We start from the raw sequence: 45,220 nt of genomic DNA, 5'->3' as shown, positions 1-45,220 counted from the left end.
GAACGCCACATACACCCATCCTGACCATGTCGACACATAGGTAAAGTCTGCTACCCACAACATATTTGGTGCATGTGGACAGAAGTGGCGGCCGACCAGATCGTCGGCCCGATCGGCTTGCGGATCGGCCACCGTGGTGCGCTTGACTTTCCCACGGCGCGCCCCGCACAGTCCGAGTTCACCCATCAACCGTTCCACCGTGCAGCGGGCTACTTCGATGCCCTCGCGGCGGCATTGCAGCCACACCTTGCGTGCACCGTAGGCCGAGTAGTTCTGCCGGTGCACACGGGTGATCTCGGCTTTGAGTTCCTCATCGCGCACCTGACGCTTGGATGGATTCTGGCGCCGAACGCAGGCGTCGTAGTAGGTGGACGGCGCGATCTTGCAACCATGTGCCGAGAGCACACGGCAGATCGGCTCGACGCCGTACTCCTGTTTGTGGGTGTCGATGTAGTCGAGGATCACCGATTGCGGCGGTCGAGCTCCGCCGCGAAGAAAGTCGATGCAGATTTCAAAATATCGTTGGCCCGCTTGAGTTCTCGGTTCTCAGCCCGCAGCTTGCGAAGCTCCTCGGCCATATCACTGCTCACCCCGGGGCGGGCACCGGAGTCGATTTGATGCCGGCGCACCCAGCTCAACAGTGTCTGCGGAGTGCCGATACCCAGCTTGGCCGCCACCGACTCGATCGCCGCCCACTCTGACCCATACTGATCGCGAACCTCAGCGACCATCCGCACCGCACGCTCACGCAGCTCAGCTGGATACTTCTTCGAACCTGCCATGACTCCATCCTTCACAAGAGATGAAGTCTCCGGACTCACCGGGGCGATTCAACCCGCCTGTTCCATCACCCTTAAGCACCACTCTAACGCCGCTTCCCGCTTCGGCTTCAGTAGTCCCACGACGCAGCACCTCCCCACCGCCGAAGGGTGCGTCGAGTTCGATTTTCCCGACAGCTCCATTCGATATCCACTCGTCAACCACCTGATGATTGTGTTGGAGCGCGGTACTGACGGCTGACGCCGCTTCGTCGGCGGTGCCGAAGGACGAGACCACTGGCAGCCGCGTTCCCTCCAGACGTGCGGAGAGGTCGTCGAAGGTTTGGCCGACGTGGCGTTCTATGAGATGGCCGCCGGTGGCTTCGCTCGCTGCCAGGAGCGCGCTGGTGTCCTCGACCCCGTACGGTGCGACATGCCCGGGGTCCACGGTAGGAGCGTCTGCATCGTGGTGCGGCGGGTCGACTGTGTCTGTGTGAACGGGTCCGTCACCGTGCCCGGTGCTCGGTACGTCATCGACGGGGCTGTGAGGGGTGGGGTGGGGGTCGATGACCTCGTTCGGAATGCCCGGGGCGTCGTCGAAATGACGAGCAGCGCCGCCGAGGGCGTCGAGTCCGTGTTCGATCCCTTCGGCGAGAGGTTTGGCGCCGGGTAGGGGGAGCATTCCTGCGGCGTCGAGGGAGGCTTGGAGTCGGTCAGCGCCCGAAGCCTGGTCCCAGTTGTTGAACGTGTCGATGTCCTTGGCGACATCGGGTATCAGGCCGAGGCTGCCCTCGCTGAGTGCGCGGCTGCCTTCGGCGAACGCCGAGGGTTCCGGTGGATACGCCTGCACGTCGGCGTTCTCCGGAAGCGGCGCAACCGGAGCAGTCGGGCTACCGGCAGCGGCCGCGGCGTAGTTGAGCTCGTTGAGGATCCTCCGCTGCTCGGTCAGTTCGGCGCGGGCGTCGAACACCGCTTGCGCCAACGGGCCGCTGGTGTCTCGACCGGGACCGGCCCCAGCACCTTGCGTGTAGTCCTGTCCGGCGGCGTCGTCCAGCTTGGCCTGCGCGGCGTCCAGGTTCTGCCGGGCTGTCTCCACCTTCGCGGCTTGCCGGTCGATCGTCGCCTTATCAGGGGGCTGACGTACCTGGCTGAGCACTGGCGGCAGGCCGGCGGGCTTATCATCCGCGCCGGGTTTGGCCGGCTGGCCGTCCTCCGGTTTGCCGTCCGGAGTGTCGTCGGCGCCTAAGAGGTCTCCGAGGTCGCCTCCGACGTCGCTGGTGACGGAGGAGGGCTTGTCGTCGGGCTTCTTCGCTACGTCCTCGACCGACTTGGGGACTGCGAACGGCCCGATCTGCCCAGCCGCCTGCTCGGCGGGTTTGTCGCCCCGCTCGTCCTTGCGTTCCTCGTCCGGCTTGACATGCGTCTCGTGGTCGACGAGCCGCACTGTGCCCTCGCCGTCACTTCCCTCGTCCTCGCCGTCGAACCGGATCCCCTGCAGTTCTGCGGCTTTCTCCTGCAGCCGCTGGCCGGTGAAGGTGTCGGTCTGGACGAGTCGTTCGGCAAACCAACGGATGTCCTCGGCGTGCTCGGCGGCCGCCTTGTTCCGCTCGGCGATTGTCGAGATGTCGTACTTGCGGGTGTCGGTGACCGTCAAGTCTTCGCCGACGCTGAATCCGTCGTTCTCGGCCGCGGTGATCGCCTCGAGAACTTCACGTTTGGCGGCCTGGACGTCCCGGCCACCGTTCTCGGCGATGTCAGCGGCCTCGTCTTGGACTGCGGTCTGCCGGTGCACCACTGCGGTGTCGGCGATCACCCGATTGAGTGCGGCGTCCTTGGCGTCGCCCTCCCAGGTGGTTCCGCCGGGAGCGGCGATGCTCTGGCGGTGCTCGTCGAACAGTGTCACGGATTGGGCGCCCATCCTCCGCAGCTGAGTGGCGGCGTCGTCGAGGTGCTGGGTCGGCCATTCCTCGATCTCCGACCGACTGGGCGGCCCGCCAGCGGCAGGGCTCACACGCTCACCGTGGTGATGGCGTCGCGGCCGTTGTCGTCGGTGGTGTCGTAGCGGGCGCTGCTCACCGTGAGGACGTCGGCCTGGCCGCTGATCCGGCCGGACTGGCGGGTGCGGACGGACTGGGCGGCGGCCAGGATCGCGGCCACGCCGGCTTGACTCGGGGTTGTACCCCGTCCACCGTCTACCGTCCCAGTGCCCAGCTCCGCAGCCGCGGCCTCGCTGCTGGCGGCCGCGATGCGTAGCCCGCTCGCGTCGACTTCCAACCCGTTAGCCATGCCAATCCCCAAACCGGCGAACACCTGGTCGTGAGGTTACCTGAGGATTTGCTCCCCAGCCGACGGGAATTCCGGGAGGAAGGTTCGGCAGTCAATCTGTGCCAATTCCGACTAACGGCGTCGGCACACGCTCCGTGATCTCGGTGTGGATGCTCCGCTGACATACCGCGTGACCATGCCGCCGGAATTCTGCGATGCCTATCGTCCTCACAATCCGACGGATGAAGTTGTGGTTCTCCGTGGGGATTCGCACGTCGGTCAACGCTTTGAGGAGCGAATCGGGAGATTGGTCTGCTCTGTTCATCGTCACTCCAAGTTGCACAAGGTGAACGTGGTCACCGACCTACGTGTCAACGGCGGTCGGCGCGGTCGGACAAGGGATACATCAGGGCCATCCGACTCGACGGCCTTCGCCGGACAGAAACTCCATGTAGTGATCCATGGACGCTTGGCAGGCGCCACGGCGCCGAGCCGATTCATGGCCGCGACCGCGGTTGCCCATATCCCACACGGCGAGCATGCGAATATGGGCGTGCCCTTCGAGGTGCACTGGCATCACCCATTCGTAGCCGGGGTGATAACTGTCGTCGATCCGAGCGGTCCAGCCCTCGAATGTGACGACCAGCAGTCCCTTGTGCCGATTGGAGCCGATCCATTGCATCGAGGTAGCGCTTATAGCGCGTAGGGCGGGACCCGTTCTGTCGGGATGCGCCGACTCGGGGAGAACCGCGATGGTGGGGTTGAGGCCTGCCAGCATGTGGGCCTTGGTGTGCATGGCCATCGCGACGTTCCACTTGACGAGTCGAATGTCGAGGGCGCCGGTCATATGGAGGATGATGACATACATAGCCGACAGGTCGGTCTTGCTCGGTGTGCCGGCAGGTTACGCTTTGCCGCGCCGCTGTCGTATGAACGTATGACATTGTGGGGCAGCTTGATCAACGTAAAGTGTTGCTCTGTCGCGAGGGGAGTGCAACACGGCTCTGATCGGCGATCTCGTGCCGGTCGCGCTGGGAGTTGCGTTTGTGTCCCTGTGGCGAGTGTGCAGCCTCTTGCGGCAAAATTTCGAAATTGCCGTCAAAACCTACACGTTCGTCACAGCGTTTCTCACAACACCATTGTGAGGCTCTGCATTCGCGCACCGCCCGCGCGCGGATGTTGCCGGCGAACTCCTCGGCTTTCGCCTGGCTGGCTTCCCGTCCGCGCATCAGCGGTGCTCAGGATCCGTCGGTGACCGAAAGGTCTTCGCCGACATCATGGTGGGCATCTTTACGGACGGTCGCATAGATCGCCGACCGGGTCCGGCGATTGCGTTGGCAGGCGGAGGATCACTCTGCCTGTCGCCAGCGCAGTACATCCAGCGCCGCGGCTACCGCCACCACATTCTCCGCAAGAGGTCGCGGAAGTAGCTCATCTGCTTGCCCGAGTCGCCGGACCACGGTGTTGCGATGCGTGTACATGCGTTCAGCAGTCCGGGTGACACTGCATCGTTCGTGCACATAGGTGGCGACGGTGCGCTGGACTTCGGGGTCGGCATGCTGGAGGTCGCCGAGAGTGTCCCGGAGGAACTCTTCGACCTGAGTGGGGTCGTTGGACAGCATGGCAACCAGCTGAACGTCCTCGTATCGGGCCACTTGCTCGGGGGAGTCCAGCCGGGCGAGCATCCGCTGCGTGGCCACCGCATCGAAATGGCTGCGGCGGAAGCCGTCGACACCGGTGGCGGGGCGTCCGAAGGCGACACAGACACCCGGGCTGCGGCGCAGTGCATCCGACAGTTGCGCCAACGGGGGCACGCCGGTGACCGGTAGCCAAATCCACAACGCGGAGGCGCCGGCCGCAATCGTCAGGCGGCGAGTAACACCGGAGATACGCATGATCGCCTCGGTGACCGCCTCCAGTTCGTCCGGCGGACTGGACATATCACTCCACACGATGGCCGCGGTATTCCAGTGCCGCAATGGGTATCCCAGTTCAGCCTCGGCGCGGGCGGCGGTCACAGGTGCGCCTTCAAGTAGGAGGGTGACGATCGCTCGGCGCTCGGCCTGCGCGTCACGCATGAGCTCAGCGCGTTCGATGTCCATCTGGACCGACACCGCGGCCACGGTGTCATCGATGAATGTCGCGATCGACAGCCAGGACACTTCCAGCAGTTCCTGAAGCTCAATTGGGTTGCGGGTCAACTCGAAACAGATCGGCATCCACAGGTTCCAGGCCGCATTCTGGCCAACCCGGTACGCTTCCAATCCGCGCTCATCCATTCCACTGCGCACCAGATTGCGGGCGATCTCGGTCGCTTCGGTGGCAGCGATCGGCGGGACGGGGTCGCCGGGGTGATGCACGTTGGCCAGCGCCCAGCGCAGCACGTCGGCGAGATTGGACCGCCGCGTCGCCGCGAACAAGGCGGGATCCTCGGTCACCGCCCGCATGCGCTCGCGTCTCAGTGACGCTGTGTGCAGCGCCTCCACCCACTCATCGCGGCGGTCGAGTACCCGTTCAGATGCTTGCTGCATGAGTGCCTGCACGCTCGGTGACACGTCAGGCCAGGCCGGCGATGTAGCGTTATGCACCATACGAGGATTATTGCGGTGCATTTTGCGCTTGCACAAGACCTCTGGGGTCGGTGAAGCTTGAAGGCGTCAGATCGCCCCAGCGTCACCAAAACCCTTGAGGACACCGCTCTCATGACCGACTCGCCACCTTCCACCGAACACCTGGATGTACTGATCATCGGGGCGGGCCTATCGGGTATCGGCGTCGGCTGCTACATCAGCAGCCAATTTCCCGCGAAGCGATTGGCAATCGTGGAATCCCGCGGGGCATCGGGCGGTACCTGGGACCTGTTCCGCTATCCGGGCATCCGCTCGGATTCGGACCTGCACACTTTCGGCTACGAGTTCAAACCGTGGCGACGAGAGGAAGCGATCGCCGACGCCGCGCAGATCCTTGCTTACCTACGCGAGACAGCATCCGAGTACGGAATCGAAGAGCGTATCCGCTACCACCACAGGGTGATACGCGCATCGTGGTCCTCGGAAACCGCCCGCTGGCTGGTCGATATCGAGCGTACCGACACCGGCGAGCAGCTCCAGCTGTCCGCGTCGTGGATCTTCTCCGCGGCCGGCTACTACCGGTACGACCAAGGGTTCACTCCGGAATTCGCCGACAGCGAGCGCTTCCTCGGCACGATCGTGCACCCGCAGCATTGGCCGGAGCAGCTCGACTACGCAGGTAAGCGTGTTGTGGTGATCGGAAGCGGCGCCACGGCGGTCACCCTCGTGCCGGCGATGGCTCGAAGCGCCGAACACGTCACGATGCTGCAGCGCACGCCCTCCTATGTCCTGCCTATCCCGCGGCAGGACCGCATCGCCAACGTGCTGCAGCGCCGGCTCGGCCCCGAGCGCGGCTATGCCCTCACCCGGCGGAAGAACATCGGCCGGCTGCGATCCATCTACCGCCTGTTTCGGCGATTCCCGAACGCGGCCCGGTGGTATATCAAGCGGGCCGTTCGCAATCGGTTACCCGCGGGCTATCCGGTCGATGACCACTTCACCCCGCCCTATGAGCCGTTCGACCAACGGCTGTGTATGGTTCCCGACGGTGACCTGTTCCGCGACGTCGCCGAGGGCCGCGCCTCGATCGTCACCGATCGGATCGCCGCGTTCACTCCATCCGGTATTCGTCTGGAATCCGGACGGGAACTCGACGCTGACATCGTCGTCACCGCCACCGGCCTCAACCTGCAAGCATTCGGCGGTATCGAGGTGGCCGTCGATGGTCAACCGGTGCAGTTGTCCGACACGGTCACCTTCAAGGGCCTAATGCTTTCCGGCATACCGAACTTCGCTTACGCACTCGGGTATGCTCACTCCTCCTGGACCCTCAAGATCGGGCCGCTCAGCCAGCATCTCTGCCGGCTGCTGGACCACATGGACTCCCACGGGTACGACATCTGTCGGCCGGCGCTTGCCGATCCTGCGATGCCGCGCCGCCGCTTGATGGATCTGGCATCGGGCTACGTCCAACGCGGTGCGAATCAGCTCCCTTCCCAAGGTGACCGGTTGCCATGGATGAGTTCCGCCGACCACCGCGGCGACGTGGCGCTGCTCCGCGACGGCAGCGTCGTTGATCCCGAACTCCAGATGTCCGTGGCGTCCCGGCCGCTGGTGCGGGAACAAGCAAGCATGACGGCCCCTTTCTGACATCGATCGATACCGCTGCGGCATTGATCGGAGGTGGGTGGTGTTGGCTGTTATCCGCGAACGAATTACGACGTTTTGAGCCGCCGACGGCGCTGCGGTACGAGTTGGTGTCGGGGGGTACCGATTCGGGATTACACGGGCCACATCACCGTCGAACCCACGGATACCGGCTGCGTGATGTCGCCGGCAATCAGCTTCCGCACGATCATCCCGGGCGCTGCCAGGATGGCTCGCCGACGCCCCGCTGAGGTGTGAAGGGTGCCCGGCCACAAGCTCACAGTGCAGCGGCGAGCGAGGCGTCGAGCAACTCTCGTGCGTGACCGTCGATGGCGGGACTGCTGCGGCGTCAGTGCCGTCAAAAAAGAAGAGTAGATGATGACAAAAACAGCGAGTCTGGAGTGTCAAAAGCAACAACTAATGTTCGTCGAGAACGCAGAATGACACCGTGCTCGACTATCGTGCCCGTGTCGCTGACGCCGAGTTATCAGATCGGCTGACCGCGATCGGCGCCGTGCTGATCGACGGGCCGAAGGGCTGCGGGAAGACCGAAACCGCACTTCAGGAGGCAAAGAGTTCGGTTCGTTTCGACACCGATGCCAATGCTCGGGCGTTGCTGGGCCTCAACCCCGCGGAGTTGTTCGATCAGGAGACCCCGATCCTCTTCGATGAGTGGCAGCGCGCACCCGAGGTGTGGGACCAGGTGCGACGGCGCGTCGATGACCTGCGTGCTCGTGGCCTGTACATCCTCACCGGTTCGGCGACTCCGAAGTACGAGCGTGAGTTGCATTCCGGCGCGGGGCGCATCGGCACGCTGCGAATGCGACCGATGAGCTTGTTTGAGTCTGGCCACTCTACCGGTGAAGTGTCGTTGGCGGCCCTGCTGCGTGGCGAGGACCAGCTGTCGAAACGTACCGCAATGACTGTCCCCGGCCTCGCGGGGCGGATCGTCATCGGCGGTTGGCCGGCATTGCTCGACGAGCCGGAACGGACGGCCCGAAGGTGGCTCGCGGACTATCTCACGCAGATCGTCGATGTCGACATTCCGGACCTTGGCACCGGTAGGCGGACTCCGGTTCGACTGCGTCGCGCACTCGCCTCGCTCGGGCGATCCGTCGGGACGCCGATCAAACTAACGGCACTCGTAGCGGATATCGCAGGTAACGATCAACGGGCTCCGGCGAAGGAGACGGTGAACTCCTATCTCGATGCGCTCGACCGGCTCAAGCTGACGGAGAATTCACCGGCCTGGAAACCGCACATGCGTTCGCGTGTTGCATTACGTGAGGCGCCGGTCCGCTACTTTGTCGATCCCTCGCTGGGCACTGCTGCGCTGGCTGTCGGGGCGAAGGACCTACTCGCCGACCTGGCCGCTGCTGGACTTCATTTTGAAGCGCTGGCAATCCGTGACCTTCGCATCTACGCCCAACCGCTCGGCGGTGCGGTGCACTCTTGGCGGGAGTCGCACGGTCGCAAGGAGATTGACGCGATCGTCGACACACCCGAGGGCTGGGCCGCGTTCGAAGTCAAGTTGACCGGCGACCAAGACGTCATTGACAGAGCGGCTCAGGGCCTCGTCAACTTCCCGGCCGAGGTGGACACCTCCAAGCACGGCGACCCGTCGGCTCTTGTTGTCGTGACGGCGACGGGCGGCGGTGGGAAGCGAGCCGACGGGGTCCATGTGGTGCCGATTTCGGCGCTCGGGCCGTAGATCGACAGTCGCACAAGACTGCGTCGGCCTGAGATGTTGAGCAGGCGCTCGGGATGTCGTACGTATCGGTCATGATGGCGACGTGCCGCTCTCCGAATCGACATTGCTCATCATGGCCGGTGAGCTGGTCTACGCCCGTGGCGAAGACATCGTCCCCGATGTCCAGGAACTGCGCATCACCGAGGCGAGCGCGTCCGCGTCAATCCAGGGCGCCAGCCTCTACACCGTGGAACTTGACTGGTCGGGCCGGCTACATGCGGGGTCGTGTACGTGCCCGCACTATGCCGACGGCAACTTCTGCAAGCATCTGGTCGCCACCGGACTCGCGGTGATCGACAGCGGACAGGCCGCCGGCGCGACGGCAACGGCAGAACCTGCACTCGAAGCGGCGGTGCAGGCAATGGACGTCGACGAGCTTCGAGAACTGGTCTTGACGCTGGCCCAACGCTATGGCGGGGTCCGTCGCCTGCTGGAGATCCGTGCGACGGCAGCGTCGGGTGACGACGCGCGGGCGAAGGGCGAGCTGGAAGCATTTGTGCGAAACCGGCTGGGGTCCAGCGGGTTTGTCTACTACGAAGAATCCTACGGGGTTGCGGAGTCGGCCGGTGAAGCACTCGACGAGCTCGAGGACCACTTGAACAGCGGGGCCGCCGAGATCGTCCGGCCGGCATTGCTGGGCGCGGTCACCCGCTTGCGCAAGATCGTCGAGGAGGCTGACGACTCGTCGGGTGTGATCGGCGACCAATGCCAGCGGGCCGCTGCTCTCTACGCCCAGGCGTGCCGGCAGGGCCGGCCCGATTCGGTCGAGCTCGCCAAATGGCTGGTGGAATTTCGCGCTGACTCACCGGGCTGGCCGAATCTGACGTTGGCCGACTTCGTGGACGCGTTCGACAAAAAGGCGCTCAAGGTCTACCGCCGGGGGGTGGCAGATCTGGAGCGCACCCTCGACGATCATGACAAGTGGGACCGGTACGAGGTCGAAGCCATGCTGCTGGAACTCGCCGATCACGATGGGGACGTTGACCGAGCGGTCCACCTGCTCAGCCAGGGGCAACATCCGCGGTACGGGGCGATCGTCGCCCGGTTGCGCGACGCCGAACGCCCCGAGGATGCGGTGACCTGGATTGATCGCGCCGTTGTCGAGGGGCGAGTCTCCGGTCGGGGTGGGGGCAACGAGTATTGGTTGAGCCCGTCCGACGTCGCCGAGACCTATCAGGGGCTGGGCCGGACCGAGGACGCGATGGATGTCTTTCGGGCGGACTTCATCGGGCGGCCGTCGGTGTCCGGCTACCAGGACCTGCTTGGATTCGCGGCGCGCATCGACCGTGCCGATGCCGAACGCACCTGGGCCTTGAACCACGCGCGAGAATTGGCGTCGGATCCTCGCAGCGGCGGCGCGGTCCTGATCGAGCTTCTGCTCAGCGAGGGCGACGCCGACGCGGCGTGGCAGGCTGCCGATCGCTACGGACCCGGCCGGGCGTGGCAGGAGTTGGCCGCGCGAGGTTCGGCGGCGCGACCTGTCGAGGCGGCCGACCTGTATCGGCCGCAGCTCGACGCGGCCTTGCAGCGTCCCAACACCAGGCTCTATCCCGGCATTGCCGCGACCCTGGCGACGATGGCCAGGCTGTACGAACAGGGCCGCCGTAGCGATGATTTCGCCGCCTACATCGCGCAGATCCGCCGGGACTACGGCAGGCGACCGGCCCTGATGAAAGCGCTGGACGCGCAGCGGCTCTGAGTCAAGCGGCATGAGCCGGCGGAATGGGATTTCGCTGGTAGCCTAATCCCATGAAGGCTGTCATCGATTCCGGTGGTCGGGTCGTCCTGCCCAAGCAACTGCGCGACGCGCTGGGGCTCACCCCTGGTGCGGAGGTTGACATCTCCGCCTACGGCGGTGGGATACAGATCATCCCGGGAGGGCGAACCGCGCGACTCCAGCGGAATGAAGATGGACGCCTGGTCGCGAAGGCGGACACGATCGTCACTGACGAAATGGTGTTTGCTCTCATTGATTCGGGACGGCGCTGAGGTCGGTGCCCTTCACAGCGGTCGACACCAGCGTCGCGGTGGCATTGCTGGTCACTTCTCATCCGCACCACGACATGGTGATGAACTGGGCAAAAGGCCGGACTCTCGGGCTCAGTGGGCACGCGCTGGCCGAAACCTATTCGGTGCTGACGCGACTTCCCGGCGATGCTCGCGTCGACCCTGCCGACGCGGTGACGCTGATCGACGAGAACTTCCCCGACTCGATTCAGCTCGGCGCACGTGCCGCGCGGGCTGCCCACCGCGAGTTGGCCCGACGGGGCATCGCCGGTGGTGCGACGTACGACGGACTCGTAGCTCTGGCGGCTCGTGAGCACCGCGCCGTCCTGGTCACCCGGGATGCACGGGCACGGTCGACGTACGAAGCACTCGGGGTGCGCGCAGAAGTATTGGCCGATGCCTGAGCGTCGCGTCGGTGGGCATTCTGTCGGTCCGGTTGCCTACCCTTTGGGGCGTGGACTACGACGCGATCAGCACGCTGCGGGAGCGGCATCAGGGCCGAGAGCCTATCTTTGGCCTCGCCGAGCGGCACTGTCGTCATACCGCTAGGTCACGCTAGGTCGCGCCGAACGCCTCGAGGTACAGCGCATAGATCGAGTGCGAGGCCGCCATGTACAGCCGGTTGTTTTCCGGCCCACCGAAGGTGAGGTTGGGGCACCGTTCGGGCAGCCGGATGAAGCCGATCGGCTTACCCTGCGGATTGAACACCATGACGCCGTCGAGATCCTCGGGCTTGCCGCGTAATTGGAATACCTTGCGGCCGTCGACGTCGGTCGGCGTGTCCTGGAGTAGGCCGTTGCTGCCCCACCCGCACCACAGATTGCCGTCGCGGTCCACGGTGAAACCGTCCAACGCGCCCTGGTCGGCCGCGTCGATCAGCTTGGTCTTGTTGGAGACGGTGCCGTCGTCGGCGACGTCGTAGCTCCAGATGCTGCGGTTCGGGGTGGGTTTCCACTCAACCACGTAGAGCTTCTTCTCGTCGGGGGAGAAGGCCAGGCCGTTCGGGTTGACCAGATCGGTGATGACCGACGTCATCTGCCCGTCGGGGGTGAGCCGATAGACGTTGGTGGTGGCCTGCTCGGGATCGGCGGGGCTGCCCTCCCACTCGCCGTTGATACCGAACAGCGGATCGGTGAACCAGATGGTGTCGTCGGACTTCACAACGATGTCGTTGGGTGCGTTGAGCGGTTTGCCTTCGAAACTGTCGACCAGCACCGTGATGTCGCCGTTCTCCTCGGTGCGGGTGATGCGGCGGGTCACCGAATGCTCACAGGTGACGAGCCGGCCCTGGCCGTCGCGGGTGTTGCCGTTGGAATAGTTGGCGGGCCTGCGGAACTCGGTGAAACTGTTGTCCTTCTCGTCGAACTTCATGATCCGGTTGTTCGGAATGTCGCTGCACAGAAGGTAACCGCCGTCGGGGAAGTAGACCGGGCCCTCGGCCCAGCGCATGCCGGTGGCGACCTGTTCGAGGGTGCTCGAGAAGATCCGATACTTGGCGAAGCTCGGGTCGAGGATCTCGACCGCCGGGTCGGGATAGCGCAGGTTCGGCCGGAACGACGGCGGCTGGGGCGGCGACCCGGGCAGGGGCGGGGATGCTTGGGGCGGAGACGATTCCGAGCATGCGCTGGTGACGGCGGCGGCGACGGTGGCCGCCGTTCCCAGGAGCATGTTGCGCCGTGTGGTGTGCATCGACCTCTTTCCGATAGCGCCGGCTTGCGGCCTGATCGTTGAGCGTGAACCTACGCAGGATTTGAAGGGCGGTCTAATCCCTTTCTGACATCGATCGATGCCGCTCCGGCATTGATCCGTGAGCGAAACGGCCGACATGTCACCGCCCCTGAGTAGCCTCCGCGTATGAGAGACAAACGAGGGGTCGTGGACGGCATGATCGGTGAGCCGAATCGGGAGACCACGGCGTTGCTGGCCGTGTTGGCCGAACTTCTGGTCGACGATGCAGAGGTCCGGCAGCGATGCCGAGACGCGGTGGCTGAGCGCAACGACCCTCTACCGCAATGGATCACCGGTCTTTCGCAGGTCGAGGTATACCGCACGGTGCGCATAGCTGATGTGCTCGGCGACGCCGACGAACTCGTGATCGGCGCGCGACTCAACGGCAGACACGAGCTGACTGCGGCCGTTCTGATCGACCACAACGCACTGTCCGGTGTCGTTGACGCCGCCGTTGTGTTCTACTCGATCGACGAGGGTCTCGCGCACGCGGCGGAATCCAGGAATGACACTTGCGTCGTTGAGATGGCGCCCGCGGATGCCCGGACATGGATCGAGGATGCGCTCGCCCAGCCAACATTCAGCCGTGCGACCGACACTTGGCCGCAGTCCCTGGCCCTGATTGGGTGGTTGGTACGGCAGCTGCCCGAAGGGGGTGCACATCGGCCACCCACTGACTGGCCGGCCGCCGAAGAGCTGTGCGACAACTTCTTCGCCACCGATTCCGCGGCACCGTTCACCGACCCCGGCCATCGGGAGGTGCTGTTGGAACTCATCGAGTCCGGTCCGGGTGATCCGCTGCGATGGAGCGCGGCGCGCATCGAGCACGTGATCGGCGGCTCGCCCTATTACGACGACCACATTGCGCTGGAGATCGCGCTCGACGCGCCCGACCTGCTGCGTGCGTTCATCCCATTCGCTCACGCGCAGAGCGGTATTCGAGACGAAATGACGGCGCGAACGGTCGCGGCGATCGACAAGTTGAGGTCGCGTTACAAGCGACAGGTCCTGAAACAGGCCGCGCAGTACTGGGATCTCGACGATGCGGTATAGCGACGAAGGGGGCGCTAGCAATCTGCTAGCAGATGGCAAGCGTTCTGGCTACAATCAATCTGTGCGGACTCTTCACCTGCGGAATGTTCCCGACGACATCGTGGATCGTCTCGAACGGATGGCGCGCGCAGCGAGTACCTCGGTGACAGCCGTCGCGATCCGTGAACTTGACGCGGCGACCCGGCGAGTCGACAACGCCGCGTTGATCGCCACCTTGCCCGATCTCGACATCGCGGCGGAAACCATCGTCGAGCAGCTGGATTCCGAACGTAGATGATCGTGCTCGACGCGTCGGCGGCTATCTCAGCACTGCTGAATGATGGGCAGGCGCGCCGACTCCTCGCCGTGGAATCGGTTCACGTGCCTCACCTGGTGGATGCGGAAGTGGTCAGTGTGTTGCGTCGGCAGGCCGCCGCCGGCCTATTGGCTTCCGAACGGGCACGCCGGGCATTGAATGTTTGGGGGAGGCTGGGGCTGATCCGCTATGCCGCTTCGCCTCTGTTGGAACGGGTGTGGGAACTGCGGGCCGCTGTGACGGCGTACGGCGCGATGTATGTCGCCCTTGCCGAGAATCTGGATTGCGCCCTGGTTACCGCGGATGCGCGGCTGCCCGGAGCGAACGGGCCTCGATGCGCCATTACGGTCGTGCCACGGTGAGCGGCCGAGACCCGAGCTCACTGGTCCCCGCCGGCCCATTCGCCGCGGGTGTGTTCGAGGTGTGCGCGGGTGAGCCGCTCCACGCCGGGCGCGTCACCCGCGTCGATCGCGGCGAGTAACCGACGATGCTCGGCCGCCGACGCGCCGAGCTTGTCCTGCCGGGCCAACGCCTTCAAGCCGTACAGACGGGTTTGGTCCCGCAGGTTCGCGACGATGGACACCAGCCGCGCGTTGCCGAGCAGCCGCAGCAGTTCCAGGTGAAACGCCCGGTCGGCTTCCAGGAACCGGATCACGTCACGATCGGCCGCGGCCTGTTCGATATCGTCGGCCAGCGCATTCAACCGATCCCGGTCGTCGGCAATGCCGCGTTCGGCGAGCTGGGTCATGGCGGGCACCTCCAGCAGCAACCGCAGCTGGTAGATCTCGTCGAGATCGGTATCGGCCAGCGGTACCACCCGGAACCCCCGGTTGGGTACCGCCTCCATCAACCCCTCGTGCACCAGCGTGAGCATCGCCTCGCGCACCGGGCTGTTGGAGACCCCGAGCCGCTCGGCCAGGGCGGCCGCGGAATAGATGTCACCAGGCTTGATCTCGCCGGACACCAGCGCCTGACGTAACACGTCGAGCGCCTGTTCGCGCAGGCTCACCCGACGCAGAGCCGTGCTCAATTGCCCCTCCGATCGCCGACCGCTTGACAGAGTATTGCCAAGGTACAACTATAGCCGCTTATCGGTAATCGATTACCGGCTACTGAGGAGGGGCATGCCCATCCGGCGCCACCACGGGTACTGCACGTTGTGCCGTTCGCGGTGCGGTGCGGTGTACACCGTCGAGGGCGATCGGCTGCTGTCCGTCGCGCCCGATCCGGACCATCCGACCGGTGCCGCGCTGTGCCCGAAAGGCCGGGCCGCTCCCGAGATCGTGCACAGCCCGCGCCGGCTGACCCGCCCGCTGCGCCGCACCAATCCGAAGACCGCCGACGATCCGGGCTGGGTCGAGATCGGCTGGGACGAGGCGCTGGCCGAGATCGCCAGCCGGTTCGACGAGATTCGCCGCGAGAATGGCCCGGAGGCGGTCGCGTTCTCGGTGACGTCGCCCAGCGGAACCCCGATCTCCGACGGGATCGACTGGGTGGAGCGGTTCATCCGGCTCTTCGGCAGCCCGAACATCTCCTACGCGACCGAAATCTGCAACTGGCACAAGGATCATGCGCACGCCTTCACGTTCGGCCGTGGCATTCCCACCGCCGACTACGCCAACACCGACCTGGTCGTCCTGTGGGGGCACAACCCGGCCCGCGTCTGGCTGGCCCAGTCCACCGCGGTCGCGGCCGCCCGGGCCCGCGGCGCGCGGGTGGCGGTCATCGATCCCCGGTCGGCGGGCAGCGGCGCGCAGGCCGACCTGTGGGTGCGGGTGCGGCCCGGCTCCGACGGCGCGCTGGCCCTCGGGGTGGCCAACCGGCTCATCGAAGCGGGCCGGTTCGACGAGGAGTTCATCCGGCGGTGGAGCAACGGCCCGCTGTTGGTGCGGGAGGACACCGGCCGCTTCCTGCGCGGTGCCGACCTGGCGGTGACCGGGCTGCCGGCGGAGTCCTACGTCGGCTTCGACGGCCGCGATGTGGTGCCCTACGACACCCGCCGGCCCGCACCGGACGGGCTGGTGTTGGACGGCACGGTCGTCGTACCCACCCGTACCGGTGAGGTGCGCTGCACCACGGCCTTTCAGCGCTACCGGCAGCTGTGCGCCGAGTGGCCGCTGGAGCGGGTAGAGGCCGTCACCTGGGCGCCGAAGGAAGACATCGCCGCCCTCGCCGACGCGATCGCCGGCGCGCGGCGGGTGGCCTACCACAGCTGGTCCGGCGTCGGTCAGCACACCAACGCGACCCAGACCGACCGGGCCATCGCCTGCCTGTACACGCTCACCGGCTCGTTTGACGCCCTGGGCGGCAACGTGATTCATCCCGCGGCGCCGGTCAACCCGGTCACCGGCTTCGACCAGCTCGGCGCGCAACGGGCCAAGGCGCTCGGCGTCGACGAACGGCCCCTCGGCCCGCCGTCGCAGGGCTGGGTCACCGCCCGAGACCTGTACACCGCGATCCTCGACGAAAAGCCCTACCCGGTACGGGCGTTGATGGGGTTCGGGTCGAACCTGCTGGTCTCCCAGGCCGATCCGGTCCGGGGTCGCGACGCGCTGCGGAGCCTGGACTTCCATGTCCACGCCAACCTGTTCATGAACCCGACCGCCGAGCTCGCCGACATCGTGCTGCCGGTGAACAGCCCGTGGGAGCGTGAAGCGCTCAAGACCGGATTCGAGATCAGCCACGAGGCGCAGGAGCGGATTCAGTTGCGCCGCCGGATGGTGCCGCCGGTCGGCGAGAGCCGCTCCGACACCGAGATCGTGTTCGCGCTGGCGACCCGGCTCGGGCTGGGCGAAGAATTTTTCGGCGGCGACATCGAAGCGGGCTGGCAACACATACTCGACCCGCTCGCCATCACCGTGGCCGAACTGCGGGAGCGCCCGGAGGGCATGCGGATACCGTTGCCGAGGCGCTACCACAAGTACGCCGACCCGCTCGCGGACGGCGAGGTCCGCGGCTTCGCCACCGAAACCCGCAGGGCGGAACTGTATTCTGAGCGGTTGGCGCGCCACGGCTACGACCCGCTGCCCAGCTACGTCGAGCCCGCCGACTCCCCGGTGGCCGACGGCGCCGACCCGCGGTTCCCGCTGGTGCTCACCTCGACCAAGACCAGCCGGTTCTGCCACACCCAGCACCGCGGCATCGCATCGCTGCGCTCCCGGGCGGCCGAACCCACCGTCTACCTCAGCCCCGCACTGGCGACGCAACGGGGTATCGCGGGCGGGGAGTGGGTGGAGTTGGCCACCCGCCACGGCCGGGTCAGGATGCGTGCCGAACTCGATCCGGCGCTGCACGACCGGGTGGTGGTCGCCGAATACGGGTGGTGGGAGTCTGCCCCCGACGTCGGCCTGCCCGGATACCCGGCGTTCTCCGCCGCCGGCAGCAATTTCAACCTGCTCGTCCCGGCCGATCACGCCGACCCGGTCAGCGGCTCGATGCCGCACCGCTCGCTGGTCTGCGATATCCGCACAGTCGCCGAAGCCCGACCGGCCTGGCCGGGCCTGCGCCCGTTCGATGTGACACACGTGGTGGCCGAGGCAGCCGGCACCGTCTCGATCCACCTGCAGCCGTCGAACGGTGCTGCCCCACCGGACTTTCGGCCCGGCCAGCACGTCACCCTGCACCTCGACGGCCTGCCCGACGGCACCGCGAACAGGTCGTACTCGCTGTCCGGGCCGGCCACCCAGGCCGACCGGCGCGGCTACCGGATCACCGTGAAAGGTGGGGACGGACCGGTGTCGATCCACCTGACCCGTACCCTTCGCCCCGGCGACACTGTCGGGCTGACGGCCCCCGCCGGCCGGTTCGCCCTGCCCGCCGAGCCGGATCTGCCGGTGGTGCTGATCGCCGGCGGCATCGGCATCACCCCGTTCATCAGCTACCTGGAGACCATGGCCGCGCGGCACGCCCGCGACCGGATCGCGCTCTACTACGTCAGCCGGGACGGCGCACACCACGCGTTCAAACAGCGGGTGGCCGAGCTGAAGACGGCGCTGCCCGGCCTGCGGGTGCACACCCACTACAGCCGGCCCCGGTCAACCGACCGGCTCGGGCCGGACTACGACGCCGCGGGCAGGATCACCGCCGACGATGTGGCCACCGGGATGATCGCCGAGCGGGCCCGGTTCTATCTGTGCGGGCCCGACGACATGATCCGGCAGCTGCGCGCCGGGTTGGCCGACCGTGGGGTCCCGGGATTCGACATCTTCGAGGAGCGGTTCAGCTCGCCCGTGCCGACCTGGGCACCCCCGCCCGACGCCGCCCACGCGGTGCGCTTCGTCCGCAGCGGACGTGACGTGACGTGGACGCCGGCCGACGGCAGTCTGCTGGCCCTCGCCGAATCGCAGGGGGTCGCGATCGGCAGCGGATGCCGCACCGGTCAATGTGAAAGCTGCGAGGTGCCAGTGCTTTCCGGGGCTGTGCGCTACCTTGTTCCCGAAGCCGACCCTGATGACGAGGGCCGGTGCCTCACCTGCCAGGCGGTACCCACCTCCGACCTGGCCATCGACGCCTGACTCCTGGAGCGGACAACGTGCGAATGATCCCTGCGGCAGAGATCGCCCAGCGGTTGCCCTTCGACCGGCTGGTGCCGGCGCTGCGCTCGGCGTTCGTGTCCGGCGCCGAGGTGCCGACCCGTCACCACCACAGCATCGGCACGGCCGGGACCCTGCTGCTGATGCCGTGCTGGGTCGACGGCGACTTGCTCGGCGTGAAGGTCGCCGGCGTCTTCCCCGACAACCGTGAGCACGGTATGCCGTCGCTGCACTCGACCTATCTGCTCTGCGATGCCGGCACCGGCGAGCAGCTGGCCGTTCTCGACGGCGCCGAGCTGACCCGTCGGCGCACCATCGCCACCGCCGCGCTGGCCGCGGACTACCTGGCCCGGTCGGACGCACAGACCCTGCTGATCGTCGGCAGCGGGGCGGTGGCCTCGCTTGCCGCGCAAGCCTATTCCGCGATTCGTCCCGTCAAGGACGTCCTGGTGTGGAACGTCCGCCCCGCGGGCGCCCAAGCACTGGCGGTGGGGCTTCGCGACGAGGGGTTCGATGCGCGCGCGGTGACGGATCTGGCGTCCGCGGCCGCCGAGGCAGACATCATCAGCTGCGCGACGCTGGCGACGGCGCCGTTATTGCGCGGATCGTGGCTGCGGCCCGGTGCCCATGTCGACCTGATCGGCAGCTTCCGCCCCGATATGCGCGAGGCCGACGACGAGTTGATCGGTACCGGAAGCCTTTTCGTCGACACCATGGCTGCGGTCGAGGAATCGGGCGACTTGACGCAGTCGATCCGCGACGGCGCCCTGAGCTCCGCGGACATCCACGCCACCCTGACCGGGCTGTGCCGCGGGCAGCACACCGGCCGACGGGATGCCGAGGAGATCACCGTGTTCAAGTCGGTCGGTACCGCGCTGACCGACCTGGCGGCCGCCACCGTCGTCTATCGATCATCGAGAGGGTAGAAACCATGTCGCAGGCAACGCAGAATCGGGAGACGTTCTTACAGCGCGTCGCCGGCGGGTTGAGCCGATGGAGCCTGCGGTGGGTCCCGGACGCCTGGGTGGTCGTGGTGCTGCTGACGTTCGTGGTGTTCATCCTGACGTTCTTCCTCGGGCCGGGTGAGCTGGGCGCGAGCAAAGCCGGGGATCTGATCGCCGGGTGGGGTGACGGGTTCTGGGAGCTGCTCGAATTCGGCATGCAGATGGCCATGATCATGCTCACCGGATTCGTGGTGGCCACCTCACCGCCATTCCGACGGGCGCTGACCTGGGTGGCCGCCCGGCCGAAAGGACCCAAGAGCGCGGTCGCGGTGATGGCCGCGACCAGCATGATCCTGGTGCTGATCAACTGGGGGCTCGGGTTGATCGGATCGGCAGTGCTGGTGCGCTACATGGCCGTTCGTCAGCCCAAGGTCGACTACCGGCTGCTGGTCGCGGCCGCGTATCTGGGGATGGCGGGCACCTGGCACGCCGGGCTGTCGGCGTCGGCGCCGCTGCTGGTCGCCACCCCGGGGAACTTCGCCGAGCAGTACTACGGTCGCCTGATCCCGGTCAGCGACACCATCTTCTCGCCGTTCAATATGGTTCTGACGCTTGTGGTCATCGTGCTGTGGGTGGTCATGACACCACTGCTGCACCCGAGAGCGGAGCGGACCGTGCCCCCGCCCGCGGGCCTCGCCGAGGCCGACGATGTGGACGAGGAGAGTGTCCGCGCCGAGGGCCCCGGCGCGGCGACCGCCCCGGACCGACTGACACCGGCCGTGCGCATCGAGAACTCGCGGTGGGTGAATATGGTGATCGGCGGCATCGGGCTGATCTACCTGGCCATCCATTTCGCCGGACTGGAGGAAGGGGTGCTGTCGGGTATCACCCTCAACACCGTGAACTTCATCTTCCTGTTCGTGGGCATCATCTTGCACGGCACGCCGGCATCCCTGCTCAAGCAGGCCGAACGAGGTGGGTCCTTCGCGTGGGGCATCATCATCCAATTCCCGTTCTACGCGGGGATTCTCGGCATCATCACGGCCACCGGATTCAGCGAACGCATCGCGAGCTGGTTCACGTCCATCGCCAACGAGCACACCTTCCCGGTGGTGACCTACTGGTACTCCGGGCTGGTCAACCTCTTCGTGCCGTCCGGCGGGTCCAAGTTCGCCATCGAAGCGCCCTACATCGCCGAGGCCGCCCAGAACCTGGGTGTCTCACCCGAACTGACGGTGATCGCCTACGCCTGGGGCGATATGGCCACCGATGCGATCCAGCCCTTCTGGGCGCTGCCGCTCCTGGCGATCGCCCGCCTGGGCTTCCGCGACGTCATGGGATTCCTACTCACGCTGTTCATCGCCTATTTCGTGGTCGTGTCGGGCGCGTTCCTGCTGGCGCCGTTGTTCTTCTGACTCCTGGACGGGGGATGTGACCACAGCGCCGGCGAACCGACATCGGATCAGTCCTTCACCACCTCGCGCGCCGCGATCCTCCGTGCCCCCTTGTAGAGCAACGCGATCACCGCGACGAATCCCACGATCCCGACGATCTGGGCCATATTGCCGTCGTTGCCGGTGAAGATCGCGAACGGGTCGTCGTTTCCGGTGCCTGCGACGAACCCGGCGAAGACGACGCCGTAGAGGCTCTCCCCGACGATCATGCCGGTGGCCAGCAGCACGCCGAGCCGCTTCTTGCGTTCCACCTCGCGGCCGGAGCGATCCGCCCACTTGTTGTAGAAGTAGCCCAGCACCGAGCCCAGCGGGATGATCAGGGTCAGGCTCATCGGCAGGTACATGCCCATCCCGACGGCCAGCGGCGGCAGGGCGAATCGGGTGGTCCGGCTGAGGATCTCGTCGACGATGACGATCCCGACCCCGATGGCCGCACCCAGTCCGATCAGTGACCAGTCCAGGTCCCCGCCGAACACCCCCTTGGTCAGCGACGAGATCAGTGCGGCCTGGGGTGCGGCCAGAGCGTTGTCGGTGGCGCCGGGCGCGCCGAGGAAACCGAACGCGCGTTGCATCAGGTTGAGCACCGGCGGGATGATCGCCGAGCCGAACAGCACGCCGATCACCAACGCCACCTGCTGTTTCCACGGGGTGGCACCGACCAGCTGGCCGGTCTTGAGGTCCTGCAGGTTGTCGTTGGAGATGGTGGCCACGCCGAAGGTGACGGCCGTGACGAACAGCGTGAAGGCGATCAGCGCGGTGGCCTGGCCGTCGTCGGTGTGGCCGAACACGACCTTGATCACCAGCGCGGCGATCAGCACCGTCAGGATGCCGACCCCGGAGATCGGGCTGTTCGACGAGCCGATCAGGCCGGCCATGTAGCCGCACACCGCGGCGATCACCAGGCCGATCAGAAAGACGAATATCACGCTCGCCACGATGATCCCGGCCGAGCCGCCGTTCAGCACCGTGCCGCGGCTGAAATCCCACAGCAGTACGGCGATCGGTATCAGCAGCACCACCACGGTGCCCGCGACGAGGGGGAACGGGATGTCGCGGTCGGTGAGCTCGACCAGTTTGCCCTCGCGGCGGTTACGGGCCGAGGCCAGCGCCTCGGTGATGCCCTTGATGATGGGGCGCAGGATCTTCAGCAGCGTCCACACGGCACCGACCGCGATCGCCCCGGCCCCGACGAACCGCACATCGTGGGCGAATACACCCTCGATGATGTCGCCGATCTCCTCGCCGGTCCCCAACGTCCCGACGGTGCGGATCGGCAGCAGGATCCCGAACGAGATGACCAGCCCGACGAGCATCGCGACGCCGACGGTCATCCCGATCAGGTGGCCGACCCCGATCAGGGCCAGTGACAGGCTGGCGCCGAACATCGAGCCGCCCGCGCCGACCCGGAAGTAGGCGGCCACCGAATTCGCCAGCACCTTCAGGTTGGCGAGCAGCCCGAATGCGGCCGCCACCACCGCGCCGAACGTGATGATCCGGATGCCGACACGGTTCTCGGCGGCACCGCCGCTGCTGTCGCCGACCTTGAGCACCTCGGCGGCCGCCACCCCTTCTGGATAGGGCAGGTCCGAACCGGTCACCAGGGCCCGGCGCAGCGGGATGGAGTACATCACGCCGAGGATGCCGCCGACCGCGCACACCGCCAGGGTGATCCAGTACGGGAACCCGGTCCACCAGCCGACCATGACCAGGCCGGGCAGCACGAAAATGATCGCCGACAGCGTGCCCGCCGCCGAGGCGACGGTCTGCACGATGTTGTTCTCCACGATCGAGTGATTCGCGAAATTGCGCAGGATCGCCATCGAGATCACCGCCGCCGGGATGGTGGTGGCGAACGTCAGACCGACCTTGAGGCCGAGGTAGACGTTGGCGGCGGTGAACACCAGGGTGATCAATCCGCCGAGCAGGATCCCGCGGACGGTCAGTTCGCGCAGCGTCGGCGCGGTGGCGGGGGTGACTGGGCTCTCGGTGGCCAACTCGGCGTCCTCTCAATTACAGCTCAGAACTCCGGCAACGCCCACACGGCGGTCCGGTGGATACACGCTAAACGCTGTGCGGCGCCGCCGCGTGCTGATCGGAACAGCGCAGTGGCCTGGCCGGGGGAGTGCCCGGAGCCCGGCAAATGTATCGGGGTCCGATCTCGATGCCGTCAGGGCAGCTTTTTCCACGCCGGCCGGACCGCAGCAACATCTCACGCGTCAGCGATCCGTCATCGCGAACATGTCGGTGGCCCCTGTCATTCTGATCGGCTCGCGTGAGCGCGGTGCCCGACGGTGGGCCCGTCGACGAAAGGAACGTGGCAATGAGTGGTCAAAGCACACCAGCGCCGGGCTGGTACCCGGACCCGGGCGGCCAGCCGGGGCAGCGCTATCACGACGGCCAAAGCTGGACCCAGCATTTCGCGCCAACCCCGCCCCCGGCCCCGGCACCCGCACCCCAGGCGGTCGCGGTCGCGGTATCCGCCGGTGGCGGAACCAGCCACGGGTTGCATCTGGTGTTGACGGTGCTGACCTGCGGGCTGTGGTTGCCGATCTGGATTCTCGCCGCGCTCTTCGGGGGCGGCTCGTCATCCTCGGTCGCCGTCGGCACCGGTGCCGGTGTCGTCGCACGGACGTCCAACCGCCGTCCTCTGCTGGTGGTGGCCGCGGTGCTCGGTGGACTGTTCCTCATGGGTACCGCCACCGAACACCCTTGGCTGATCGCCGTTTTGGTCTTCCTGGGGATCCTCGCCGGGTTCGGGTTCTGGGCGCTCAAGGCCGCCCAACAACGCGAAGAGCAGCAGCGCCAGGAGCAGTTCCAGCGCGACATGCTCGCCCAGCGCGCCGAGCGCGAGGACCGGCTCTACCGGGAGGGCGACCCCCGGGGAACCCACGGCCAGTACCTGCCGCCGGAGTCCCTGTGAACACCGGTCGAGCCGCTCTGAGGGACGGGCTCGGGTGTGAACCCTTGGCGTCGATTTTGACGTCAGGGCTGTGGATTCGTCCCGTCCACAGCCGTGGCGTGGAAATCGACGCCGGGGCCGCCGAACCGTTCCCGAGTGCCCGGGCAGAAACACCGCTACACCAGGAACGCGATGCCCCAACCGAAGCTGGAGAATGAGGATTGACCCGCAACCTTGAAATCGGGTTTTCGATGTGCCCGACATGGGAGCGTCGAGCGCCGCCGGCGGACGGCGTCCACGGGGTTGTCGCCGTTAATTCACCTATCCGTCACCGCTCCCTCACCTGACCACGAAAGCCTTCGGTGAACTCACAGCGGATAACTGAAGAGGGTGACGGATGACATCGGGCAATCTCGCCAAGGCCGCGGCGGCAGCCACAATCGCGGCACTGCTACTGGCGGCCTGTGGCACCGGGGACGACAAGTCCGAGCCCACTCCCGACGCCCCGAAGGCGACCTCGCCGATCGACTGGAACCTGCCCGACGCGGACCGCTACCACCGCACCGCCACCTACCCGGTATACCTGAACAAACCCAACGAGGATCCGGCCGACGCCGAAACCGTCGCCGAGATCTCGACCGGCACCCCCGACGGCAACACCGTCATCTACACCGACGCCGCCGCCAAACGCATCGGCTTCGTCGACATCCACGATCCCGCCAAACCGGTCGGCAAAGGCACGCTTTCGCTCAAGGAGCTCGGCCACGCCGACGATCAGCCGACGTCGGTGGCCGCGGTCGGCGACTTCGTCCTGGTGGTCGTCGACACCACCGGCGGTGACTTTCCGCATCCGTCGGGCCGCGTCGACATCGTGCGGGTCTCCGACCGTACCCGCGTGCACAGCATCGACCTCGGCGGGCAACCCGACTCGATCGCGATCAGCCCCGACGGCACGTTCGCCGCGATCGCCATGGAGAACCAGCGCGACGAGGAATTCACCCCGCCCGGCAAGGAGGAGGGCGACCTGCCCCAGCCGCCCACGGGGTTCCTGCAACTCATCGACCTCAAGGGGGCGCCGAACACCTGGGCGCCCCGCAAGGTCGGCTTCGATGTCGAGGCCGCCAAGGCCGCGGGCCTGGACACCCCCGAGGATCTCGAACCCGAGTACGTCAGCATCAACTCCCGCGGACAGGTCGCGCTGACCCTGCAGGAGAACAACGGCATCGCCATCGTCGACGGCCGCACCGGCGAGGTCCAGAAGATCTTCAGCGCCGGAAGCGAATCCGTCGAAGGGATCGACACCAAAGAGGACGGCAAGATCGACCAGACCGGCTCGATCCCCGATACGCCACGCGAGCCCGACGCCATCGGCTGGATCGGCGACGATCACATCGCCACCGCCAACGAGGGCGACTGGAAGGGCGGCACCCGGGGCTGGACCATCTTCGACGCCGGCAGCGGTGATGTGGTCTGGGATGCGGGCAACAGCTTCGAGCAGCTCGCGGTGCGCACCGGCCTGCACATCGAAAGCCGCGCCGAGGCAAAGGGACCCGAGCCGGAAGGGCTGGCCATCACCGAGCTCGGCGGTAAGCCCACCGCGCTGATCGCCTCGGAACGCAGCAACTTCGTCGCCGTCTACGACGTCAGCGACCCGAAAGCCCCGGTGTTCCGCCAGATCCTGCCCACCACCCCAGGCCCGGAGGGCGTCCTGCCCATCCCGTCCCGCAACCTGCTGGCCATCTCCTCGGAAACCGACGAACCCGACAAGAGGGTGCGGGCCTCGGTCAACCTCTACGGCTCCGGCGAGCCGTTCGCCGCGGCCGGCGGCAAGCCCGCGTTCCCGTCCATCGTGTCCGGCGATGTCGACGGTGCGCCGATCGGCTGGGGTGCGCTCGGCGCGCTCTCGGCCGACCCCGCCGACGAGAACCGGCTCTACACCGCCACCGACGTCGCCTACGGCCCGGCCCGGGTCCTCGGTGTCGACGTATCCCAGAAGCCGGCCCTGATCGACACCGAGCTGGCGATCACCGAGGACGGCAAGCCCGTCACGCTCGACACCGAGGGCGTGTCGGCCCGCCCGGACGGCGGATTCGTGCTGGCCGTCGAGGGTGAGGAGGGCCCAGGAAACCAGCTGGTGTACGTCGCCGCCGACGGCACGATCGAAAAGCGGGTGCCGGTGCCCGGCGACATCGCGGCCGGGCTCGGCGGGCAGGGCCTGGAAGGTGTTGCGGTCGATGGCGATTCCGTCTGGGTCGCGGTGCAGCGCGAGCTCAAGGGTGATCCGAAGGGTGTGGTGCGGCTGGGCCGCTACACCCCCGAGGGGGATAGGTGGGAATGGTTCGGCTACCAACTGGATTCGACGCGGGCCGAGGGCGACTGGATCGGGTTGTCCGAGATTGCCGTCCACGACGGGCGGCTGCTGGTGCTCGAACGCGATAAGCTCAACGGTCCCGACGCTCGGGTGAAGTCCATCTACAGCGTCGCGATCCCCGAGGGCGTCGGGCTGGCCTCGGCCGGTCAGGCGCCGCAGGTGCTGCCGAAGACGTTGGCCCGCAACCTGCTCCCTGACCTGCAGGCCACCAACGGCTTCGTGCAGGAGAAGGTCGAAGGGTTCGCCGTCGCCGGGAATCAGAACCTGTACGTGGTCACCGACAACGACGGGCTCGACGACGCCAACGGGGAGACCGTCTTCCTCGATCTCGGTCCGGCCGCCGACGCACTAAAGGGGTAGCGCACCCGGTCAGAACCAGGCCGCCTTGTCGACCACGTTGATCAACGGTTCACCGGCGGCGAACCGGCGGGCATTGTCCCGGAGCACGGCGTAGCGGCGGTCTTCGGTGTACGGCCCGACCGCCGCCACGTGCGGTGTGAGGAGCACCCCCGGCGCATCCCACAGCGGGTGAGCCTGGTTGAGCGGCTCGGCCGGGAACACATCCAGGGCCGCGCCCCGCAGGTTACCGCGGTGTAGCGCCCGCGCCAGGGCGTCGATGTCGACGACCGGTCCGCGACCGATATTGACCAGCAGGGCACCGGGCTTCATCAGGCCCAGGCGTCGCTCGTCGATGAGGTTCTCGGTCTCCGGTGTGTGCGGGACGGTGAGGATGACGGCGTCCGCACGCCGCAGATAGTCGTCGATGCGTTCCGGCCCGCCGGTCTCACCGACATGGGGCACTGGGTTCGACGGCTTGGCATCGGTGCCGATCACGGTGCACCCGAAAGGGGCTAGCATCCTGGCGATTTCGCTGCCGATCGCGCCGAGGCCGACGACGAGGACGACGGCCTCGGGCAGGTGCAGCACCGAATCGAGGTCGCGGACGGGTTCCCAGCGATGGGCCGCCTGATGTTTCGCGTACGTGGGCAGGTTGCGTGCCAGCGACAGCAGCATCGCGACGGCATGGGTGGCGACGTGGTCGGCGTAGGTGCCGCGCAGGTTGGTCACCACGACCGGATGTTCGGTGAGCTCTGAGTAGAAGTATCCCGCAGGCGGTGCCGCCATCGGCGCCTGCAGCCAGCGGAGATGGTGTGCCTGCCGCAACAACGTGCGGTCGAGGGTGCCGAAAGCCGCAGGGGCGCCGTCGGTCAGCACCCCCGCCGCCGCGTCCGGATCGTCGGCGACGATCACCGATACTTCGGGTACATCGTGTGCGAGTCGTCGGGCCCACCGCCGGGTGAGGTCGGTTTGCGGCGGCAGCACCACGAGCGGCAACGGATCAGCGGGCATCGGTGTTCTCCTCGATATGTGCGAGCGTAACGTCCCAGCCGAGCCAGGTGCAGATCCCCCGTCCCATCAGCCAGTCCAGCTCATCGGGCGACGCGACGTCGAGTGCCGGCACGAAGTCCACGATGTGCCGGTAGGGGTGCGCGACGCGGGTGAGATCACTGGCCCAGAACACCCGTTCCCTCCCGAAGACATTGAGCACCAGCCGGATCCGGTCCGCGAGGCTCCGAAACGGAAAGGGGTCCGTGACGTAGGCGGGCAGCGCGGTGGCCTTGACCGCGATATTGGGGTTGTCGGCCAGCCGCAGGATTTCCCGGATCGGCAGGTCGATCTCGGCGTCGCGAATGCCGAGAGGGAGGCCGAGTGTATCGACCACCAGACGAAGCCCCGGATGCCGGGCGCCGACGGCACCGATCGCCTCGTGCTGACCCGGTGCGTACACCATGACCGGCAGCGACCGCTCGGCTAGCGCGGACCACAGCCAGTCGTTGGCCGGGTCCGCGAGGCCGGCCCGCATTTCGGGGCGGTGGAACGTCATCCGTAGGCCACGAACCCCCGGGGTGCCCGCGAGCTCGTCCAATCGAGGTTCGGCCCCGGGTGCGGCGAGATCCAGACGCGCCATGACGGCGAACCGGTCGGGATACCGACCGGCCGCGTCGAGCACGACATCGTTGCGGTCCCCCTCGAACGACGGCGGAACCAGCACCGCCCGGGCAACCCCGGCCCCGTCCATCTCACGCAACAGGTCCGCGACCCCGAATGCCGGGAACCGGTGGGCACGGGCCCGTCCCTGCGGCGGCCAGAGCCGGTCGGGTCGATCATCGGCCCAGATGTGGACCTGTGCATCGGTCACGTCGTATCGGCGCGTCACGGTCCCACCGCGCCGATCGACGCGATGACCGCGTCGGTAAAGCTGTCGGTGCCCGCCCGGCCGCCGAGATCCCTGGTCGGCGCCGATTTCAGGGCGGCCCGCACGCCGAGCTGCATCAGCTCGGCCGCTCGGGTCAGCTGCTGATCGCCGCCGCGGTGTCCCAGCCAGTCCAGCAGCATCGCCACCGACACGATCAGGCTGGTGGGATTGGCGACCCCCAGCCCGGAGATATCGGGGGCCGACCCATGTGCCGCCTGCGCGATCGCATAGTGGTCACCGACGTTGAGCGAGGCGGCCAGGCCGAGACTTCCGACCAGTTCCGCGGCGAGATCCGACAGCACATCGCCGAACAGATTCTCGGTGACCACCACATCGAAGGTATCCGGCGCGCGGACCAGCAGCGCCGCCATCGCATCGACGTGTCTGTCCTGCACCACCACCGAGGGAAAATCGGCCTGCAGCTCAACCGCGACGTCACGAAACATCCCGGTGCTGTCGGGCAGGACGTTGGCCTTGTGCACCACGGTCAGCTGATGGCGCCGCCGGGCGGCGAGGTCGAAGGCGAAGCGGGTGACCCGCCGGACTCCCTTACGGGTGAAGACCCCGACCGTCAGCGTCACATCCTGGGTGGGGCTGAATTCCCCTGTCCCGCGCCACATATTGCGATCCGAGTAGAAACCCTCGGTGTTCTCCCGGACGATGACCAGATCGGCGTCCGCGGCGACGCTGGGCACGCCCGGATATGTGCGTGCCGGACGGACATTGGCGTACAGGTCGAAATGCCTGCGCAACTCCCCGCTCGGGTTCTGCCGTTGCCCGTCGGGCCTGCGCGGGTACGTCGCGTGGTCGACGGGGCCGAGGACCGCGCCGTCACATTTTTCCAGCAGGCCCGTGCTGTGGGCCGGCAGCGCCTCGCCGGCCTGCTCGATGGCCTCGCGTCCCGCCAGCACATCGACCCAGGCCGGACGGCCGGCGCCGGCCGCCGAGACCGCGGCCTCGCACACCCGCACAGCGCTGCCGACGATCTCCGGCCCGATTCCGTCGCCCTGGATGACACCGATCGTCGGGCCCTCGGTGTTCTGCGGTCTCGACGACATTCAGCGACACCGCACCGGCATCGAGGTGATCAGCGGTCGAAGCGGCGCCTCCATGCCCCAGGTGATCTGGGATTCGACGGGCTCGATCACGGGCAGCTCGTCCAGCAGGGCAGCCAACGCCACCCGGCCCTCCAACCGCGCCAGGTTTGTCCCGAGGCAGAAATGCAGACCGGTGGAGAAGGTCAAATGCGGATTGGGGCTGCGTTCGATGTCGAACCTCGCGGGGTCGACGAACACGTCCGGGTCACGGTTCGCGGCGATCACCCACACGGTGAAGCGTTCGCCGCTGCGAATCGTGCCGTGCGGCAACTCGATGTTCTCGGTCGCGACCCGCATCGGCAGAGTCCGCGCCGGCGACACGTAGCGCAGGCATTCCTCGACGGCCGATGCGACCAGCGACCGGTCGGATCGCAGGCGGGCCAGCTGGTCGGGATGACGGGTCAGGGTGAGCAGTCCGTTGGTCAGCAGAATGCGGGTGGTCTGAGTGCCGGCCTGCAGCAGATGTCCGACGACGCTGATGATCTCGTCGTCGGAGACCTCGGCACCGTCCTGTTGGGCCCGCAGCATCGAGGACAGCAGATCGTCTCCCGGCTCGCGCCGACGCCGCCGGAGCAACTCGCCGATGCAGTCGATGACATACTGCGCCGACCGGTCGGCCAACTCCGCGGTACCCTCGGCGGCGCCGGCCGGGCGATAGGCGAGGATCAGGTGCGACAGCGCATCGCTGAGGTGGTCACGCTCGGCGGGCGGGATGCCGAAGATCCGGCACAGGATCGCCAGCGGCAGCGGCCGGGCCAGGTCGGCAGCCATATCGAACTGACCGGTTTCCCTTGCCAGGGAAGTGCATTCGGCCACCGCATCCCGGACCTGGTCGGTGTAGATCTTGACGGCGCGCGGGGAGAACGCATGCTGGACGAGGCCCCGCAACCGCTCATGGTCGGGCGATTCCTTACGGCTCAGGAAGTGTTTGTTCAGCCGGTCCTCGGGTGAGCCGTCGTGCGACAGCGGTGGGGGAGTGCGGATCGCGTTGTTGCCCTTCAGGATCGCCACCGCATCCGGATACCGCGAGACTATGTGAAATCCGTACACGGTGCGGTGCACCGGATCCTCGTCGACCAACCGGGCATACAGCTCGTCGGACTCGTATTCCCCCGTGGTCTCATAGAACTCAGTGACCAACTCCGAGAGTGGCCGGGCGACGGTGCTGGTCATCAATGGTCTCCATTCGTTTGCGGGTATCGCGGACACTTCTGGCGAGCATCTTCAACGAAACGTCGTCGTGGTGGCGCAGGACCGGGCCGATCCGGTGCCGGTCGGCCACCAGGGTCCGCAGCGCCACATGATCGGCCGGGCTGTTGACGGATTCGCCGCACACCAGCGCGCCGGCACCGTCCAGGTGCAGTACGGAGAACCGGCCGCCGGCCGGATCGCCGTGCACGATCCGTTCGGTGCCGTCGAATGCGAGCCCGACGGTCTGCACCTTCAGTGCGCCCTGGTCGCTCCAGAACCACGGGGTGACGCGATACGGTTCGGGGTCGCCGGTCAGTTGGCCTGCCACGCAACGGGCCTGATCGGTCGCGTTCTGCACCGACTCGAGCCGGATCATCCTGCCGCTGAAGGGATCCGGGAATGCGCAACAGTCGCCGACGGCGAAGATCCGCGGATCGGATGTGCGCAGGTACCGGTCGACGACAACACCGTCGTCGACGCTCAGCCCGGCCGCGGCGGCCAGCTCGACCCTCGGCCGCACCCCGATGCCGAGCACGACGGTGTCCGCGGTGACCAGTCCTGCGCCCTGGAGTTCGACCGCGTCGACGCGGCCGGCGTCGCCGTGAATCGCCACGACGGGGGTGTCCAGCCGCAGGCTCACCCCGGCTGCTTCGTGGGCCCGCAGCACATGCTCTGACACCGGCTCCGACGCGGTCCGGGTCATCAGCCGGGGCATCGCCTCGGCGACCAGAACCGCGAGCCCGCGCGCCCGGGCCGCCGCCGCGACCTCGAGCCCGATGAATCCGCCTCCCACCACCACCATGTTGCGGCCGCGGTCGAGTCGATCGGCGAGGTCCCCGGCGTCCTCGGCCGTGCGCAACGAGCAGACGCCGTCGAGCTCGGCGCCGCGCACCCGCATCGGAATCGCCGACGCCCCGGTGGCGAGCACCAGGTGGGCGTACGGATATTCGTTACCCGCGGCGGTCAGCACCCGGCCGCGTGCGCGGTCGATCGCCACGCACCGATCGCCGCGCACGTAGTCGATGCCATGCTCGGGGTAGTAGCCGGCCGGCCGGAACGGCAGGGGCGCGGCATCGGTGGCACGGGTGAGACAGGCCTTGGACAGTGGAGGCCGTTGGTACGGCAGGTTGTCCTGGGCGTCGATCAGCGTGAGGGATCCGTCGTAGCCGAGCCGCCGGAGGGACTCGGCGACGGTGAAACCGCCGTGGCCGGCACCGATGACGACGACCGGCCCGCAGGCGGTCACCGCTGCCGCTCCGGCACTTCGACGACCAGCTCCGCCAGCTGGCTTTCGGCCAGCACCTGACAGGACAGCCGGCTGGTGGCCAGCCGTTCGGATGCGGTGATCTCCAGCATCTCGTCCTCGTCGTCGGTCATCGCCGGGAGGCGGTCGAAATCCTCCGGCCGCAGGTAGATGTGACACGTCGCGCACTGACGCTGCCCGCCGCAGTCGGCGAGGATTCCACCGATTCCGTGGGCGACCGCGGCTTGCATGACCGACGTCCCATCCGCGACGTCGACGCTGATATCGGTCGAATCCTCGGATACGAAGGTCACTTTCGTCATGACACCACCGCGGCGAGATGCCGCAGCCGGTCCTCACCGACCGTTGCCTGCGCCTGGGCACCGTGCAGCCGGACCAGTTCGACGAGCTGGTCGATCCGTTCGGGCGCGACGGCGACGCCGATCTCGTCCAGACACTTCCTGACCTCGTTGGCCCCCGAGTACTTGCCGAGCAGGAAGTGGCGGGCGTTGCCGACATCGCGGGGATCGAACGGTGTCACCCGCGCCGAGCCGTAGAAGCCGTCGTGGCGTGCCTCACCCTTGCCCTGCACCGGGGCCACCCGGTAGTTGAAGGCGCGCTCGCCGACGATCGGTTTGTTGGGGGCGACCCGCATCCCGGTCAGACGTTGGTGCAGCCGGGACAGCTCGGTGAGTTTCGCCAGATCGACACCGGTGTCGACGCCGTAGAGCTTCTCCAGTGAGACCGCCACCTCGTCGAGTGCGGCGATGCCGCACCGTTCCGGGTCCATCCCGTTGATGAAGACCTCGACGAACTCCGCGCCCGCCGCGACACATGCGATGGCGTTCGCGACCCCGAGCCCGAAGTCGTTGTGGCAGTGCGCCTCGATCGGGGTGGTGGTGACCGCGCGCAGGGTGCTGATCACCGTGGTCATCGCCTGCGGGCTGGCGACGCCGAGCGAGTCCGGGCAGTACAGCCGGTCGGCGCCCGCTTCGGACACCGATGCGCCGAATTCCTCGACGAATCCGGGCACGGTCTGGGGGAGTCCGTACAGTCCGATCGAGATGGTCAGGTCGCGATCCTTGGCCTCGCGTACCACGTCCACGGATGCCCGTAACATCTGCTCGCGGGTCCAGCCGGATTCCTCGAGGGCGAATTCCGCGCCGCGCCCGTTCATACAGACGAAATCGGCCCCGCATTTCTGCGCCTTTTCCAGGGTGGCGAGCCATTCCTCACGGAAGAACGATTTTCCGTAGAATCCGATTCCGATCGGAATTCCCTCGTCGTTCTTGCGCCGGACCAGCTCGTCGGCGTCGCCGTCGGCTCCCCAAACGATGGTCTCCGCGACCCCCGCCTCGGCCAACTGACGCACCAGGTGCAGCTTTTCGGTCATGGTCAGCTCGGCCTCCATATGGCCGAGCTGCCGAAGGGTGATTTCCCGGAGCCGCACCCGTGCCGGCTCGCCCCCGTCGCGCACGATTTTGGTGTTGTACATGCTCAATTGGCCATCAGTCACGGTTTCCTCCGCTTCGTGTGGATTGTCGCGGGCCCATTCCGCATCGAATATGCGCGCGGTGGATAGCGCTGTCCAATACCAAGTGTGGACAGTGCTCATGACACGGGCGCATTAATGCGGATTCGGATTGATGTGATTCGAGTATTACGCTTCGCCAGTTTTGGTGTTGGACAAACCCAGTCGACGTCACCAGACTTGGGCACGCCGCCGGACGTGACGCGCGCCACAATCGGAAGGTTCTCTTGACCCGGTCGAGTTCAGGAAGGACAACCAATGCACAACGCGCTGCGTGACCCCGACGAGAAGATGGCCCGCAAAGCGGGCTGGGCGTCGTTGTGCGGCACCACGATTGAGTGGTACGACTTCTACGTCTACGGTACCGCCTCGGCGTTGGTCTTCGGGCAGGCGTTCTTCTCGCCCGCGCCGCATGCGATCGGCGTCCTGCTCTCATTCGTCACGTTCTGGATCGGCTTCCTGGCGCGTCCGCTCGGCGCCGTCATCTTCGGGCATATCGGCGATCGGGTGGGACGTAAGAAGTCCCTGGTCGCGACCCTCACCCTGATGGGGCTCAGCACGGTGGGCATCGGGCTGCTGCCGACCTACGCCCAGATCGGGTTGGCCGCCCCGATCCTGTTGACGGTGGCCCGGGTGGTCCAGGGCATCGCGCTCGGCGGTGAATGGGGCGGTGCGGTGCTCATCGCCACCGAACACGCCAAGTCCACCAGGACCTACTTCTTCGGGCTGTTCGCCCAGCAGGGTTCCCCGCTGGGACGCATCCTCGCGACGGTCGCGTTCATCCCGATCGCCAACCTGCCCGACGATGCGCTGCTGACCTGGGCCTGGCGGCTGCCGTTCCTGGCCTCGGCGGTGCTGGTGGTGCTCGGTCTGGTGATCCGCCTGAGCCTGGAAGAATCGCCTGCCATGGTGCGCCTGCGGGCCGCCGACAAGATCGTGAAAGTTCCGCTCACGGTGCTGCTCCGCGATCACCGAAAGGCCGTCGCGCTCGGCATCGGTGCCAGCATCATCATCTTCACCCTGGGCTATACCCGCGACAACTTCGCATTGGCTTGGGCGAGTTCGGAGTTGGACTTCGACAAGAGCGAATTCCTGACGATCCTGCTGATCGCCAGCGTGGTGCAGTTCTTCGCACAGCCAGTCGGGGCGTGGCTGGCCACCCGGTACAACACCCGCAAGGTGATCATCGTGTTGCTGGCGCTGGAAGTGCCCGCCCTGCCGTTGATGTTCATCCTGATCGGTACCGGCAACTGGTGGTTGGCGATGCTCGGCGCGATCATCGCCACCATCCCCGACGTGATGTACCTCGGCATGTTCGCCGGGATGTTCGCCAAGGGATTCCCGGCCAATATCCGCTATACCGGCATGTCGACGACGTATTCGCTGGCCTCGATGCTCGGCGGTGGGATGCCTGCGCTGCTGCAGTCGGTGTACGCGGCGTCCGGATCCATCGTGCAGCCGATCGCGGTGACCATGGCGGTCTGTCTGGTGTCGCTGATCTGCGCACAGGCGTTCATCGCGCTGTCGGGTCGGCGGGTCGGATCCGATGAGGTGCCGGTGGCAGAACCCGAACCGGATTTCGCACCGGAGGACGCGTCCCGAGCGCGACAATGACGGGCATGGAGCTGCACCAGCTACGCGCCTTCCTCACCGTTGCCGAAGAACTGCATTTCGGTCGGGCGGCCGAACGTATGCACATCGCACAGCCACCGCTGAGCCGCACCATCCAGCACCTCGAGCGTTCGCTGGGAGCCCGGCTGTTCGACCGTTCCACCCGCTCGGTTCAGCTCACCGCGGCGGGTCAGGCGCTGGTCGGGCCGGCCCGCGACGTTCTGGCCGGCTGCCGCGTCGCGGAAGCCGCCGTGCGGGCCGCCGGGCAGGGGGAGACGGGTCTGGTCAGGATCGCCTATGCCGGGCCCTCCTCGCACACCCTGATCGGAAAGCTCGTCCAGTTGGTCCGTACCGAGCATCCGGGCATCGAATTCGAGCTGCGCAACGTCAGCTACGGTCATGAAGGGCTTGCCCTCGTGCTGGACGGCGCGATGGACCTGACGATCTCGCGATGGCGGACCCAACCGCCCGGAATCGCCTCGCGGACAATACAGGAGGAACGCTACGTGGTCGTCGTTCCCGCCGGGCACTGGCTGGCCGACCGAGACGTCGTCGGCATCGCCGAACTGAAGGACGAACCGTTCGTCATGCTCCCGCCGGAGCCGGTCTCGACGGTGCGCGAGGCGTTCACCTCAGCGTGTTTTCAAGCCGGCTTCACACCGAATATCGTTCAGGTCGCGCCGGATTCATGGAATGTCATGGCCATGGTCGCGGCGGGAATCGGGATCACCATGTCCGTCGACGCCGTGGTGCGTCAGATCCGTACCGACGGCCTGCACGTCCTGACGCCGCAGGACGACATCGCGCCGACCTATGCCCGGCTGGCGTGGCGCGATGACGACGACAGCCCGGCGGTGCGGGAAGTGCTACGGGCCTCCGAGATCGTGTTGCCGACTCCGGATTCCGTTCCGGATCAGGGCCGTCAGCACATCAGCATCTCGGCATCATGATGTACCAATGAACGGGCGATCGGCGACCCTCGACCCGACCTGGCTGTTATGCACCGCGACTATCCCAGACCCAGTGCGGCCCGTAGCCGATCGACGTCCATCGCACCACCGGCGGGGAAGCTGTCCAGGAGTTTGATCAGGTCGCCTCGACGGGTCGGATCGTCGGCGGCCTGCTGCGGGGTGTAACCGTTGAGCGCCGGGATCGGTTCACGGAGCCAGTTGTCCTCGTATTCACGAATGAATCCGTCCAAGGCCGCAGCGACTTCGGGATCGTCGGGGTCGAGCGGGCTCGTGTCGACCTCCGGAAACCGATCGGCCAGCTCGCGGAGGTCACCCACCGCCTCACGCGTGTCATCGACGACCTCTGCTGAGGGGTCAAGACGAACCAACGTCGAAAGCACATCATCCATGCGCTTCTCGCTGTTGGTCTCGACTCGCAGGTTGTCACCGTCCAGGGTGAGCGTGGCTCGAATCCGTTCCATCCCTTGGCTGATCACATGCTCGTGCCAACGCGGCGGTTCCTCGCCGTCGACCCGGTCAAAAGCGTCGTCAAGGGCCGTCTCGATCCCGGCCACGTCGCCGACCCGCACGCTCGCTTGGCAGATCGCGATGGGATCGCCCTCGGTGTTGACCATCGTCGGCGGTGCGAACTGGCGGCTGAGAAAGGCGACAAGTTCGACCGGGTCAGGCTCGTCGTCGAGCAATTCGATCAGCGGGTCACGATCATGCAGCGCGACCGGTTCCAACCCGCCGAAGAATTGCGTGGTGTCCCCGGCCGCCACCACGCGTGCGCAGATCAGCTGCCCGGGCTTGAGCTCGCGGCTCCCCTTAACCTCATACACGTCATGGGTGTCGCCGGTGCGGACATCGCGCACGGTGACACCACGGCCGCGGTTCACCTGCTCGACCTCGAACACCGAGCGCCCAGTCAGCAACCACTGCTCGGCCAGCGACCGCTCGTCGTCCGGCAGCAGCGGCCCGCGGACCGCGACGAACTCCTCGAACGCCCCGCCTTCGAACAGGACGGCATCTATCACCAGCGGATCGGCCCCTGCGGCAATGATTTCATCCTCATGCTCGGCATACCGGCTCCGCTCATACACCATCTCGTCGAGCAGGCTGCCCCAGTCGCCCAGAAGTGCATGCTGGACGCCCTTCGCATACAACCAGCCGGCGCGCTCGGCCAACGGCAGTTGTTGGCGGCCGAGATGGCATTTCTTGTACTTGCGACCCGACCCGCACCAACATGCGTCGTTGCGGCCAAGATCGGTACGAGGCTGGGTCTGATACCGCTCCAGCAGGCCGACCATCGGGTCATCGGGTGCTGCCCCGGCGCGTCGGAGCAGCGACAACCCGCGTTCGACGTCGCCGCGATCGGACGCAAACCGGGCCAGATCGAATAACACCGGCGCCCAATCGGTATCCATCGACTCGGCCGCCAGCAACTCGCGCTCGGCGCCTTCGACGTCGCCGATGCGTTCCAGGGCCAGCGCGCGCAGCCAGCGGCACGCCACCTGCGCCGGGCGCGGCACCTTCGACTCCAGCGTCTCGGCGAGCAGACCCAGCCCGGCGGCCCCAGCGCGGCCGGTACCGACGGTCTCGCCGGCGAGCACTTCGGCCAGCTCCGGGTCCGCAAGCACGGCACCGACTTCGCTCGATATGTCACTGAAATCAGCTACCCAGGGCGAGTTTTCGGACTCATCTGGCGACACCAGCTCGTCGTCGGGTGCCGCCTGGACCAAGGTAGACATCTGCCGATGCATTGTGATCAGCACGTACACCGCGAGCGCGTCATCGGGGTCGAGGTCATACCGATATGCCAGCCGGGCGCGGCCGCGCTCGAAATCCCAAGCGCCGAAATTGAATCCCGCCGGGGCGATCAGGTCTGTCCGCCGGCACAGGCCGTACTCGTCGATGATCTCGCTCAGCGGCAGCTGGGGCGCGGTGAAGACCGCGGGGTCCTCGTGAAACAGCGTCCGCACCACCGAGTCCAGATCGACCGGTTCGTCGTCGAGCAATGCGGCCAGCCGCTCACCCGTCGGCGCCTGCGCGGGTGCATCGACCCGCTCGGCTGCCAGCCCCTGCTCGGTCATCCGCAGCCCGACCAGCTCACCCTCGGACACACCGAGCGAGCCGAGCGTTCCCGCCGGTAGCAGCAGGACCCCGTTGTGGTCGACGACCTCGGGTGGAATCCTGCGGTGTGCGAGCAGTCCATGGTCGTAGCCTGCCAGCACCACCGTGACAGGCGCCCCATCGGTGAAGTGTCCCGCGCCGCCTCGGACCAGGATCGGATCCAGGTCCGGGGTAGCCGTCAGGATGTCGTGGGCCAGCTCATCGACGGTGACCCGGTGGGTCAGCACCCGACCGGCCAACAGGGTGGGTAACCACACCCAGCGGTCATCGATCAACGGGGCGGCCTCGTCGCCGACTTCGTCGAGCAATTCCTCGAAATCGAAATCCGTCGCGCCGGCCTCCTGCAGCCGTTGCACGATCTCGTCCTCAGTTAACGGTCCGTGCCCGGCGAGGATGTTCGCAAAGGCCTCTACTGGATCAATTGCCTCCACCATCGCGCCACCCTAACCCGACTGTGGGCCGGGAAATGCCTCGACCCGAGCACCGCGTGTGTGTGCGCCTGTGACGAACGTGTAGCTGCACTCGACACAGGTGCCGCACAGGGGTCGCCGGACCTGAGCGGGTTCCCGTAAGACCTCAGTGCCCGTGCAATGGCCGCCCCGCGGCCGCGAGCAGGGCTTCGCCGAGCGCCTCGCCCTGGGTGGGGTGCGCGTGCACGAACTTCGCCGCCTCGGCGGCCTTGATCTCCAGGTTGTAGAGGATCTGCGCTTCGCCGATCAGCTCGCCGACGCCGTCACCGACCATGTGGACCCCGACGACCGCACCGGTCGGCGCCACCACGAGCGTGACGGCACCGGAGGTCTTGAGGATCTGGCTCTTACCATTGCCGGCCAGATCGTAGGTGACGGTGTTGACGTCGTCGCCGAACTGCTCGCGGGCCGCGGCTTCGGACAGGCCCACCGACGCGATCTCGGGCCGCGAGTAGGTGATCCGCGGGATCCCCGCGTCGGCGACGAAATCGGGTTCGAGGCCGGCGATCTGCTCGGCGACGAACACCCCCTGCTGGAATGCGCGGTGCGCCAGCTGCGTGCCGGCGACGATGTCACCCACGGCATACACGCTCGGCACCGAGGTGCGCAACCGGTCGTCGGTGACGACGAAGCCGCGGCTCAGCGTTACGCCGGACTCCTCGAATCCCATGCCCTGGGTGCGGGGGCCCCGGCCGACCGCGACCAACAGCACATCGGCGTCCAAGGTGATCCCGGAATCCAGTGTCACGGTGACCGACTCGTCACCGGAGACGACGTCGACCACCCTGGCGCCGGTCTTCGCGGTGATCTTGCGGCGCCGGAACGCGCGTTCGAGGTACTTGGCGATGCTGGCCTCTTCGTTGGGCACCAGGCGGGGTTCGGCCTCGACGATGGTCACCGCGGTGCCGAACGACGCCCACAGGCTGGCGAACTCGACACCGATGACGCCGCCGCCGAGGATGATCGCCGAACCGGGGATGGCCGGCAGCTCCAGCGCCTGATCGCTGGTGAGCACCGGGCCCGAGATATCGATGCCGGGAATGAGTTTCGGTGCCGAGCCGGTGGCCAGCACGACGCTGGTACCGGTGACGGTCTGGCCGTCGACGTCGACGGTGTGGGGTCCGGTGAGGCGGCCCCGGCCGTTGACGACGTTGATGCCCTGCGCGGGGATCAGTCCCTGCAGGCCCTTGTGCAGCCGCGTGACGACGCCGTTCTTGTAGGCGTGCAGGGCCTCGGTGTCGATGCCGTCGAAGGTCGCGGTGATCCCGAACTGCGCGGCACCGCGCGCATTGTCGGCGATCTCGGCCGCGTGCAGCAGCGCCTTGGTCGGGATGCACCCGCGGTGCAGGCAGGTGCCACCCAGGTCGGATTCTTCGATCAGGGTGACCGACAAGCCGAGTTGCGCGGCGCGCAGGGCAGTGGCGTAGCCGCCGGGGCCGCCGCCCAGGATCACCAGATCTGCGGATGTCATGAAATCTCCTCTTGGACTGGGTCGGTCATGTCAGCACTCCACCACGTTCACCGACACCGTGACAGCCAGGCCGCCGGTCGATGTCTCCTTGTATTTGGTGCTCATGTCCAGACCGGTGGTGCGCATGGTCTCGATGACCTGATCCAGCGTCACCCGGTGGGTGCCGTCGCCGCGCAGGGCCATGCGGGCCGCGTTGATCGCCTTGCCCGCCGAGATGGCGTTGCGTTCGATGCACGGGATCTGCACCAACCCGCCGATCGGGTCGCAGGTCAGACCCAGGCTGTGCTCCATCGCGATCTCGGCGGCGTTCTCCACCTGCTGCGGTGTGCCACCGAGGATCTCGGCGAGGCCTCCGGCCGCCATCGACGCGGCCGAGCCGACCTCACCCTGACAACCCACCTCGGCGCCGGAGATCGAGGCGCGTTCCTTGTACAGCGAGCCGATCGCCCCCGCGGCGAGCAGGAAATCGACCGTGGTGTCGTCCGGGTTCGCCGCACCGGCCCGCGTGTAGTGCAGGGCATAGTGCAGCACCGCGGGGATGATGCCTGCCGCGCCGTTGGTCGGTGCGGTGACGATCCGTCCGCCCGAGGCGTTCTCCTCGTTGACCGCGAGCGCCACCAGGTTCACCCAGTCCTCGGCGAACGCGGGTTCCCGGTTCGGGTCTTCGGCGTCGAGCCGTTGATGCCAGTCCCGGGCCCGGCGGCGCACCCGCAGAGCCCCAGGCAGCTGGCCGTCCCGGCTGATGCCCCGCTGCTGGCAGGCCACCATCACGTCGCGAATGTGCAGCAGCTGCGCCCGAATCTGCTCGGGCGAGCGGATAGCCAGCTCGTTGCGCCGCATCACCTCGCTGATCCGCAGCCGATGCCGGTCGGCCAACCCGAGTAGTTCGGCGGCCGAGCCGAACGACCACTCGGTGGGCGCCGTGGCGCGACGATGCCCGGGTTCGGACTCGCTGACGACGAACCCGCCGCCGATGGAAAAGTAGGTATCCGAATACAACTCAGAACCGTCGGCGCCGAAGGCGCTGAGGGTCATCCCGTTCGGGTGACGCGGCAGCACCGTCAGCGGGTGCAGTCCGAACTCGTCCTCGGCGAGCGGGATCATGGTCGTCCCGCCCAACAGCACCTTGCGCGCCGACCGCATGGCCGCGACCCGCTGCTCCATCTCATCGGTCTCGATCGATTCCGGTGAGTACCCCTCAAGTCCGAGCAGGATCGCGGGCAAGGTGCCGTGCCCCGCACCGGTCGCGGCGAGCGACCCGTACAGGTCGACCCGCACGCCGACGACCTCGGTCAGCACTCCCCGTGCCGCGAGGTCGGCGGCGAACCGCCCGGCCGCCCGCATCGGACCGACGGTGTGGGAACTCGACGGCCCGATGCCGACCGAGAACAGGTCGAGCACACTGATGGTCATGACAATTCCGGGTACAGCGGGTACTTGTCAGCCAGGGCCCGCACCTGCGCGGCCAGGTCGGCGGAGTCGGTGTCCGGGGCCGCGACGAGCGCCCGCACGATCAGATCGGCGACCAGGGCGAAGTCGTCGTCGCCGAAACCGCGGGCGGCCAGCGCAGGCGTGCCGATCCGCAGACCGGAGGTGACCATCGGCGGGCGCGGATCGAACGGCACGGCGTTGCGGTTGACCGTGATGCCGATGGCGTCGAGTCGGTCCTCGGCCTGCTGACCGTCGATCGCGGCGTCGCGCAGATCCACCAACACCAGGTGTACGTCGGTGCCCCCGGTCAGCACGGTGATGCCGGCTTCCTTGGCGTCGGGCCGGCTCAGCCGGTCGGCGAGAATGCGCGCGCCGCGCAGGACCCGCTGCTGGCGCTCGGCGAATTCCGGCTGCGCGGCCATCTTGAAGCCGACGGCCTTGGCCGCGACGACGTGCTCGAGCGGGCCGCCCTGCTGGCCGGGGAACACCGCCGAGTTGATCTTCTTGGCGAGGTCGGCATGGTTGGTCAGGATGATGCCGCCGCGCGGTCCGCCGAGGGTCTTGTGCGTGGTCGAGGTGACGACGTGCGCGTGCGGGACGGGCGACGGGTGCAGACCGGCCGCGACGAGCCCGGCGAAATGGGCCATGTCGACCATCAGGTACGCGTCCACCTCGTCGGCGATCTCGCGGAACCGGGCGAAGTCGAGATGCCGCGGATAGGCCGACCAGCCGGCGACGATGAGCTTGGGCCGGCGTTCCCTGGCCATCCGGGCGACCTCGTCCATGTCGATGAGGAAGTCCTCCTTGGACACCCCGTAGGCCGCGACGTCGTACAGCTTGCCGGAGAAGTTGAGCCGCATGCCATGGGTCAGGTGCCCACCGCAGTCCAGCGACAGTCCGAGGATGGTGTCACCGGGGGAGATCAGGGCGTGCATCACCGACGCGTTGGCCTGCGCACCCGAATGTGGCTGCACATTGGCGAATTCCGCGCCGAACAACGTCTTGACCCGGTCGATGGCGAGCCGCTCGACGACGTCGATGTGCTCGCAGCCGCCGTAGTAACGGCGCCCGGGGTAGCCTTCGGCATACTTGTTGGTCAGCACCGACCCCTGGGCCTGCATGACGGCCAGCGGCGCGTGATTTTCCGACGCGATCATCTCCAGGCCGACGCGTTGACGGCCGAGTTCGTCGCCGATCGCGGCGGCCACGTCGGGGTCGAAATCGGTCAGCTGCTGGTTCAGGACGCTCATGCCGACACCCCGTTCTTCTCCGCGTACTCGGCGGCGGTCAGCAGTTCGCCTGCGCCGGTGGGCTGTACGGCGAACAGCCAGCCCTCGCCGTACGGGTCGGCGGTGATCAGGGCCGGATCGTCGACCGCGGCGGTGTTCACCTCGGTGATCGTCCCGCTCACCGGCGGGTACAGCTCGGAGACCGTCTTGGTGGATTCGACCTCGCCGCAGGACTCGCCGGCGATGACGGTGGACCCGACCTCGGGCAGCTCGACGAACACCAGATCGCCAAGGGATTCGGCGGCGAGGGAGGTGATGCCGATCCGCACCGGGGTGTCGGGGAGGGCGGCGCCGGGCGCGATCTGCACCCATTCGTGCTGCTCGGTGTAGCTGCGGTCAGCGGGGATGGAAGACATGGGATTCCTTTTCTGAGGGCTCAGGAGCGACGGTAGAAGGGGGACGGCACGACGGTGAACGGCTCTTTGCGGCCGCGGATGTCCACGGTCAGCTCGGTGCCCGGCTCGGCCAGCCCGGCGTCGACGAAGGCCAGCGCGATCGGGTAACCCAGCGTGGGGGACAGCGCCCCGGACGTGACGGTGCCCACCGGACGCTCGCCCTCGTACACCCCGTACTCGGCGCGGGCCGCCCGTCGGCCGCCGCCCTGCAGACCGACGAGCTTGCGCGGCACGGGCTGCTCGGAAAGCTTCTGCAGCGCATCGCGTCCCACAAAGTCTTTACCGAGACGCACGACCTTGCCGACACCGGCCTGGTACGGATCGGTGGCCAGGTTCAGCTCGTGACCGTAGAGCGCCATGCCGGCCTCGAGGCGCAACGTGTCGCGGCACGCCAACCCGGCGGGCACACCGTCGCGGGCCGTGGTGGCCTCCAACAGCGCCCGCCACAACGGAACAGACCGCGCCGCAGGGGCATACAGCTCGAAACCGTCCTCACCGGTGTACCCGGTGCGGGCGAGCAGCACGTCCAGCCCGGCGACCACCGCATCGGTGGCCGCGTAGTACTTGAGGTCGGCGACCTTGGGCCGCTCGGCGTCGGACATCAACGATTCGACGATGCCCGCCGCGGCGGGCCCCTGGACGGCGATGAGCGCGGTCCCGGTGGACTGGTCGTCGACCGTCGCGTCGAAACGCCGTGCCCGGTCGGCCAACTCGCGCGCCACGGTCCGTGCGTTGGCGGCATTGGCGACCACCAGGAACCGGTCCTCGGCGAGCCGGTAGACGACGAGGTCGTCGAGCACGCCGCCCTCGGCGTTGCACATCAGCGAGTATTTGGCCCGGCCGACGGCAACCTTGGACAGTTCGCCGACCAGGGCGAAGTCCAGGGCAGCCGCGGCTTGCGGTCCGCTGACGGCGATCTCACCCATGTGGGACAGGTCGAACAGCCCGGCGCTGGTGCGCACCGCGTGGTGCTCGGTGAGCTCACTGCCGTACTTGAGCGGCATCTGCCAGCCGGCGAAGTCGGTGAAGCTGGCACCGAGGGCGCGGTGCTCCTCCAGGAGCGGGGAGACTGTGGTGGCTGTACTGGTCATGCGAACACTTCCTCGAGGATCGGTGCGTTGTCCGGGATTTCGAAGGCCTCCGGTGCGGGGCAGGAGCAGATCAGGTTGCGGTCACCGTGCACCCCGTCGATGCGCCTCACCGGCGGCCAGTACTTGTTGCGGCGCAGCGCCGCGACCGGGTAGGCCGCGCGCTGCCTGCTGTAGGGCAGCGTCCACTCGTCGGCGGTCAGCTGCTCGGCGGTGTGCGGGGCCTGGCGCAGCGGGCTGTCCGCGAGCGGCCACACGCCCGCGCCGACCCGGTCGATCTCGTGCCGGATCGCGACCATCGCCTCGATGAACCGGTCCAGCTCGGCCAGGTCCTCCGACTCGGTGGGCTCGACCATCAGCGTGCCGTTGACCGGGAAGGACAGCGTCGGGGCGTGGAAACCGTAGTCGATCAACCGCTTTGCCACATCCTCGGCCGTCACCCCGGTCTGCTTGGTGATCTCGCGCAGATCGAGGATGCACTCGTGGGCGACCAGTGACGACGGACCCGTGTACAGGACCGGGTAGTACGCGTCGAGCGAGGTCGCCAGATAGTTGGCCGACAGCACCGCGGTCTTGGTCGCCGACGTCAGGCCGTCGGGACCCATCAGCGCGAGGTAGGCCCAGGTGATCGGCAGGATGCCGGCCGAGCCGTAGTTGGCCGCCGAGACCGGGGTGGACCCGGAACCGTCGAGCGGGTCGCCCGGCAGGAACGGCGCCAGGTGCGCGCGGACCGCGACCGGACCGACGCCAGGGCCACCGCCACCGTGCGGGATGCAGAACGTCTTGTGCA

At 67.2% G+C, this 45,220-nt stretch carries 36 protein-coding genes, 2 pseudogenes and 1 other annotated feature; of the genes and pseudogenes, 15 read left to right on the top strand and 23 right to left on the bottom strand.

The genetic code is table 11. From position 1 onward, the window contains the following. The 6 genes and pseudogenes from ACWDTP_RS12040 to ACWDTP_RS12015 all read right to left on the bottom strand — a co-directional run. A pseudogene (locus ACWDTP_RS12040) lies at positions 1-782 on the bottom strand (IS3 family transposase); the annotation flags it as partial. Beyond that, positions 373-501: a sequence feature (AL1L pseudoknot), on the bottom strand. Its footprint overlaps the pseudogene before it by 129 nt. Next, positions 754-2,571, bottom strand: a complete 1,818-nt coding sequence (locus ACWDTP_RS12035; protein WP_450019843.1) for an RNase A-like domain-containing protein — start codon at positions 2,569-2,571, stop codon at positions 754-756. The gene ACWDTP_RS12035 and the pseudogene ACWDTP_RS12040, both read right to left, overlap by 29 nt. 194 nt (positions 2,572-2,765) lie before the next feature. Further along, complete coding sequence (locus ACWDTP_RS12030) at positions 2,766-3,044, bottom strand: hypothetical protein (RefSeq protein WP_450019841.1); 279 nt, start codon at positions 3,042-3,044, stop codon at positions 2,766-2,768. 385 nt (positions 3,045-3,429) lie between these two features. Continuing rightward, positions 3,430-3,870 carry a hypothetical protein gene (locus ACWDTP_RS12025; protein ID WP_450019839.1) on the bottom strand — a complete coding sequence of 147 codons (441 nt, stop codon included), beginning with the start codon at positions 3,868-3,870 and terminating at the stop codon, positions 3,430-3,432. Between the two features lie 112 nt (positions 3,871-3,982). Beyond that, positions 3,983-4,252 carry a hypothetical protein gene (locus tag ACWDTP_RS12020; protein WP_450019837.1) on the bottom strand — a complete coding sequence of 90 codons (270 nt, stop codon included), beginning with the start codon at positions 4,250-4,252 and terminating at the stop codon, positions 3,983-3,985. Between the two features lie 120 nt (positions 4,253-4,372). Beyond that, positions 4,373-5,470 carry a PucR family transcriptional regulator gene (locus ACWDTP_RS12015; RefSeq protein WP_450019835.1) on the bottom strand — a complete coding sequence of 366 codons (1,098 nt, stop codon included), beginning with the start codon at positions 5,468-5,470 and terminating at the stop codon, positions 4,373-4,375. Positions 5,471-5,725: 255 nt separating this feature from the next. Here ACWDTP_RS12015 and ACWDTP_RS12010 point away from each other — a divergent pair, with 255 nt between their 5' ends. From ACWDTP_RS12010 to ACWDTP_RS11990, 5 genes are all read left to right on the top strand, one after another. After that, the gene (locus ACWDTP_RS12010) at positions 5,726-7,243 is read left to right on the top strand and encodes a flavin-containing monooxygenase (RefSeq protein ID WP_450019833.1); all 1,518 of its coding nucleotides are present in this window, start codon (positions 5,726-5,728) and stop codon (positions 7,241-7,243) included. A gap of 445 nt (positions 7,244-7,688) precedes the next feature. Then, positions 7,689-8,951 (top strand): ATP-binding protein, encoded by a 1,263-nt coding sequence (locus ACWDTP_RS12005; RefSeq protein WP_450019831.1) that lies wholly within the window; start codon positions 7,689-7,691, stop codon positions 8,949-8,951. Positions 8,952-9,033: 82 nt separating this feature from the next. Further along, positions 9,034-10,689: an SWIM zinc finger family protein gene (locus ACWDTP_RS12000; protein WP_450019830.1), complete on the top strand. Its 1,656-nt coding sequence runs from the start codon at positions 9,034-9,036 to the stop codon at positions 10,687-10,689. Between the two features lie 50 nt (positions 10,690-10,739). Beyond that, on the top strand, positions 10,740-10,979 hold the full coding sequence (locus ACWDTP_RS11995; protein ID WP_450019828.1) for an AbrB/MazE/SpoVT family DNA-binding domain-containing protein: 240 nt from the start codon (positions 10,740-10,742) through the stop codon (positions 10,977-10,979). A gap of 5 nt (positions 10,980-10,984) precedes the next feature. After that, complete coding sequence (locus ACWDTP_RS11990) at positions 10,985-11,401, top strand: PIN domain-containing protein (protein ID WP_450019826.1); 417 nt, start codon at positions 10,985-10,987, stop codon at positions 11,399-11,401. 151 nt (positions 11,402-11,552) lie between these two features. On the opposite strand, the gene ACWDTP_RS11985 is transcribed toward ACWDTP_RS11990, so the two are convergent. Beyond that, the gene (locus ACWDTP_RS11985; RefSeq protein WP_450019824.1) at positions 11,553-12,686 is read right to left on the bottom strand and encodes an SMP-30/gluconolactonase/LRE family protein; all 1,134 of its coding nucleotides are present in this window, start codon (positions 12,684-12,686) and stop codon (positions 11,553-11,555) included. A 165-nt stretch (positions 12,687-12,851) separates the two neighbouring features. On the opposite strand from ACWDTP_RS11985, the gene ACWDTP_RS11980 reads away from it, so the two are divergent. The 3 genes from ACWDTP_RS11980 to ACWDTP_RS11970 all read left to right on the top strand — a co-directional run bounded on the left by ACWDTP_RS11980 (position 12,852) and on the right by ACWDTP_RS11970 (position 14,435). Continuing rightward, complete coding sequence (locus ACWDTP_RS11980; protein WP_450019822.1) at positions 12,852-13,778, top strand: hypothetical protein; 927 nt, start codon at positions 12,852-12,854, stop codon at positions 13,776-13,778. Positions 13,779-13,839: 61 nt separating this feature from the next. Further along, a complete protein-coding gene (locus ACWDTP_RS11975) occupies positions 13,840-14,055 on the top strand; it encodes an antitoxin (RefSeq protein WP_450019820.1) in 216 nt (71 codons plus the stop codon). Further along, on the top strand, positions 14,052-14,435 hold the full coding sequence (locus ACWDTP_RS11970; RefSeq protein ID WP_450019818.1) for a type II toxin-antitoxin system VapC family toxin: 384 nt from the start codon (positions 14,052-14,054) through the stop codon (positions 14,433-14,435). The genes ACWDTP_RS11975 and ACWDTP_RS11970 overlap by 4 nt, the downstream gene beginning before the upstream one ends. A 17-nt stretch (positions 14,436-14,452) precedes the next feature. On the opposite strand, the gene ACWDTP_RS11965 is transcribed toward ACWDTP_RS11970, so the two are convergent. Beyond that, positions 14,453-15,103, bottom strand: coding sequence for a GntR family transcriptional regulator (locus tag ACWDTP_RS11965; RefSeq protein ID WP_450019816.1), 651 nt, complete (start codon positions 15,101-15,103; stop codon positions 14,453-14,455). 94 nt (positions 15,104-15,197) lie between these two features. Between ACWDTP_RS11965 and ACWDTP_RS11960 the strand changes: the two genes are divergently transcribed. The 3 genes from ACWDTP_RS11960 to ACWDTP_RS11950 are packed head-to-tail and all read left to right on the top strand — an operon-like array spanning position 15,198 to position 20,964. After that, positions 15,198-18,587 carry a molybdopterin-dependent oxidoreductase gene (locus ACWDTP_RS11960; protein WP_450019814.1) on the top strand — a complete coding sequence of 1,130 codons (3,390 nt, stop codon included), beginning with the start codon at positions 15,198-15,200 and terminating at the stop codon, positions 18,585-18,587. 23 nt (positions 18,588-18,610) lie between these two features. Further along, the gene (locus ACWDTP_RS11955; protein ID WP_450019812.1) at positions 18,611-19,531 is read left to right on the top strand and encodes an ornithine cyclodeaminase family protein; all 921 of its coding nucleotides are present in this window, start codon (positions 18,611-18,613) and stop codon (positions 19,529-19,531) included. Positions 19,532-19,536: 5 nt separating this feature from the next. Further along, the gene (locus ACWDTP_RS11950; protein WP_450019810.1) at positions 19,537-20,964 is read left to right on the top strand and encodes a short-chain fatty acid transporter; all 1,428 of its coding nucleotides are present in this window, start codon (positions 19,537-19,539) and stop codon (positions 20,962-20,964) included. Positions 20,965-21,011: 47 nt separating this feature from the next. Here ACWDTP_RS11950 and ACWDTP_RS11945 read toward each other — a convergent pair whose 3' ends face one another. After that, entirely contained in the window at positions 21,012-22,997 is a 1,986-nt protein-coding gene (locus ACWDTP_RS11945; protein WP_450019808.1) for an OPT family oligopeptide transporter, read from the bottom strand. Positions 22,998-23,323: 326 nt separating this feature from the next. Here ACWDTP_RS11945 and ACWDTP_RS11940 point away from each other — a divergent pair, with 326 nt between their 5' ends. After that, on the top strand, positions 23,324-23,923 hold the full coding sequence (locus tag ACWDTP_RS11940; protein ID WP_450019806.1) for a DUF2510 domain-containing protein: 600 nt from the start codon (positions 23,324-23,326) through the stop codon (positions 23,921-23,923). Between the two features lie 376 nt (positions 23,924-24,299). Beyond that, complete coding sequence (locus tag ACWDTP_RS11935; RefSeq protein ID WP_450019804.1) at positions 24,300-26,633, top strand: esterase-like activity of phytase family protein; 2,334 nt, start codon at positions 24,300-24,302, stop codon at positions 26,631-26,633. A 9-nt stretch (positions 26,634-26,642) separates the two neighbouring features. Here the strand turns inward: ACWDTP_RS11935 and ACWDTP_RS11930 are convergent, their stop codons facing one another. From ACWDTP_RS11930 to ACWDTP_RS11900, 7 genes are read right to left on the bottom strand one after another with little or no spacing between them, the layout of a single operon-like run. Continuing rightward, the gene (locus ACWDTP_RS11930; protein WP_450019802.1) at positions 26,643-27,623 is read right to left on the bottom strand and encodes a D-2-hydroxyacid dehydrogenase; all 981 of its coding nucleotides are present in this window, start codon (positions 27,621-27,623) and stop codon (positions 26,643-26,645) included. Beyond that, positions 27,613-28,491, bottom strand: a complete 879-nt coding sequence (locus ACWDTP_RS11925) for an amidohydrolase family protein (protein WP_450019800.1) — start codon at positions 28,489-28,491, stop codon at positions 27,613-27,615. The genes ACWDTP_RS11930 and ACWDTP_RS11925 overlap by 11 nt, the downstream gene beginning before the upstream one ends. Beyond that, positions 28,488-29,588: an isocitrate/isopropylmalate dehydrogenase family protein gene (locus tag ACWDTP_RS11920; protein WP_450019798.1), complete on the bottom strand. Its 1,101-nt coding sequence runs from the start codon at positions 29,586-29,588 to the stop codon at positions 28,488-28,490. Before ACWDTP_RS11920 ends, ACWDTP_RS11925 begins: the two co-directional genes overlap by 4 nt. Next, positions 29,589-30,800 (bottom strand): cytochrome P450, encoded by a 1,212-nt coding sequence (locus ACWDTP_RS11915; RefSeq protein WP_450019796.1) that lies wholly within the window; start codon positions 30,798-30,800, stop codon positions 29,589-29,591. It lies immediately after the preceding gene. Further along, complete coding sequence (locus ACWDTP_RS11910) at positions 30,757-32,064, bottom strand: NAD(P)/FAD-dependent oxidoreductase (protein ID WP_450019794.1); 1,308 nt, start codon at positions 32,062-32,064, stop codon at positions 30,757-30,759. The genes ACWDTP_RS11915 and ACWDTP_RS11910 overlap by 44 nt, the downstream gene beginning before the upstream one ends. Beyond that, a complete protein-coding gene (locus tag ACWDTP_RS11905) occupies positions 32,061-32,384 on the bottom strand; it encodes a 2Fe-2S iron-sulfur cluster-binding protein (RefSeq protein ID WP_450019792.1) in 324 nt (107 codons plus the stop codon). The genes ACWDTP_RS11910 and ACWDTP_RS11905 overlap by 4 nt, the downstream gene beginning before the upstream one ends. Beyond that, the gene (locus tag ACWDTP_RS11900) at positions 32,381-33,577 is read right to left on the bottom strand and encodes a hypothetical protein (protein ID WP_450019790.1); all 1,197 of its coding nucleotides are present in this window, start codon (positions 33,575-33,577) and stop codon (positions 32,381-32,383) included. The genes ACWDTP_RS11905 and ACWDTP_RS11900 overlap by 4 nt, the downstream gene beginning before the upstream one ends. A 273-nt stretch (positions 33,578-33,850) precedes the next feature. Between ACWDTP_RS11900 and ACWDTP_RS11895 the strand changes: the two genes are divergently transcribed. Beyond that, positions 33,851-35,206, top strand: coding sequence for an MFS transporter (locus ACWDTP_RS11895; RefSeq protein ID WP_450019788.1), 1,356 nt, complete (start codon positions 33,851-33,853; stop codon positions 35,204-35,206). A 5-nt stretch (positions 35,207-35,211) separates the two neighbouring features. After that, positions 35,212-36,153, top strand: a complete 942-nt coding sequence (locus ACWDTP_RS11890) for a LysR substrate-binding domain-containing protein (RefSeq protein ID WP_450019787.1) — start codon at positions 35,212-35,214, stop codon at positions 36,151-36,153. 59 nt (positions 36,154-36,212) lie between these two features. On the opposite strand, the gene ACWDTP_RS11885 is transcribed toward ACWDTP_RS11890, so the two are convergent. The 7 genes and pseudogenes from ACWDTP_RS11885 to ACWDTP_RS11855 all read right to left on the bottom strand — a co-directional run. Beyond that, positions 36,213-38,720 (bottom strand): SEC-C metal-binding domain-containing protein, encoded by a 2,508-nt coding sequence (locus ACWDTP_RS11885; protein ID WP_450019785.1) that lies wholly within the window; start codon positions 38,718-38,720, stop codon positions 36,213-36,215. Between the two features lie 142 nt (positions 38,721-38,862). Continuing rightward, entirely contained in the window at positions 38,863-40,227 is a 1,365-nt protein-coding gene (gene lpdA, locus ACWDTP_RS11880) for a dihydrolipoyl dehydrogenase (RefSeq protein WP_450019783.1), read from the bottom strand. Positions 40,228-40,257: 30 nt separating this feature from the next. Continuing rightward, positions 40,258-41,640 carry an L-serine ammonia-lyase gene (locus ACWDTP_RS11875; protein ID WP_450019781.1) on the bottom strand — a complete coding sequence of 461 codons (1,383 nt, stop codon included), beginning with the start codon at positions 41,638-41,640 and terminating at the stop codon, positions 40,258-40,260. Then, positions 41,637-42,908 (bottom strand): serine hydroxymethyltransferase, encoded by a 1,272-nt coding sequence (glyA, locus tag ACWDTP_RS11870; RefSeq protein WP_450019779.1) that lies wholly within the window; start codon positions 42,906-42,908, stop codon positions 41,637-41,639. The genes ACWDTP_RS11875 and glyA overlap by 4 nt, the downstream gene beginning before the upstream one ends. Next, the gene (gene gcvH, locus ACWDTP_RS11865) at positions 42,905-43,303 is read right to left on the bottom strand and encodes a glycine cleavage system protein GcvH (RefSeq protein WP_450019778.1); all 399 of its coding nucleotides are present in this window, start codon (positions 43,301-43,303) and stop codon (positions 42,905-42,907) included. The genes glyA and gcvH overlap by 4 nt, the downstream gene beginning before the upstream one ends. 20 nt (positions 43,304-43,323) lie before the next feature. Then, positions 43,324-44,433: a glycine cleavage system aminomethyltransferase GcvT gene (gene gcvT / locus ACWDTP_RS11860; RefSeq protein WP_450019776.1), complete on the bottom strand. Its 1,110-nt coding sequence runs from the start codon at positions 44,431-44,433 to the stop codon at positions 43,324-43,326. Further along, positions 44,430-45,220: pseudogene (locus ACWDTP_RS11855) on the bottom strand (glycine dehydrogenase (aminomethyl-transferring)); the annotation flags it as partial. The gene gcvT and the pseudogene ACWDTP_RS11855, both read right to left, overlap by 4 nt.

It is taken from the genome of Mycobacterium sp. NPDC003449 (assembly GCF_053588415.1).
The sequence above is the reverse complement of the archived record's forward strand: the minus strand, read 5'-3'. Positions and strand labels throughout refer to the sequence as shown.

What these genes read in the sequence shown, in the direction of transcription:
- ACWDTP_RS11930 (WP_450019802.1), bottom strand. Translation starts at nt 27,623, where the DNA reads ATGCCCGCTGATCCGTTGCCGCTCGTGGTGCTGCCGCCGCAAACCGAC.
- ACWDTP_RS12020 (WP_450019837.1), bottom strand. Translation starts at nt 4,252, where the DNA reads ATGCGCGGACGGGAAGCCAGCCAGGCGAAAGCCGAGGAGTTCGCCGGC.
- ACWDTP_RS11995 (WP_450019828.1), top strand. Translation starts at nt 10,740, where the DNA reads ATGAAGGCTGTCATCGATTCCGGTGGTCGGGTCGTCCTGCCCAAGCAA.
- ACWDTP_RS11935 (WP_450019804.1), top strand. Translation starts at nt 24,300, where the DNA reads ATGACATCGGGCAATCTCGCCAAGGCCGCGGCGGCAGCCACAATCGCG.
- ACWDTP_RS12030 (WP_450019841.1), bottom strand. Translation starts at nt 3,044, where the DNA reads ATGGCTAACGGGTTGGAAGTCGACGCGAGCGGGCTACGCATCGCGGCC.
- ACWDTP_RS11985 (WP_450019824.1), bottom strand. Translation starts at nt 12,686, where the DNA reads ATGCACACCACACGGCGCAACATGCTCCTGGGAACGGCGGCCACCGTC.
- ACWDTP_RS11955 (WP_450019812.1), top strand. Translation starts at nt 18,611, where the DNA reads ATGATCCCTGCGGCAGAGATCGCCCAGCGGTTGCCCTTCGACCGGCTG.
- ACWDTP_RS11875 (WP_450019781.1), bottom strand. Translation starts at nt 41,640, where the DNA reads ATGACCATCAGTGTGCTCGACCTGTTCTCGGTCGGCATCGGGCCGTCG.
- ACWDTP_RS11905 (WP_450019792.1), bottom strand. Translation starts at nt 32,384, where the DNA reads ATGACGAAAGTGACCTTCGTATCCGAGGATTCGACCGATATCAGCGTC.
- ACWDTP_RS11890 (WP_450019787.1), top strand. Translation starts at nt 35,212, where the DNA reads ATGGAGCTGCACCAGCTACGCGCCTTCCTCACCGTTGCCGAAGAACTG.
- ACWDTP_RS11970 (WP_450019818.1), top strand. Translation starts at nt 14,052, where the DNA reads ATGATCGTGCTCGACGCGTCGGCGGCTATCTCAGCACTGCTGAATGAT.
- ACWDTP_RS11895 (WP_450019788.1), top strand. Translation starts at nt 33,851, where the DNA reads ATGCACAACGCGCTGCGTGACCCCGACGAGAAGATGGCCCGCAAAGCG.
- ACWDTP_RS11885 (WP_450019785.1), bottom strand. Translation starts at nt 38,720, where the DNA reads ATGGTGGAGGCAATTGATCCAGTAGAGGCCTTTGCGAACATCCTCGCC.
- ACWDTP_RS11980 (WP_450019822.1), top strand. Translation starts at nt 12,852, where the DNA reads ATGAGAGACAAACGAGGGGTCGTGGACGGCATGATCGGTGAGCCGAAT.
- ACWDTP_RS12015 (WP_450019835.1), bottom strand. Translation starts at nt 5,470, where the DNA reads ATGCGGGCGGTGACCGAGGATCCCGCCTTGTTCGCGGCGACGCGGCGG.
- gcvT (WP_450019776.1), bottom strand. Translation starts at nt 44,433, where the DNA reads ATGACCAGTACAGCCACCACAGTCTCCCCGCTCCTGGAGGAGCACCGC.
- ACWDTP_RS11960 (WP_450019814.1), top strand. Translation starts at nt 15,198, where the DNA reads ATGCCCATCCGGCGCCACCACGGGTACTGCACGTTGTGCCGTTCGCGG.
- glyA (WP_450019779.1), bottom strand. Translation starts at nt 42,908, where the DNA reads ATGAGCGTCCTGAACCAGCAGCTGACCGATTTCGACCCCGACGTGGCC.
- ACWDTP_RS11915 (WP_450019796.1), bottom strand. Translation starts at nt 30,800, where the DNA reads ATGACCAGCACCGTCGCCCGGCCACTCTCGGAGTTGGTCACTGAGTTC.
- gcvH (WP_450019778.1), bottom strand. Translation starts at nt 43,303, where the DNA reads ATGTCTTCCATCCCCGCTGACCGCAGCTACACCGAGCAGCACGAATGG.
- ACWDTP_RS12010 (WP_450019833.1), top strand. Translation starts at nt 5,726, where the DNA reads ATGACCGACTCGCCACCTTCCACCGAACACCTGGATGTACTGATCATC.
- ACWDTP_RS11920 (WP_450019798.1), bottom strand. Translation starts at nt 29,588, where the DNA reads ATGTCGTCGAGACCGCAGAACACCGAGGGCCCGACGATCGGTGTCATC.
- ACWDTP_RS12025 (WP_450019839.1), bottom strand. Translation starts at nt 3,870, where the DNA reads ATGACCGGCGCCCTCGACATTCGACTCGTCAAGTGGAACGTCGCGATG.
- lpdA (WP_450019783.1), bottom strand. Translation starts at nt 40,227, where the DNA reads ATGACATCCGCAGATCTGGTGATCCTGGGCGGCGGCCCCGGCGGCTAC.
- ACWDTP_RS11950 (WP_450019810.1), top strand. Translation starts at nt 19,537, where the DNA reads ATGTCGCAGGCAACGCAGAATCGGGAGACGTTCTTACAGCGCGTCGCC.
- ACWDTP_RS11940 (WP_450019806.1), top strand. Translation starts at nt 23,324, where the DNA reads ATGAGTGGTCAAAGCACACCAGCGCCGGGCTGGTACCCGGACCCGGGC.